Raw genomic sequence first — 55,884 nt, 5'->3', positions numbered from 1 at the left:
CAGCCGGGCGTCGGCGCGCAGCCGCTCCCGGGGCACCCGGTCGCCCGGGTCGAGCACCGTCAACTCCAGCGGCACCGACCAGGTCTCCCCCGGCGCCCCCGGCACGGCCGGCCCGGCCAGGCGCCCGACACCCCACACCCCGTACGCCAGCCGGCGTCGGCTGCCACTGGCCCAGAGGACCACCGGCTGACCCGCCCGCATCAGCTCGGTGCGGTAGCCGGGGCGGACGCACCAGCTCCGCACCCGGGGGTCGGCGGCGAAGCGGGACGCCAGGTCGACCGCGTCCGCGTTGCCCTTGACCACCCAGGCGCCGAGGCCTTCCGGGGTCACCCGTCGAGTCGTCATCCGGTGCTGGTGCCCGGGACCGGCGCAGGTCAATCAGTCAACGTGGCGTTGACCACTCCACGAGGGGTTTACCGGGCGTGGGAGGTGGAGACTTTCCCCCGGTACCGACAGAGGGGGAGACCGTGTCCGAGACCGACCGCCCAGAGCCGCGCGACCCGGGCACCGCGCCCGCCGGGGTGACAGATCCGCTCCTGTGGCGGCTCGCCGCCGGCGTGGCGGACGCGCACCAGCCGGACGAGACCGGACACTGCGACAACCTGCTCTGCGGCCACCAGGAGTGGCCGTGCGATGCCGCCCGCCAGGCGCAGCGGGCGCTGGCACTCTCCGGCGACGCTCCCGAGGAGGTCGCCGACCCGGTCCGCGACGACCAGCGCGAGGAGTCGCCGGGCGACCTGACGGCCCTGTCCCACCGCCGCTCCCGGACGGCCGCCGAGGCCGCCTGACGCTTCCCGGGCGGGTACCTGCGCACCTACTTACCGACCCGCCGTCACATCGGCCGGCTCCGCTGTGTCTACTGCTGTGAGACGCGACGAGGGGGCGACGTGACAGCGGTCGACGAGCACGAGTGGTTGACGCAGCGGTTCGAGGAGCACCGGACCCGGCTCCGGGCGGTGGCGTACCGGATGCTCGGCTCGGTGAGCGAGGCCGACGACGCCGTCCAGGACGCCTGGCTACGGGTCAGCCGGGCCGACACCGGTGCCGTGGAGAACATCGGCGGCTGGCTGACCACCGTGGTGGCCCGGGTCTGCCTGAACGCGCTCCGCTCCCGGGAGCGGCGCCGCGAGGAACCCCTCGACATGCGGCTGCCCGAGCCGGTGATCAGCCGCGAGCCCGGGGACGACCCCGAACACGCCGCGGTGCTGGCCGACTCGGTCGGGTTGGCGCTGCTGGTGGTGCTGGAGACCCTGACGCCGGCCGAGCGGCTCGCGTTCGTCCTGCACGACATGTTCGCCGTGCCGTTCGAGGAGATCGCCCCGATGGTCGAGCGGTCGCCGGCCGCGGCCCGGCAACTGGCCAGCCGCGCCCGGCGGCGGATACGCGGGCAGGCCCCCGTGCCCGACCCGGACCTCGCCCGGCAGCGGGAGGTCGTCGAGGCGTTCTTCGCCGCCGCCCGCGACGGCGATTTCGACGCGCTCGTCGCCGTGCTGCACCCCGACGTCGTGCTGCGCTCCGACGCCGGCCCGGGCAGCCGCCACACCGTCGTGCTCACCGGCGCGGAGACGGTCGCCGGGCAGGCGGTCACCTTCGGCCGGCTCTACCCGTTCATGCGGCCGGCGCTGGTCAACGGGGCCGCCGGCGCCGTGGTCGCGGCGCAGGGCCGGCCGATCTCGGTGATGGGCTTCACCGTCACCGACGGCCGGATCGTCGCCGTCGACGTGCTCTCCGACACCGACCGGCTACGCCGGCTCGACCTGGCCGACCTCGACGACTGACGGCATCCGGCCCAGCGGGGGCGCGGGACCTCGGTCGCCCCGCCGGGCGGCGATGTCGCCCGCACCGAGGGGTGCCGCCGCCCGGCCCCGCGGCACCCACCGCGGCCGCGGACAGCCAGGCCGGTCAGGCGTCCGCCTCCGCGCGCAGCTGCTCCTCGGAGGCGCCGCGCCGCCAGTAGCCGGCGAAGGTCACCCGCCGCCGGTCCAGGCCGCGGTCGGTGACCAGGTGCCGGCGGAGCGCCCGGACCGTCGAGGATTCGCCGGCGATCCATGCGTACGGGACGCCGGCCGGCAGCCGCGCGGCGCGCATCGCCTCGACCAGCAGGCCGCTGCCGGGCGGGGTGGTGCCGCGAACCAGCCAGCGCACCTCCGCGTTCGCCACGGAGGGCAGTTCGCGCACGTCGGCCGCGTCCGGCACCTCGATCCACGCCCGGACGGTGGCACCGGCGGGCAGCCAGGCCAGGATGCCGGCGGCGGCCGGCAGCGCCGTCTCGTCGGCGGCCAGCAGGACATGGTCGGTGCCGGGCGGGGGCCGGAAGCAGACGCTGCGGTTGTCCCGCTCGGCGGGTCCCAGCAGGACGATCCGGTCCCCCGGCCGGGCCCGGCCCGCCCACCGGGTGGCCGGGCCGCTCTCGCCGTGGTGGACGAATTCGACGTCCACCTCGGACGCCTCCGGCCGCTGCCCGCTGATGGTGTAGGAGCGCATCACCGCGCGGACGGCCGGGTCGGTGGCCCGCCAGCGCGCGTACCAGTCGTCCCCAGCGTCGAGCGGGACCACCGGCTCCGGCTGGCCCGGGTGGGGCAGGAAGAGCGAGACGCTCTGGTCCCGGCCGCCGCCGGCGAACGCGGCCAGCTCCTCGCCGGTCAGGGTGACCCGGATCAGCGAGGCGCCGATGCGCCGGGTGTGCCGGACCTGGGCCTGGTAGAAGCGGTAGCGCAGGGCGACGGGGGTCGCGGTCCCGGTCGTCACGGCGTCAGCCGACCCGCTTGGCCGACCGGATGGCGGTGGCGAGGTTCTCCAGCAGCGGCGCCGCGCCCGCGTACGAGAAGCGGGGCACCGCGTCCCACGGGGTGACCTGGTTGGCGCGGACGGCGGGCAGCTGCTGCCAGGTGGGCTTGGCCGCGAGGTCCTTGGGCTGCAACGCGGTGGACCGGTTGTCGAGCAGGATCAGGTCGGCGGGGAACTTGCCGGCGTTCTCCCAGCTCAGGCTCTCGAAGTAGTCTCCGGTGGCGAGCTTGTTCGGCACCACGATGTCGACGCCCAGCTCCGCGAAGTACATCAGGTCGGTGCTGACCTTCGGGTTGGAGACGTAGAACAGGTCGGGGCTGCCGGAGGCGGCGAGCACCCGGATGCCGGGGTTGGCCCTGACCGCCTGGCGGACCGACTCGGCGGCGGCCTCGAAGCGCGCCTTGGCGTCGGTGACCTTCTTCGCGCTCAGGTCGGCGCCGAGTGAGCGGGCGAGTTCCGCGTACCGCTCGATGGGCCGGGTCATCGGCACCCGGGCGGTGGTGACGGTGGCGCTGGGCGCCAGGGCGAGGATCTTGTCGCGGCTCTCGTCCGGCACGTACCAGAGGGCGCCGGGGTCGTACATGTGGGTGACCAGCAGTTCGGGGCGCAGCCCCGCGTACTTCTCGACGTTGAACTCGCCCCAGACGTTGCCGAGCACGGTGACCCGGTCGACGTCGAGGCCGCCGGCCTGTGGATCGGCCGAGCCGTCGCTGCTGGTGGTCTCGCCGAACACGCCGACGAGCTGCGAGTCGAGTCCGAAATCGACCAGCGCGGCGGCGACCCCGGTGAAGGCGACGAGCCGGGTCGGGGTGCTCGCCAGCTCGATCTTCTGGTTGCGGTCGTCCGTGAACGACCAGGGACCGGTCGAACCCTTCGCGCTGGTGGAGCCGGGCTTGTCGGCCTGGCCACAGCCGACGAGGAGGGTGGCGAGAGTGGCGCCGCCGGCGGCGAGCAGGCCGCGGCGGGAGAGTCCGCGGGCGGACGTGGAAGCAGGCATGATGACGTCTTTCGATCAGGACCGGACCGCGATGATCCGCGATGGCGAGGTTAGGTTAACCTAACCTAATCCGAAGTCAACCGGTGCCATGCCGTTTCCCCCCGGAGCCGACCCTGTCCGTCACCACGCTCGCCGCCGCCCCGGCGCCGGCGCCCCCCACCCGCCGGGTCGGCCCCGCCGCGGCGCTCGCCGCCGGGCTGCTGCTCCTGCTCGTCGTCGCGGTGCTGAGCATCGCCGTCGGCGCCCGGCCGCTCTCCCCCACCGAGGTCTGGCACGGCCTGGTCTCCGCCGCCTCCCCCGAACACGCGGTGGTGCACCGGATGCGCCTGCCCCGCACGCTGCTCGGCCTGGTCGCCGGTGCGGCGCTCGGGGTGGCCGGGGCGCTGATGCAGACCCTCACCCGCAATCCGCTGGCCGACCCGGGACTGCTCGGCATCAACGCCGGCGCGGCGGCCGCGGTCGCCTCCGCCACCGCCCTGCTCGGCGTCGGCACCACCGGCGGCTGGATCTGGTTCGCCCTGCTCGGCGCCGCCACCGTCACCGTCGGGGTGTACGCCGTCGGCGGCGGCCGGCGGGCCACCCCGGACCGCCTCGCGCTGGCCGGGGCGGCGCTCAACGCGGTGCTCTACTCCTACGTCAGCGCGGTCATGCTGCTGAACTCCGCCTCGCTGGACCGGCTGCGGTTCTGGACGGTCGGCTCGCTGGCCAACGCCGAGTTCGCCACCCTGCGTACCGTGGCGCCCTTCGTGCTGGCCGGCCTGCTGGTCGCCCTCGCCGGCGCGCGGTCGCTGAACGCGCTGGCCCTGGGCGACGACACCGCGCGGGCGCTCGGCGCCCGGCCGGCCCTGGTGCGCGGCGGCGCGATCGCGGCGGTCACGCTGCTCTGCGGCGCGGCCACCGCCGCCTGCGGGCCGATCGTCTTCGTCGGGCTGCTCGTGCCGCACCTGGTCCGCGTGCTGACCGGGCCGGACCTGCGCTGGCTGCTGCCCGCCTGCGCGCTGTACGCGCCCGTCCTGCTGCTCGGCGCCGACGTGCTGGGCCGGCTGCTGGGCCGCCCCGGCGAACTTCAGGTCGGCCTGGTCACCGCCGTGCTCGGCGGCCCGCTCTTCCTGCGTCTGGTGGCCCGGCGATGACCGTGCTGCGCACCCCCGGTGGCCGGTCGCTGCGCTGGCGTCCCCGATCGCTGGTCGTCGTCGCCACCGCGGCGTTGCTCGCCGTCGGCCTCGGCGTGCTCGCCGTCGGCGGCGGCGACTACCCGATGAGCCCGGCCGACGTGCTGCGCACCCTGACCGGGGGCGGCACCGCGGCCGAGGAGTTCATCGTCGGCGAGCTGCGCCTGCCCCGGCTGGTCACCGCGCTGGGCGTCGGGGCCGCCCTGGCGCTGTCCGGCGCGGTGGTCCAGACACTGCTGCGCAATCCGCTGGGCAGCCCCGACGTGCTCGGCATCACCCAGGGAGCGGCGACCGGCGGGCTGATCGTCGTGGTGCTCGGCGGCAGCAGCCTCGCGTTGTCCGGCGCGGCGCTGGCCGGCGGGCTCTGCACCGGCCTGCTCATCCGGGCCGTCGCCGGCGCCCGGGGCCTGGCCGGTCACCGGCTCGTGCTGGTCGGCATCGGCGTCACGGCGATCCTCACCGGCGTCAACGGCTGGCTGCTCACCCGGGCGCCCCTGATGGACGCCGCCCGGGCGGTGCTCTGGCTCACCGGCAGCCTGGACGGGCGCGGCTGGTCGCAGGCGGTGCCGCTGCTCGGCGTCCTCGCGGCGCTCACCCCGGTGGTGCTCGCCGGCGGCCTGGCAATGGCCATGGTGGAGCTGGGCGACGAGACCGCGACCGCGCTGGGCGTGCCGGTCACCCGGGTGCGGCAGGTGCTGCTCGGCGCGGCGGTGCTGCTCGCCTCCGTCGCGGCGGCCGCCGCCGGGCCGGTCTCCTTCGTGGCGCTCACCGCCCCGCACCTGGCCCGCCGGCTCACCCGCGCGCCCGGGCCGAACCTGGTGGCCTCGGCGCTCACCGGTGCGGTGCTGCTGGTCGGGGCGGACCTGGTGGCGCAGCGCACCCTCGCCGGCCAGCAGCTCCCGGTGGGCGTGGTGACCGGCGTGCTCGGCGGGACGTACCTGGTGTGGTTGCTCGCCGCGCGGCGGGCCGGACGGAATTGAAGGAGGTCACGTGTCGGGACACCCACGCCTGGACGGGGTCGGGCTGACCCTGGCGTACGAGCGGCGGATCGTCGCGGAGGGGCTGTCGGTGGCCGTACCGGACGGGTCGTTCACCGTGGTGATCGGGCCGAACGCCTGCGGCAAGTCGACGCTGCTGCGGGCCCTGGCCCGGACGCTGCGGCCACGCGCCGGGACGGTGCTGCTCGACGGGCGGGACATCCACGCGCTGCCGTCCCGGGCGGTGGCCCGTACCCTCGGCCTGCTGCCGCAGTCGTCGGTGGCGCCGGACGGCATCACGGTGGCCGACCTGGTCGCCCGCGGCCGCTACCCGCACCAGGGGCTGCTGCGGCAGTGGTCCCGAGAGGACGAACGGGTGGTCGCCGAGTCGATGGCCGCCACCGGCGTCGCCGAGCTGGCCGACCGCCCGGTCGACGAGCTCTCCGGCGGGCAGCGGCAGCGGGTCTGGATCGCCATGGCGCTGGCCCAGCAGACGCCGCTGCTGCTGCTCGACGAGCCGACCACCTGGCTGGACGTCGCCCACCAGATCGAGGTGCTGGACCTGTGCGCCCGGCTGCACGAGGAGCAGGGCCGGACGCTGGTGGCGGTGCTGCACGACCTGCACCACGCCGCCCGCTACGCCACCCACCTGATCGCTATGCGCGACGGCCGGGTGGTCGCCGAGGGCGACCCGCGCGAGGTGGTCACCGCCGAACTGGTCCAGGAGGTGTTCGGGCTGCCGTGCCGGATCGTCGAGGACCCGGAGACCGGCACGCCGCTGGTGGTGCCCGCCACCCGCCGTCCACGTTTGCCGGACGCTGCCTCGGGGGTAGTGCCGACGTCCTGACCGGACGCCAAGATCCGGCGTACGGCCGGTGGAGTCGCGATGGCGGGCATGGCCCGGAAGTGGGCGGGGTCCGCCGTCGGCCGGCTGCGGCAGGGCTGGCGGCCGGCGCTGGAGGCGGCCGCGGCGGCCACCGTCGCGTGGATCGTCGCGGCCCGGCTGATCGGCCACCCGGATCCGTTCTTCGCGCCGAGCGCCGCGCTGATCGTGCTCGGCGAGGCGCGCGGGAAGCGGCTGCGGCAGACCGTCGAGATGGTGCTCGGGGTGGCCGCCGGGGTGCTCGCCGCCGACCTGGCCGTGCAGTCGCTCGGCCCCGGCACCGGCACCGTCTTCCTCGTGCTGCTGCTGACCATCGGCCTCATGCTGACCATCGGAGCGAGCAGCAGGCTCACCGTCCAGGCCGCCGTCTCCGCGCTCTACCTGGTCGCGGTGGCCGCGCCGCAGGGCGGCGGGCTGGTGCCGTTCCGGTTCGTCGACGCGCTGATCGGCGGCGCGGTGGCGCTGGCCGCCAGCCAGCTCATGGTGGCCCGGGACCCGCTCGGCCCGCTCGTCGCCGAGGCCCGGCGCACCTACGGCGACCTGGCCGACCTGCTCGACCGGATCGACCGGGCCCTGGCCGGCGCCGACGAGAAGGCCGCCCGCGCGGCGCTGGACCGGGCCCGCGAGGTGGACGGCTGCGTGGACCGCTTCCGCGTCGCCGTGCAGGCCTGCAGCGAGTCGCTGCGGCTGCGGGTCCGCAAGCGCCGCCACCTCGACCAGGTCGCGGAGGTCGAGGCCACCTGCCACCAGCTCGACTACGCGGTACGCAACATCCGGGTGCTGGCCCGCAACGGCGTGACGCTGACCCGGCTCGGCACGCCGGCCCCACCGGAGCTGAGCGAGGCGATCCGGGCGCTCGGCGAGGCGGTGCGCGCCGCCGCCGACGCCCTCTCCACCGACCTCGGTGGACACTCCGACGCGGACCGGCACGCGGAACGCGCCGACCACGCCGCCCTGCAGGCGGTACGCCTCGCCGCCCGGATGCTCCGGGCCGACCCGCCGCTGCCACTGATCATGATCGTGGGCCAGATCCGGGCCACCGCCATCGACCTGCTGCGCGGGGTCGGGGTGGACGACGCGGCCGTGCTGGGACGGGTCGACGAGGCGCTCGGGCTGCCGAACACCTGAGCCCGCCGGTCGTATCCCGGTCGACGGCCGGCGGGTGTCGCGACGGGGTGCCGGGTGAGCGTGCCCGCCGCGCTCGCCGTCAGCTCGAGCCGGTGCCGGTCCAGCCTTCGCTGATCCACGGCGGCGCCCACCCCGTCACCGCCGCCGCTGCGGCGAGGACGGTCACGGTCGCTGTCCCCACGAGCGCACCCCGCCCGAGGTACCTGGACCTGGGCAGGCGGGTCAGCAACCAACCCGCGGCCACGGTCACCGGCAGGAGAAGACAGCTGGCCGCGCCGAAGTAGAAGGTCCACTCGCCGGGCGAATCCCTTCCGATCCACAGTGCATTCGCGGCGGCCGTGCCGAGCCAGGTGTGGGCGATGACCACCAGGCCGGCACTCGTGGCCGCCTGGGCGACCTCCGATCGCCTGCCCACGGTGCTCCCGTCTGTCGATCTCGTCCGGGTCGATCAGCTTATCCGGGCTGGTCCGCTCCGTTCGAAAATCCCTCCCGGCTCAGCGGGGCGACGGCGGGGCGGCCGCCCCGGCCTGCGGCTGCGGGCCGAAGGTGCGCAGGAACCGGTCCCGGAAGGTGTCCATCCGCCAGACCGGCGCGCTCGGGCCGGGCCGCAGCCCCTCGTCCCAGCCCCAGGCGGCCACCCGGGCCAGCACGGCGGGATCGTGGGCCACGATGGTGATCGGCACGTCCCGGCCGGCGTCCTCGCCGGTCACCACCGGCGCGGGCTGGTGGTCGCCGAGGAAGACCAGCACAAGGTTGTCGTCACCGTACGTTTCCACATAGGAAATAAGGCTGTTCAGCGAGTACTCGATGGAGCGCCGGTAGCCGGTGCGGACCTCGGTGGCGCTGCGCCCCACCACGTCCTTCGGGTTGACGGCCACCGAGGTCGGCCGGCGGTAGACGGACCCGTCGCCGACGTGGTCCCAGTCGAGCATCCGGGGGATCGCCGCCCAGGGTGAGTGGCTGGAGATCAGCGGGATCTCCGCCATGATCGGCGCGTGCCCGGGCGTGGCCCGTTCCCGCCGCTGGAAGGTGGCCAGCGTGTACTGGTCGGGCATGGGCGCGTAGTTGAACTTCGGGCCGCGGTAGTCGAGCCCGGCCGCGTCGTGGTAGCGGTCGAAACCGAAGAAGCTCTTCTCCGGCCAGGGCTGGGTGGCCGCCGGCATCACCCCCACCGTCTGCCAGCCGGCCCGCCGGAACGCGCCGTTGAGGGTGAGCCGGTCGCCGGCCAGCAGGCTGAGGTGACGTTGCTGGTTGTCCACCCAGAGCCCGGACAGCAGCGTGTCGTGCGCCAGCCAACTCCCCCCGCCGGCGGTGGGTGAGGTGAGAAAACCGCTGCGGGCGTGAAAGCCCCGCTCGGCGAGCCGGCGCGTACCGCCGTCGAGCACCTCGCCGACCTGCGGGGCGAACTCCGGGTCCTGCACCGCGTCCCGGCCGTAGCTCTCCACGAACGCGACGATCACGTCCTTGCCGCGCAGGGCGGTGAGCAACTCGTCGCCCGGGGCGTCGCGGAAGGCGTCGTCGGCGGCCTCGGCGGCGAAGGCCTCCCGGTCCCGCAGCCCGGCACCCAGCTGGCCGACATGCTGGCCGACCAGCCTGGACGTCCCCGAGTCGGCGACCGGCACGCCGATCGTCGCGCCGGCGACCCAGACCGCCGCGCACCCCGCCAGCACCCGGACCGCCCGGCGGTCGTGCCGGGACACCAGCCGGGCCAGCCGGAGCACCGACCGGGTGGTCAGCACCACCAAGGCGCCGACCGCGGCGACCAGCGCCACGATCGCGCCGACCGCGCCGGCCCGGCCGACGGAGTCGCGGACGAAGCCGTACGCGTCGTCCAGCAGCACCCAGTCGAGGACCAGGTCGAAGGGGCGGGCGAGGCTGGCGGACATGCCCATGTCGAGCAGCTTGACGACGGCGAGCAGCCCGAGCGCGACGCCGCACAGCACCGCCACCGCCCGCCGGGCCACGCCGCGCAGCACCAACAGCAGCGCGGCGGCGACCAGCCCCTCGACCGGGATGCGCAGAAACGCGGCGGGGCCGAGCTGGTCGAGCCGGTTCGGCGCGACCAGCACGGCGAAGACGAGCAGGCCGGCCGCCACGGTGGTCACCCGCGCCGCGACGGTACGCACCCGTCGTCCCCGTCCACCGGCGACGGCGTCGTCCGTCGTGGCGCCGGCCGGCTCCGACGCGATCGGAGCGTCGGGATCCTCCGCCCCGGCGGGAAGCTCGGGGGCCGGCGCGGACGCGGCGTCGACGGCCGCCGCCCCGACGGAGGGGCCGGCGGGCGGGTCGAGGGCCGCCCCGTCGGGGCGAGGCTCCGGCGTCGGGTCGGCCGGGCGGGCCGGTCCCTCCGCCGTGGCCCGACGGCGCAGGCGCGACAGCACTGACACTGCGATGTCCCTTCCCTGGGCTACCCCCGGCCGGCCGGCCGGGCGATCGGTGCGGCTCAGACGGGCTGGTGCGCGGCGAGCGGGCGCTCGGCGACGGTCTCCCGCACCGGCCGGGGAGCCGGCGTCGGACGGCGTACGGGGGCGATCCGGACCCGGCGATGCCACCAGAGCCAGCCGACGTCGTGGCCGAACGACTCGACCAGCACCGCCAGCGAGGCCGCCAGCACGACGGCGGTCGCCGGCGCGGGCAGCACCTCCGCCGTGGCGACCAGCAGCAGCACCCCCTGAGCCGCGGCCACCACCTTGCGCCAGTACCGCGGCGGCAGCGTCCCGCGCAGCCAGGGCAGCACCCAGCTCGCCGCGACGAAGGCGTACCGCATCGCGCCGATGGCGAGCACCCAGCCGCCGGTGGACGGCGCCACGTGGACGCTGAGCACCAGGATGAGGAAGGCGTCGACCTCCATGTCGAAACGGGCGCCGAGCGCGCTGGCGGTGCCGGTGCGCCGGGCCACCCAGCCGTCGACGGCGTCCAGGGCGAGCGCCACCGCGGCCATCGGCACCAGCACGGCCAGCGGCGCCGCCGCGTCGACGCCGTCCACCACCAGGGCGGTCACCCCGCCGACGAGCACCGCCCGGGTCAGCGTCACCCGGTCCGCCGGGCCCAACCGGTCCGCGCCGCGCCGGCGCAGGCCCCGGTCGAGCGCCCCGCAGAGCCCGATGCCGTACGCGACGCCGGCCAGCCAGCCGGCGACGTCGAGCCCGACGGTCGCGGCCAGCCCGGCGAGCAGGACGATCTGGGCGGTCAGGCCGATCACCGGACCGGTTCGAACCTTGGACACCCTGCCTCCGTGTTTATGATCGACGGCCTCGACAGGAAACACGGAGCGGATGGCCGTTCGGTTCGGTCCGGCGGCCAGATGAGGAGAACATCCGCGTGATCCGCGACGCCCGCGCCTTCTGGCTCCGCTCCCCCGGCGTGGGTGAGATCCGCCCGGTGACGCTACCGGAGCCGGGCCCCGACGAGGTCCTGGTACGCGCGCTGTACTCGGGGGTCAGCCGGGGCACCGAGACGCTGGTCTTCACCGGCGGCGTGCCGGCCGGCCAGTACGCGGCGATGCGCGCCCCGTTCCAGGAGGGCGACTTCCCCGCCCCGGTCAAGTACGGCTACCTCAGCGTCGGCGTGGTCGAGGCCGGTCCGGCGCGGCTGCGCGGGCGTACCGTCTTCTGCCTGCACCCGCACCAGAGCGCGTACGTCGTGCCGGCCTCGGCCGTGACGCCGGTGCCCGACGGCGTGCCGGCGGCCCGGGCGGTGCTGGCCGGCACGGTGGAGACGGCGGTGAACGCGCTCTGGGACGCCGCGCCCCTGGTCGGCGACCGGGTCAGCGTGGTGGGCGCCGGCATGGTGGGCTGCGCCGTCGCGGCGCTGCTGGCCCGCTTCCCCGGCGTACGCGTCGAGCTGGTGGACACCGACCCGGCGCGGGCGGCGGTGGCCGCGGCGCTGGGCGTCGGGTTCGCGTCGCCCGACGACGCGGCCGGCGGGCGGGACCTGGTGGTGCACGCCAGCGCGACCGGCCCCGGGTTGCAGCGGGCCATCGACCTGCTCGCGCCGGAGGGCACGGTGGTCGAGCTGAGCTGGTACGGCGACCGGCCGGTCGAACTGTCGCTGGGCGGGTCGTTCCACTCCGGCCGGTTGACCATCCGCAGCAGCCAGGTCGGCACGGTATCGCCGGCCCGGGCGGCCCGGCGAAGCTACGCCGACCGGATGGCGCTGGCCCTGGAGCTGCTCGCCGACCCGGTCTTCGACGCGCTGCTCACCGGCCGGTCGCGCTTCGCGGACCTGCCCGACGTGCTCGACCGACTGGCCGCGGGGAGCCTCCCCGCGCTGTGCCACCTCATCACCTACGACGGGGAGTGACGCCGTGTTCAGCGTGACCGTACGGGACCACATGATGGTCGCCCACAGCTTCCGGGGCGAGGTCTTCGGGCCGGCGCAGCGGCTGCACGGGGCGACGTTCGTGGTGGACGCGACCTTCCGCCGCGCCGAGCTGGACGCGGACGGCATCGTGGTGGACATCGGCCGGGCCACCGAGGAGCTGCGGGCCGTCCTGGCTGAGCTGACCTACCGCAACCTCGACGACGAGCCGGCCTTCGCCGGGGTGAACACCACCACCGAGGTGCTGTGCCGCACGGTGGCGGACCGGCTGGCCGAGCGGGCGCACGCCGGTGGGCTCGGCCCGGGGGCCCGCGAGCTGGCCGGGATCACGGTGACGCTGCACGAGTCGCACATCGCCTGGGCCAGCTACGAGCGGTCGCTGTAGCCGGTGCCCGTGGTGCACGTCGTCCTCCCCGGCGACATCGACGACCCGGCCACCCCGAGCGGCGGCAACACGTACGACCGCCGGGTCTGCCGGGGCCTCGCCGAGCGGGGGTGGGCGGTGCGCGAGCACGGCGTACCCGGGCGGTGGCCGCGTCCCGACCCGCCGGCGCGGACCCGCCTGGCCGGGGTGCTCGCGACGCTGCCCGACGGCACGGTGGTGCTGCTGGACGGGCTGGTCGCCTCGGCCGTGCCGGAGGTGCTGGCCCCGCACGCCCGGCGGCTGCGGCTGGTGGTGCTGGTGCACATGCCGCTGGCGGACCAGACCGAGGCCGCCGCGCTGGCCTGCGCCGCCGCGGTGGTCACCACCAGCGAATGGACCCGCCGCCGCCTGCTCGACCGGTACCCGCTGCCCGCCGACCGGGTGCATGTGGCCACCCCCGGGGTGGACCCGGCACCACCGGCGACCGGCACGGGTGCCGGCACGGCGCTGCTCTGCGTCGCGGCGGTCACCGCGCACAAGGGACACGACGTGCTGGTCCGTGCCCTGGCCGAGGTCGCCGACCTGCCCTGGACGCTGGACTGCGTGGGCGCGCTCACCCGCGATCCCGGCTTCGTCGCCGGGCTGGGCCGGCTGGTGGCCGAGCGGGGGCTGGCCGGGCGGGTGCGGCTGGCCGGCCCGCGCACCGGAGCCGACCTCGACGCCGCGTACGCCGCCGCCGACCTGCTGGTGCTCGCCTCGCACGCCGAGACGTACGGGATGGTGGTCACCGAGGCCCTGGCCCGCGGCCTGCCGGTGCTCGCGACCGAGGTGGGCGGGGTGCCCGAGGCGCTGGGTGTGGCCCCGGACGGCGAACCACCCGGCCTGCTGGTGCCCGCCGACGACCCCGCCGCGCTCGCCGGCGCGCTGCGGCGCTGGCTCACCGGGGCGCCGCTGCGGCACCGGCTGCGGCGGGCGGCCCTGGCCCGCCGCGCAGGGCTCACCGGCTGGCCGGACACCGCCGCGGCGATCGCCCACGTCCTGAACGGAGTAAGGAATTGACCACGCACGTCACCGACCCCTTCGCCGACTGGCTCGCGCTGCGCGAGCCCGCCGACGCCGCCGCCCGCGCCGACGAGCTGGTGGACCGGGTCCGCGCCCGGCTGGCCGCCGGTCGGCCCCTGGTGGTGCACGACCTGGGCAGTGGCACCGGCTCCATGGCGCGCTGGCTGGCCCCCCGGCTGCCCGGCCCGCAGCACTGGGTTCTCTACGACCGGGACCCGGGGCTGCTCGACCGGGCCCTCGCCGCCCCACCGCGCGCCGCCGACGGCAGCCCGGTGCGCGTCGAGACGCGGCGCACCGACATCACCCGGCTGACCGCCGCCGACCTGGCCGGCGCCGACCTGGTCACCGCCTCGGCGCTGCTGGACATGCTGACCGCCGAGGAGATCGAGGCGATCGTGACGGCCTGCGTCGGGGCGGGCCGCCCGATCCTGTTCACGCTCTCCGTCGTCGGCCGGGTGCGGTTCGACCCGCCGGACGAGCTGGACGCGCAGGTCGCCGCCGCGTTCGACGCGCACCAGCGCCGGACCGTCGACGGCCGGCGGCTGCTCGGGCCGGACGCCGCCGCGGCCACCGTCGCCGCGTTCCGGCGGCACGGGGTTCCCGTGACCGTCCGGTCCAGCCCGTGGCGGCTGGGCGCCGGGCAGGGCGCGCTGATCGCCGAGTGGTTCACCGGCTGGTGCGACGCCGCCGTCGAGCAGCGCCCGGAGCTGGCCGCCCGGATCAGCGGGTACGCGCGCCGCCGGCTGGCCGAGGCGGCGGCGGGCCGGCTTACCGTCACGGTGGGCCACGACGACCTGCTCGCCGGGGTGGAATGAACCCGACGGCCGACCGGTACGTGGATCAGGGAGAGATCTTCGACAGGAGGCCCCCGCGTGCCACAGGCTGCCCACGACACCCCCGGCACCCCGGTCCGTCCGACGTGGGCCTGGATGAGCAACCTCGGCGGCGTCGCGCTGGTGGCGGCGCTGCTGTGGTGGCTGGGCACCGGCCCGGCGCTGGCCGCGCTGCGCCGCATCGACACTCCGGCGGTGGTCGCGGCGCTGCTGCTCGGCGCGCTCAGCACCGTCTGCTGCGCCTGGCGGTGGCGGCTGGTCGCCGGGGGGCTCGGCGTCCGGCTCCCGCTGGGCACCGCCGTGGCGGACTGCTACCGGGCGGTCTTCCTCAACGCCACCCTGCCCGGCGGGGTGCTCGGCGACGTGCACCGGGCGGTCCGCCACGGCCGGCAGGCCGGCGACCTGGGCCGGGCCGTACGGGCCGTGGTCTGGGAACGCAGCGCCGGTCAGGTCGTCCAGGTCACGCTCGCCGCGGCGCTGCTGCTGGCGCTGCCGTCACCGGTGCGGCCCTGGCTGCCGGCGGCCACCGCGCTGACCCTGGCGGTGGCCCTCGGCGTGGTGCTGCTGGCCCGGGCGCTGCCCCGCTCCGGCCCGTCCCGACGAGCCCGCGCGCTGCGCGCCGCCGCCGCCGACGTCCGCGCCGGCCTGCTGACCCGCCGGACCGGGCCGGGGGTGCTGCTCGCCTCGGCGGTCGCGGTCCTCGGCCACCTGGGCACCTTCCTGGTGGCGGCGCGGGTCGCCGGGGCCACCGCGCCGCTGGCGCAGCTGCTGCCGCTGACCCTGCTGGCGCTGCTGGCGATGGGGCTGCCGACGAACGTGGCCGGGTTCGGCCCGCGCGAGGGGGTGGCCGCCTGGGCGTTCGGGGCCGCCGGCCTGGGCGCCGCCCAGGGGGTGTCCACCGCGCTGGTGTACGGGGCGCTGGTGGTCGTCGCCGCCCTGCCCGGCGCCGCCGTGCTGCTGCTGGGCCGGCCTCCGGCCCGGTTCCCGTACCGGTCCACGCCTCGTACGGTGCGGTTCTGCCGCGGTACCCGCTGCCGGGTTGGCCGGCAGCGCCTGACGGAGGAGATACATGTACGGAGCACTTCCGGTCGCCACGGTCCGCACGCAGGTCACGGTCCCCCTCCGCCTGCCCGACGGGTACGCCACCACGGCCCGGGTCTTCACCTTCGACGGGCTGGTGGACGGGCGGGAGCACCTGGCGTTCGGGCTGGGCGACTGGGCGGGGGCGCTGCGGCGGCAGCCGGCCGGGCCGGCGCCGCTGGTCCGCCCGCACAGCGAGTGCCTGACCGGGGACGTCTTCGGCAGCCGGCGCTGCGACTGCGGTCCGCAGCTGCGCGAGGCGGTGGAGCGCATCGCCGACGCCGGCGGGTTCCTGCTCTACCTGCGGCAGGAGGGGCGCGGCATCGGCCTCTACCCGAAGCTGGACGCCTACGCGTTGCAGGACGCCGGCCTGGACACCTACGAGGCGAACGTGGCGCTCGGGCACGGCGAGGACGAACGCGACTACCGGGCGGCCGCGCAGATGCTGGCGGTGCTGGGGGTGCGGCGGCTGGCGCTGCTGAGCAACAACCCGGAGAAGGCCGAGCAGCTCGACGGGCTCGGCGTGGCGGTGACGGAGGTGGTCCCCACCGGGGTCTACCTCTCCCCCGCCAACGCCGACTACCTGGCGGCGAAGGCGAGCCGGGCGGCCACCCGCACCGCCGACTCGCCGTCGCTGACCTGAGATGGGCGCCGTGCCGGCGGACCGGCGGCCGTACGTGCTGCTGAGCTGCGCCACGTCGATCGACGGGTACATCGACGACGCCACCGGGCAGCGGCTGCTGCTGTCCAACGCCGACGACCTGGCCCGGGTCGACGCCGTCCGGGCCGGCTGCGACGCGATCCTGGTCGGCGCCGGCACCGTCCGCCGCGACGACCCGCGGCTGGTGATCCGCTCGGAGCGGCTGCGCCGGGCGCGGGTGGACCGCGGGCTGCCGCCGTCGCCGGTGAAGGTGACGCTGACCGGGCGGGGCGACCTCGACCCGAGCGCCCGGTTCTTCACCGTCGGCGACGCGGACCGGATCGTGTACTGCGCCTCGCCGGCGGTGGCGAAGACCAGCGAGGTGCTGGCCGGGCTGGCCACCGTGGTGGACGCCGGCGACCCGCTGGACCCGGCCCGGGCGCTGGCCGACCTGGCCGGGCGCGGGGTGGACCGGCTGATGGTGGAGGGCGGCGGGTCGGTGCACGCCCAGTTCCTCACCGCCGGGCTCGCCGACGAGCTGCACCTGGTGGTCGCCCCGTTCTTCGTCGGCGACCCCCGGGCGCCCCGCTTCGTCCGCGACGGCCCGTTCCCGTGGCACCCCGGCCGGCGGGCCCGGGTGGTCGAGGCCCGCCAGATCGGTGACGTGGTGCTGGTCCGGTACGCCCTGTCGGAACGCTGCCCGGACGCCTGACCCGGTGAACCGGCGGGCCCGTTCGTCCGTACCACCGGCCGACACGGAGAACCGGCCTACTACGATTCGTCGTAGGAGGTGGGGCGTGGTGGACGAGGGAGCGGCTGTGGTGGACGAGGGCGACGAGCAGGTGACCGCGTGGGCGCTGGCCGCCGGGCGGGGCGACCCGCTGGCGCTGGCCGCGTTCGTCCGGGCCACCCAGGGCCCGACCTGGCGGTTCCTGCACCACCTGCTGGCCGACGCGGAGACCGACGACCTGGTGCAGGAGACGTACCTGCGGGCGATGCGCGCGCTGCCCCGGTTCGCCGCCCGGTCCTCGGCGCGGACCTGGCTGTTCGGCATCGCCCGGCGGGTCGCCGCCGACCACCTCGGGTCCCGGCGCGCCCGCCCGCCGGCCACCACCATCGACGGGTACGACCCGCCGTCGGCGGGCCGGTTCGAGAACGTCGTGGTGCTGGACGCCCTGCTGCGGCAACTGCCCGCCGAGCGGCGCGAGGCCTTCGTCGCCACCCAGCTCCTCGGGCTCTCGTACGCCGAGGCGGCGCAGGTCTGCGACTGTCCCGTCGGCACCATCCGGTCGCGGGTGGCGCGGGCCCGGGCGGATCTCGTCGACGCCATGGCCGACCGCGCCACCCGGACGGACACCCGCGCCGGCTGACCCCGCCGCCGGCCCGGATCGTCCGTAAGGACATCGCAAGGTTTCCGCGCCCCGGCACCGGCCCGGCCCACGGCTACGCTGACCGGCACGAGGGGGAGGTACGCCGTGCCGCAACGGGTGCTGGTCGTCGACGACGACCGGACGGTCAGCGACGTGGTCTGCCGCTACCTGGAACACGCCGGCTACCAGGTGGACCACGTCGGGGACGGCGCCGCCGCGCTGGCCGCCGTCGCCGCGGCGCCGCCGCAGCTGGTGGTGCTCGACGTGATGCTGCCCGGGGTCGACGGGCTGGAGGTCTGCCGGCGGCTGCGCGAGCGGCCGGACGGCGTACCCATCGTGATGTTGACCGCGCGCGGCGACGAGGCCGACCGGATCCTCGGCCTGCAACTGGGCGCGGACGACTACCTGAGCAAGCCCTTCTCCCCCCGCGAGCTGGTGCTGCGGGTGCGGTCGGTGCTGCGCCGGGCCGGCGGCGAGCCGGCCGGCGCGGTAGCGGAGGTGCTCACCGACGGCGGCCTCACCGTCGAGACCGGCCCCCGGGTGGCCCGGCTGCACGGTCGGGAACTGGCCCTCACGCTGCGCGAGTTCGACCTGCTGGCCCACCTGATGCGGCACCCGGCACGGGCGTTCCGCCGGGCCGAGCTGCTCGAGCGGGTCTGGGGCTGGAGCTTCGGCGACCAGTCCACCGTCACCGTCCACGTGCGGCGGCTGCGGGAGAAGATCGAGGCCGACCCGGCCGACCCGCGCCGGATCGTCACGGTGTGGGGCGTCGGCTACCGGTACGAGCCGGTCGATGGCTGACCTGGCGCTGATCTTCGGGGCGGCACTCGCCGCGGCCTGCTGCGTCGGGCTGCTCGGCGCGGGGGCGCTGCGGCTGCTGCGCGGCCGGTCGATCACGGTGCACATCGCCGTCCTGCTGGCGATGACGGTGAGCGCGGTGGCGGCCGGCGTCGCGGTGATCGCCGAGGCGATGTTCCTCTCCCCGCACGACCTGGAGGTCGTGCTGATCACCGTCTCCGCCGCGGCGGTGGTCAGCCTCGCCGTCGGCTGGCTCTTCGGCCGGCGGCTCGCCGCGGCGGCGGTCTGGGCGGACCAGGCGCGGGAGCGGGAGCGGCGGATCGAGAAGGGCCGCCGCGACCTGGTCGCCTGGGTGTCGCACGACCTGCGCACGCCGCTGGCCGGGCTGCGCGCTATGGCCGAGGCGCTGGAGGACGGGGTGGTCGCCGACCCGGCGACCGTGCACGAGTACCACCGGCGGATCCGGGTCGAGACCGACCGGATGACCCGCCTCGTCGACGACCTGTTCGAACTGTCCCGGATCAACGCCGGGGCGTTGCGGCTGTCGCTGTCCGCCGTGCCGCTGGGTGACCTGGTCTCCGACGCCCTGGCCGGCACCGCGCCGCTGGCCGCAGCCCGCCGGATCCGGCTGGTCGCCGCCGAGTCGGGCTGGCCGACGGTGACCGCCAGCGAGCCGGAACTGGCCCGGGTGGTGGGGAACCTGCTGCTCAACGCGGTGCGCTACACCCCGGACGACGGCACCGTCCGGGTGGACGCGGGCCGCGACGGCGACGCCGCCTGGCTCGCCGTGGCGGACACCTGCGGCGGCATCCCCGAGGACGACCTGCCCCGGCTCTTCGACGTGGCCTTCCGGGGCGAGCGGGCCCGCACGCCCCGGCCGGGCAACGGCGGCACCGAGGGCTCCGGCGGGCTGGGCCTGGCGATCGTGCGCGGGCTGGTCGAGGCGCACGGCGGCCGGGTCGACGTGCGCAACGTCGCCGGCGGGTGCCGGTTCGTCGTCCGGCTGCCGCTGGCCGACGGCTGACCGCCCGTCCCGGCAGACGGTCAGCACGCCCACCCGCCCGGACCGGCGACGCGGGTCGCGGCCGGCTGGGCGGTGGCCGACCCCGGTTGCGGGCGTCGGCACGGCGGCCAGTGGCCGCACCGGTGGCCGACCCCGGTCACGGGCGTTGCGCACGGCGGCCAGTGGCCGCACCGGCGGCCGACCCAGGTCGCGGGCGTTCCGGCGCGGCCGGGCGGTCAGGGGCGGGTCAGCTCGGCGAACCAGCGGCGGCCGGCCCGGAACACCTCGCCGACCGCCAGCCCGGCCGCCGCCGCCGGGCCCGCCACCGCGGCGGTGTCCAGCCAGGCCCAGCGGAAGCTCGGCCCCCGGCGCCGGCCGGTCAGCACGTGGACCTGCCCCTGCCAGGCGCCGGACCCCGGCGGCTCCAGCTCCACCAGCACCGTGCCGCCCGGCCGCAGCAGCGCCCGGCACCGGCGCAGCAGCGCCGCCGGGTCGCCGCCGATGCCGATGTTCCCGTCCAGCAGCACCGCGTGCGCCCAGCGTCCCTCCGCCGGCAGCGGGCCGAACAGATCGGCCTGCACGGCCACCGCACCCCGGGCCCGGGTCAGCGCCACCGCCCGGGCCGACACGTCCACGCCGACGGTGGTCAGCCCGGACCGGGTCAGGGCCAGGGTCACCCGGCCCGGTCCGCAGCCCAGGTCCAGCGTGGGACCGGCGCAGCGGGCGAGCACCGCCGTGTCCGCCGGGTCGGCCGGGCGGTGCCACCGGTCCACCGGCAGCCGGCGGCGCAGCCCGTCGGCGGGCACCAGCCAGTGCGCATCCCCGCCCCGGTCGCGCAGGGCGGCGGCGAAGCCGTCCACGGCCGGCGCGGTCACGCCCGCACCACCATGGCCCGGCGTACCGCGGCGACCTGCCGGGCGAACCGACCACCCGGGACCGCGGCGGCCACCGCCCGGGCGTCCGACCAGTCGTCCACGTCCCGCAGCACCGGCAGCGGCACGGTACGCAGCCCCCGCTCGACCAGCGCCGACCAGGTCGACCGGCCGGTGTCCGGGGTCGACATCGGCACCGCGCGCAGCGCCACCGCCTGCCGGGGGTCGCGCAGCCCCAGCGCCCACCAGCCGCCGTCGGCGGCCCGGCCCAGCACCGCGTCGGCGTCGGCGTCGGCCAGCCGGCGTACGGCGGCGGCCAGCCGCGCCGGGGTCAGCTGCGGGGTGTCCATGCCGATCTGGAGCACCGGACGGCCCGGGAAGGCGTCGGCGACGTCGGCGTGAGCGTGCACCAGCCGGGCGGCGAAGTCCACGCCGCGCTGCGGCAGGACCGGCCAGCCGGCGACGGCGGCGGTCAGCGCGGCGGCGTCCACGGCGTCGGCGAGGCGGCCGGCCAAGGCCAGCACCGGCGTCACGCCGGGGGTCTCCCGGACGGCGTCCAGGGTGTCCCGCAGCGCGGCGGCGGCCACCCGGGCGGCCTGCACGCCGGTCGCGGGCGGGCAGAGCCGGGTCTTCACCGCGCCGGGCACGGGCGCCTTGGCGACCACCAGCAGCACGGTCACCGGGGGCCGTCCACGCTGCGCAGCACGGCGGCGAAGTCGCGGGTGGCGCGCAGGGTGCCGCGGACCGAGCCGGAGACCTTGGAGCGGGTGCCGACGGCACGGGGGGCGTAGGCGACGTCGAGTTCGTGGATGCGCCAGCCCGCCGCCGCGGCCCGGATCAGCAGCTCCAGCGGGTAGCCGAAGGCCCGGTCGGTGACGCCGAGAGCCAGCAGCGCCTCCCGCCGGGCCACCCGGATCGGGCTCAGGTCGCGCAACGGTACGCCCCGGTGCCGCAGCAGCGCGGCGACCAGCGCGGTACCGGCGCGGGCGTGCCAGGGCCACACCCCGACGCGGACCGGGCGGCGGCGGCCGACGGCCAGGTCGGCGATCCCCTCGGCGACCGGGGCGACCAGGGCGGGCAGTTCCTGCGGGGCGAAGGAGCCGTCGGCGTCCAGGACGCAGACCAGCTCCGTCTCGGCGGCCTCCATCCCGGCGTGCACGGCCGCGCCGTACCCCCGGCGGGGCTCGTGCACCACCCGGGCGCCGTACCGGGCGGCCACCTCGGGCGAGCCGTCCCGGGAGCCGTTGTCCACCACGATCGCCCGGTAGCCGGGCGGCAGCGCGGTCAGCACGCCGGGCAGGGCGGCGGCCTCGTCCAGGCACGGCAGCACCACGTCGATCTGTGTCGGCATACCGCCGACGCTAGGTCCGCCCGGGGCCGCCCGCGTCGCGTTCGGCCTTACGGAACGCTTACCGAGCTGGCATTTCTTACCGTCCGGTGACGTACCGGTGGTTCGGCTGACGAGCCGGCGCGCAGGTGCGTACCGTCCGGTCGACATGAGACCCGGTGCCACCCTCCCCCGCTCGCCCGCCGCCGACCGTGCCCCGGCCCGCGACCGGGGCGACCTCGTCGTGCTGGCGGTCGAGGCGGCGCTGCTGGCCGCCGCGGTGGCGGTCGGCGCGGTGCTGAACCACCGGGGGGTGGGCCTGCACGCCGACGCCGCGCCGCTCTACGCCACCTGGCGGCCGCACCTGGGCTGGGGCACGCCGGCGGCGCTGCTGGTCGCCGGCGTCGTGCTCGGCCCCGGGCTGCGCTGGGCGCGGACCGCCCGGTGGGGCCCGCTGCTCGGCGGCGGCTACCTGGCGGCGGTGGCGTGGACGCTGGCCCTGGCGCTGGTGGACGGCTGGTCGGCGGGGCTGACCCGGCGGCTCACCCCGCAGGCGGAGTACCTGCACGAGGTGCCCGGGGTGACCGACGTGCGGCGGATGCTGGCCGGCTTCACCGACCGGATCCTCGACTTCCAGCCGGACTCGTGGTCCACCCACACCGCCGGCCATCCGCCGGGCGCGCTGCTGTTCTTCGTCGGGCTGGACCGGGTCGGCCTGGGCGGCGGGACGGCGGCGGCGCTGGCCTGCGTCCTGGTCGGGGCGAGCGTCGTGGTGTCCGTACCGCTGGCGCTGCGGGCGCTGGGCGCCGGCGAGGCGGCCCGGGCGGTGCTGCCGTTCCTGGTGCTGCTGCCCGGGGCGGTCTGGGTGGGCGCCTCCGCCGACGGCGTCTTCACCGGCGTGGTCGCCGCCGGGCTGGCCCTGCTGGCGGTACGCGGACCCGCGACCGCGCTGGCCGGCGGGCTGCTGCTCGGCTTCGCGCTGCACCTGTCGTACGGCTTCGTGCTGGTCGGGCCGCTGGCTCTGGCGGTGCTGGCGCTGCGGCCCTCGGGTCGGCGCGGCGCGCTGGTGGCCGGGGCGGCCGGGGTGGCCGCGGTGGTGCTGGCTTTCACCCTCGCCGGCTTCCACTGGTGGCAGGGGTACGACCGGGTGGTCGAGCGCTACTACCAGGGCTGGGCGGCCGACCGCCCGTACGGATACTGGGTCTGGGCCAACCTGGCCGCCCTGCTGCTCTCGGCCGGGCCGGTGGTCGGGCCGGCGCTGCGCCGCACGCTGCTGGCGGCCCGCGCGGGCTGGCGCGGCACGGCGCGGTCCGGGGCCGGTGCGGCGGAGGCGCCCTCGCCCGCACCGGCGATCGGGGGCTTCGGCCGGCTGGTCGGCGGCCTCCTCACGCACCGCCGGCCGGTCGCGCCGGCGTCCCGGGTGCGGCTGCTCGGGCCGACCGTGCTGCTGCCGGCCGCCGCCGCGCTGGCGGTGGTCGGTGCCGACCTGTCCGGCATGAGCAAGGCCGAGGTGGAGCGGATCTGGCTGCCGTTCGCGGTCTGGCTGCTGGTCGCCGCCGCGCACCTGCCCGCGCCGGCCCGCCGCTGGTGGCTGGCCGGCCAGGCAATCACCGCCCTGGCCGTCAACCACCTCCTCTTCACCGTCTCCTGACCGCAAGCCCCCTCACCCAACGCCTCACCGCGCCACTCCCCCTGCCACGCCGCCCCGCCGCCGACCCCGGCCGCCCGACCGCCCGACCGCCCGCCCGACCGCCCGACCGACCGCCCGACCGGCCGACCGCCCGACCGCCCGACCGCCCGACCGCAGTTTCAGAGAAAGAGGGCCCATTCCGCCGTCCGAGGCGACTCTTTCAGAGAAAGTGCGCTTTCGGGGCGGGGCGCGGGCCGGTGGGGCTGGCGGGGTGCGGCGCCAGGGCTGGGGGTGGGTCAGGCTGCTACGGCGGCCGGGGCGCGGAGGGGGTCGGTGGCGAAGGCGGTCACCCCGTCGAGGAAGCCGACCCGGGCGGTGCAGCCGAGCAGCTCGCGCGCGCGGCCCGGGTCGGCGACCACGTGCCGTACGTCGGCGGCGCGGGCGCCGCCGACCACCACCGGGGCCGGCCCGCCCATCGCGGAGGCCAGCGCGGCGGCGAGGTCGCCGACGGTGTGCGGCTCGCCGGAACAGACGTTGAGCGGCACCAGGCCGTCCGGGGCGGGTGCGGTCAGCGCCAGCAGGTTCGCCCGCGCCACGTCGGTGACGTGCACGAAGTCGCGGCGCTGCCGGCCGTCCTCGTACACCCGGGGCGGCCGGCCGTCCGCCAGCGCCGAGCGGAAGATCGAGGCGACCCCGGCGTACGGGGTGTCGCGGGGCATCCGGGGACCGTAGACGTTGTGGTAGCGCAGCGCCCACACCCCGCCCCCGGTCTGCCGGGCCCAGGCGGCGGCCAGGTGCTCCTGCGCCAGCTTGCTGGCCGCGTACGTGCTGCGCGGCTCCAGCGGGGCGTCCTCGGGCACCAGCAGGGCGGCGAGGGTGTCGCCGCACTCCGGGCAGGTGGGGTCGTACCGGCCGGCGGCCAGGTCGGCGGCGCGGCGCGGGGCGGGCCGGACGACGCCGTGCCGGGCGCAGCCGTAGCGCCCCTCGCCGTAGACCACCATGGAGCTGGCCAGCACGAGCCGGGACACGCCGGCCCGGTGCATCGCGGCGAGCAGCACCGCCGTGCCGTAGTCGTTGTGGCTGGCGTAGTCGGGGGCGTCGGAGGGGTCCAGCCCGTGCCCGACCATCGCCGCCTGGTGGCACACCGCGTCCACCCCGGCCAGCAGGTCGTCGAGCAGCCCCGGGTCCCGCACGTCGCCGATCACCGGGTCGTGCCGGCGCGACCACTCCGGGAGCGCGCCGCCGTGCGCCTGCGGCAGCAACGCGTCCAGGCACACCACCTGATGCCCCTCGGCGACGAGCAGGTCCGCGACCTGCGATCCGATGAACCCGGCCGCGCCGGTGACCAGTACCCGCATTCCCGTCACGCTAGGTCAGCGCGGCGGCCCGGCGGGCCGGTTCGGGCCGGACGTCAGCACTCCGTAAGGACCGGCGGTAAGCCTTCGGTAATGCGGCAAACCGGGCCGGCGGGCGGAGTCGCCGTCTAGCGTCCTGCACGAGGGCCACCGCGCCCGAGCAGTCCCGCCCGCAGGAGGTCCCGTGCCCGCCGACCCGCCGCCACCGCCCGGCGACCCGACGCCCGGGCGCGCCGGGCCGGGCCGGGCGGCCGACCGGTCCGGGCCGCGAGCCCCCGCCGCCGGGACGTCCGCCGGCGCCACCGACACCCACGGGTACGCCTACCCGGCGCGACTGTGGCGGGCGCTGGACCGGCACCGCCCGCCCGGCGTCGACGCCACCGCCGACGCCTGGCGCAGCCCGGTACGCGGGCCGTGGTTGACCTCGGTGTTCGGGGCGGTCCTGCTCGCCGCCCTGCCGCTGGTGATCGTCACCGGGCTGCTGGACTGGATCGCCTACGGACCCCGGCTCGGCCAGGCGTTCCCCCGCGACGTGGGTTGGCTGCACCCGCCCGTCTTCGGCTGGCCCACCCGGCCGGCCTGGCTGTTCCGGCTCACCCAGGGCCTGCACGTGACGCTCGGCATCGTGCTGGTCCCGGTGGTGCTGGGCAAGCTCTGGTCGGTGGTGCCCAAGCTCTTCGACTGGCCGCCGGCCCGCTCGGTGGCCCAGGTGCTGGAACGGCTGTCGCTGCTGCTGCTGGTCGGCGGGATCCTCTTCGAGGCGGCCACCGGCCTGCTCAACATCCAGTACGCGTACCTGTTCGGGTTCGACTTCTACACCGCGCACTGGTACGGCGCCTGGGTCTTCACCGCCGCCCTGGTCACCCACGTGGCGATCAAGCTGCCCCGGATGGTCACGGCGCTGCGCGGGCCGGGCTTCGCGCGTACCCCGGTGGAGCGGACCGGGCCGGAGCCGGCGGATCCGGACGGCCTGGTGTCCCGGCGGCCCGGCCCGGCGACGATGAGCCGGCGCGGGGTGCTGGGCCTGGCCGGCGGCGGCGCGCTGCTGCTGGCCGCGTTGACCGTCGGGCAGAGCCTGGACGGGGTGCTGCGCCGCACCGCGCTGCTGCTGCCCCGGGGTCGGCAACCCGGCGACGGGCCGAACGGATTCCCGGTCAACCGCAGCGCCGCCGCGGCCGGCATCCAGCCCGCCGACACCGGGGCGGGCTGGCGGCTGATCGTGCGCGGCGGCGACCGCAGTGTCGAGCTGGACCGGGACCGCCTGCTCGCGATGGCGCAGCACACGGCGGACCTGCCGATCGCCTGCGTGGAGGGCTGGTCGACGGCGCAGACCTGGACCGGGGTGCGGCTGCGCGACCTCGCCGCGCTGGTCGGCGCGCCGGAGGCGGCCACGGCGTCGGTCCGGTCGCTGGAGCGGGCCGGCCTGTTCCGCCAGGCCCGGTTGCAGGCCAACCAGGTCCGCGACCCCGACTCCCTGCTCGCCCTGCGGGTCAACGGGGTCGACCTCTCCCCCGACCACGGCTATCCGGCGCGGATCATCGTGCCGGCGCTGCCGGGGGTGCACTGCACCAAGTGGGTCCGGGAGATCGCCTTCGAGGGGCGCGCCGATGGCTAGGTTCCGGCGGGCCTACGGCGCAGCGCCCTGGCACCTGCTGCTCCTGCTCGGCTGCTTCGCGGTGACCGGCTGGATCGTGCTGCGGCTGGCCGGGGAGGGGTCCGCGGTGCGGATGCTGCTCTGGTTCCTCGGCGCGGTGATCGCCCACGACCTGCTGCTGTTCCCGGTCTACGCGCTGGCCGACCGGGCGCTGCGCGCCGGAGCGGGCCGCCGGGGCGGCCCGTCGGCGCTGAACCACGTCCGGGTGCCCGCGCTCGCCGCCGGGCTGCTCCTGCTCGTCCACCTGCCCGGCGTCCTCGGCCTGGGCGACGGCACGTACACCGCGGCGACCGGCCTGACCCCCCGGCCGCTGCTGACCCGCTGGCTGGCGGTCAGCGGGGTGCTCTTCGCCGCCAGCGCGGCGCTGTACGCGCTGCGCCGGTGGCGACACCGCTGAGCCGGGGGGAAGCCGTCGGACGGCTGGCCGCCCGGCGTCACCTCTTGGGCGACAACGGGTTGTCCGTGCGGCTGCCGGCGGGGGTCATCACGTCCGGGGTCGGGGTCGGGGATTCGCCGCCGGAGCCCACCCAGTTCTCGGCACCGGCGCCCTTACGCCGCCGCAGCGCCGCGGCACCGGCCGCTCCCGCGGTGACGACGACCGCCGCCAGCGGCCACCAGTTCCGGCGGTGCATCCGCGCCGCCCGCCTCTTCTGCAACATGGTCATTCTCATGCGTCCATTGTCCAAATCCGTCGGGACGTCGGCGGCGAAATCGGCAGCTACACCCGTTCGGCTGGCGGGTGCCAGGTCGCGAGGACGGCCGGCAGCCGGATGGACGTGTACACCGGGCGGCGAGGGGTAACCGGCGTTCCCGTTCCTGCCCGAAGGGCGGGCCCCGACGAAGGGAGATCGCATGACGACGGGTAGGGAATCACCTCCTGTATCCGGCGACGGATCGCGCGGCGGCACGGCCGGACAGGTCCGGCAGGAGGCCGGCCGCTTCGGCCAGGAGACGGCGCAGGCCGGCGGACACGCCGCCCGACAGGCGATGGAACAGGGCCGGCAGGTCGCCTCGGAGGGCCGGCAGCAGGCGCGCAACCTGCTCAGCGAGGCCTCCGCGCAGGCCCGGACGCAGGCCGAGGAGCAGCAGCGGCGGGCCGCCGAGAGCCTGCGCACGCTGGGTACGCAACTGCGGTCCATGGCGGACTGCGCCGACCAGAGCGGCATGGCCGCCGACGTCGTCCGCCGGGGCGCGGACGCCGCCCAACAGGCCGCGGGCTGGCTGGACGAGCGCGAACCCGGCGCCCTGGTGCGCGAGGTACGCGACTACGCCAGCCGGCACCCCGGGACCTTCCTCGCCGGGGCCGCGATCGCCGGGCTGCTCGCCGGTCGGTTGGGCCGCGCCCTCACCGGCGGCCAGGACGGCCAGGGCGGTGGCGGTGAGGCCGGCAGGTTCGCCGGCGAGGGCCCGCCGGCGGCGGCCGAGACGCCGTTGAACGTGCCGGCGAGTCCGGGGATGACCGCGCCGGTCCGCCACGGTCCGACGGGCCATGAGGTGGGCCCATGAGCGCATCGCCCATGGGCGCGGGCGGGGGTCCGGACAAGACCCAGGCCTCCATCGGTGAGCTGCTCGCCGACGCCAGCCGCAACTTCTCCTACCTCCTGCGCAAGGAGGTCGAGCTCGCCAAGGCCGAATTGCGGGCGGAGGCACGCAGCTTCGGCATGGTGGCAGCCATGTTCGCCGCCGCGGCGATCGCGGCGCTGCTGACCCTGGTGTTCCTGTCCCACGCCCTGTGGTGGGCGCTGTCCAACGTCATGGACCAGGGCTGGGCCGCGTTGATCGTCGCCATCATCTGGGCGGTGATCGGCGCCGTGCTCGCCTCCCGGGCGCGCCGGCAGCTACGAACGGTGACCGCCCTGGGGCGTACCAGACAGACCGCGCAGGAGATTCCGGACGCGGTCAAAGGCCGCTGAAACCGAAGGGAGACGTCATGTCCACCGATCCGGACCGGATCCGGTACGACATCGAGGCAGCCAGAGCGGAGTTGAGCAGCGACGTCGACGCGTTGACCGACAGGGTCAACCCGCGTCGCATCGCGGCCGCGCCGGTGAACCGGGCCCGTGGCCGGCTCAGCCGCATGGTCGACGCGATCATGGGCAACGCCAGGCACGCGCGGGACGTGGCCAGCCAGCAGGCGTCCGGCGTGACGCAGCGGGCCTCGGCCACCACCAACCGGCTGTCCGACACCACGCAACACCTGACCGGTACGGCGCAGCACGGCGCCGCCACCGCCGGCGAGCGGGCGCGGGGCCTCACCCATGCCTCGCGGGAACGGGCCGAGGGCAATCCGCTCGCCGCGGGTCTCATCGCCTTCGGGGTGGGCGCGCTGGCCTCGTCGCTCCTGCGGCCCAGCCACAAGGAGCGGGAGCTGGCCGAGCGCGTCAAGCACCAGGCCATGGAACACTCGGACCAGCTCAAGCAGCAGGCCAGCGGCATGATGCACGGCGTGCAGGACAACCTGCGCGAACCCGTCCACCAGGCGACCGAGCAGGTCAGGTCCACCGCGGCCCAGGGCGTGGCCTCGGTCCGCGACACGGGCGTCGGGGAGGCGCAGCACATCCGCGAGGACGCGCGGGAGGCGCCACGCAGATGGTGAGGGCCGGTCGGCGGGGTCCACCCGGTGCTGGGAGTCAGTTCGCGGGTGGTCCCGGCCGACGCGGCCGGGTCAGGAAGCCTGCGGGGTGAGCAGGTAGTCGTCGGCGTCGGCGTTCCATTCCAGGTGGACCACGCCGCTGGTGGCGGCCGCCTTGCAGAACTGGAGGAAGCTGCGGTATCCGAGCTTCTTCTCGCTGAAGTCGGGCCGCGCCCGCCGGAGCTGGTTCTTCAGGCCGGACAGTGCCGCCGCGCCGTCGGCGCCGGCCAGGTCCTGGACCACGGCGCGCAGGAGCCCGAACGCCTCCTCCCGGTCGCCGTGTTCGGGCAGGGAGACCTCCGGGTCGCCCTTGGCCGGGCCCTCCGCCAGCTCGACCACGTTCTGCTTGGCGAGGTGGCGCAGGAGTTCGCCGAAGGTGCGGAACCCGTAGTCGGACTCGCTGAAGGTCGGGTCCTTGCGCAGCAGGGTGCGCTTCAACGTCGACGCGGTCACCTCGCCGCCGGAGCTGCCCTGGAGACCGGCCACCGTCTGGGCCACCAGCCCCGCGAGGGTGTCCACGTCGCGGACCGGTTCCTCGACCGCCGCCTGGGGCTCGGGTTCCTGCTCGACCTGTTCCTGCTCCACCTGCTGCGGACTGGGCACCCGTGCCGGACGGGCCCGCCGGGCCCGGGTCGGCGGGATGTCGACCCCCTCCAGCCGGTCGTAGTAGAGGAATTCGTCGCAGGCCGGCGGCAGCAGGGCGGAGGTGGACTTCTCCACCCCGACGCCGATCACCCGCTTGTTGAGCTCGCGGAGCTTGTGGACCAGCGGAGTGAAGTCGCTGTCGCCGGTGCAGATCACGAACGTCGAGATGTACTCGCGCTCGAAGGCCAACTCCACCGCGTCCACCGCCATCTTGATGTCGGCGGCGTTCTTGCGGGAGGCGCCCATGCGCTGAGGTATCTCGATGAGCTCGACGTGCGACCGGGTGAGCATCCGGCGGTCCTCGTCGAAGTACGACCAGTCCGCGTACGCCCGCCGCACGACCACCCGGCCCCGCTCGGCGAGGGCGTCGGCGATGGGGCGGAAGTCAAAGGCCATGCCGCCGCGGTGGTCGCGCGCCCCCAGCGCGAGGTTCTCGTAGTCGAGGAACAGGGCGATCCGGTCTTCGTGATCCACGCAGGTCAGCCTACGCCCGGGGCCGGCCCGGCACCGCCGACGTCGCCCGGCGCGCCCGGCGGGCCGCGCCGGCCATCCGCGCCGCCCTGGCGGCGGACAGGCACCCCGGCCGCGCCCCGCGGAGTCAGATCGAGGACAGCCGCCCGCTCAGCACTCCGCGAAGCGGAGATCATATGGCCTCTGAACTGGGGTTTCGTCCTTTACCCGTGGCTATCGTCGAGGTGTCGCGCAGCGTCGTGCAGTGACTGGCCGGGCCCGGCTGGTGCCGTGACCCCCGCGTGCGATCACCTGTAGCGCACCGCCTTGAACGACCACCTGCTGTGGGACCTGGAGACCGCGGAGCGGACCCGGATGGTCCACCCGGACCGGCCCGATCCTCACCCATCGGATCTCGCCGCACCCCCGGCCGATGATTCCACCGGCCCTCGCCAGTCCGCGCCGCCCCGCAGCACCTGGTCGGGCGGGCCGCAACGAGCCAGGCCCATCACCGGCCATCAGCCGCTCGTCCTGGGAATGGGACTCATCGGCGGTGGGATTGGCGGGCCGAATGTCCGAGAATCGTTCACAGCAGCACCGAGATCGGAGACCGATGCCCGATCCACATGAGCCGGTGAGTCCGTCGTGGCAGTGCCGCGACTGCGGGCGCGAATGGCCCTGCCCGAGCCGACGGCAGATCCTGCTCGACGAGTACCGGCAGCAGTCGACCAACCTGCGGGTGTACCTCGCGACCTGCCTGACCTCGGCCACCCAGGACCTCACGGCCAATCCCGCCGACCTGCGCGACCGGTTCCTCGGCTGGGTACCGCACCGGGTGTGGTCCTGACCGGACCCGCCCCGCGCGGTGGGCCGGCGGCGCCACGCGGGTGAGCGACGCCGGGGGACCGCCGGGCCGGGACGCGGAGCCCGGCCGGACCCGCGCGACCGGACGCCGCCGGACGGCGGTGAGTGCGGTGGCCAGCAGGCCGGCGGTCAGCCACCGGCCGGGGGCACGTCGTCTCGTGCTGTTTCCGGGCATGGCGGAGCTGCACCTTCTCTCGGGGGTGGTGGTGCCCGCCGGAGGGCGGGGGCTGCCCCGGCGGGGTGGAGCTGCCGGGCCGGCCGGGTCGCGGGGACGGCCGACCGGCCCGGAGACGGGCGCCGTCAGGCGGCGTGGACCTCGAACTCGGAGACCTGGCCGGCGGGCCAGGCGGTGTTGCCGGTGAAGGTCAACCTCAGGTGCCGCTGGGTGGTGGCGGGGAAGCTGATGGTGACCGTGTTGCCGGTCGCCGGGTTGAAGGTGTACCCGGCCGAGGGCTTCAGCGTGGTGAACGTCGCGCCGTCCGTCGAGCCGAGGACCGCGAGGGTCTGGGTACGGGTCTGCCAGGCCATCACCGGCGGCAGCCTCAGCACCACCCGGGACACCGAACGGGCGGCGCCCAGGTCGACGGTGAGCGACTGCGGAAAGGCGTTGTTGGCGCTCTCCCAGTAGGTGGCCGGGTTGCCGTCGACCGCGTTGCCGGCGCCGTACACGTCGGCGTGGCTGGTCTCGGTGACCGGCCGGCCCAGCGCCAGGTTCCCCGACGGCGGCGGGGTGGTGGTGGGCGGCGGCGTGGTCGTCGGCGGCGTGGTCGTGCCGCCGCCGTACACCTCGAACTCGGCGACCTGGCCCGCCGGCCACCCGGTGTTGCCGGCAAAGCTCAGCCGCAGGAAGCGCCGGCTGCCGGCCGGCAGGGTGATCGACACGGTGTTGCCGGTGGCCGGGTTGAACGTGTACCGGGCCGGCCCGACGACCGTCGAGTACGCCGCGCCGTCCGTCGAGCCGGCGATCGAGAGCGTCTGGGTGCGGGTCTCCCAGCCCGCGGGCAGTTTCAGCACGACCCGGTCGGTGTTCACCGCCGCGCCGAGGTCGACGGTCAGCGTCTGCGGGAAGGCGCCGTTGGCGCTCTCCCTGTCGGTTCTCACCGAGAAGTTCGGCACCTCAAGATTCTTTTCGGTATAAGTTCCAGCACTTCACCTGGCATTTCGGTCGCAACCTGAGCCGTGCTTTTGGCGCGAGGTGCGCACTACCTTCCACAGCCGCACGGTGTGGTCTTCGCTGCCGCGCCGGCGACGGCTCCTGCCAGGAGGTGGCGGTCAGCCTTGGCTCCCCGAAGGTGTGGCCCGCCGGCGCACCGCAGACCCCGGCCTTCGAGTGGTACCGGCCGGGCGAGGAGGAGCTCGAGCGCATCACCGCGGCCGCGGACGAGCTGGCCGACCGGATCGCAGCCGAGGGCACCGTGGAGCAGGTCCTCGCCGCCGCGGCCGCCGTTGAGCAGATGCGGTCCCAGGTGCCAGTGGTCTGCGGCGCGATTCCCTGCGAACTGGCGTGGACCCAGGATTTCGTCGATGCTGCCGCCTCCGACGAGGGTGCGGCGCTGGCCGGGCTGTTTATCGACCATGTGCTCACGCGGCGTCCGACGAGGCGGCCAAGGGCAACGAAATCCAACGGAAGGCTCTAGCCTTGCTGCCCATGCGTACCGAGCCTCTGAAGATCCCCACGCTCGCGGGACCTGTGGTGTTGGACATCAAGAACGACCTGACCGGCAGGCATGGGGTCACGGTGGGGAGCACCGAAGTCATCGGCTCCCGTCGCGGCCACTACAACTTGCCGACGACGGATGGTGGCTCGGTAGCGGCCCGGATACGCACCGGGGTATTCGACCCCTACCCGACCATCACCATCGCCGACGAGAAGTACCGCACCGGGCCGGCGATCCCGTTCACGCTTCAACTGCTGATGGTTCTCCCGTTCGGGCTCATTGCGCTTGGCTCACTGATCGGTGGCGCCATTGCCTGCCCCGCGCTTCTCGTCAACCGCGTGATCGTTCGTACTGACATGCCAACTGCGCTCAAAGCGCTGCTGATGCTCGCGGTTACCGCCGTTGCCGTCATGCTGTGGGCGGTCGTGGTCCGCGTGATCTTATAGCGTGCGCCGCTGCTCCTGGGACGAGCTGAGGCACGACGGCAGGTGCCCTTAGCCACCCGCACCGGTAGGCGGAGTTCGTAGTGCTACGGGGCGGCCCAGGCGACAGGCCGGTCGCCCAAGCCGCCGGACCAACCGCGGTCTGGCGCGCCTGCCTGTACGAACGCACCCAGGAGACAGCCCGGACTCGTCGACGCGACATGCCGGTATACGCCCACCGGCCGGACTGCTGCGAACCGCACGGGCGCGGCAAAAGACCGCTGCGAGTAGCGCGTCCTGCGACCGCGGATCGACCTACTGGTGCCGCCAACCGCCCTCGGCGTCTGGCCGCCACTTCCTGTCACGCCGGTGGGTCGGGTCGGCGCGATGGGGCCGACCGCCAGCGCGGCGGAGCAGGGCCAGTCGGCCTCGGACGCCAACGAGGCGGCCGTCTCGTGCGGCCTACGGCTGCGCCCAGGAGTTGGCGTTGGCGAGCAGCATCGGCGCGAGCAGATGGTCGGGGCGCGCATCGCGCGGCTCTGGAGGTAGATGGGTTGCGAGGGGCTGAACGTGAAGGGTGGTGACCAAGATTCTCCGGCAGCTCCCTGCCCGGGGGCGGCGGTCCGGGGTCGGGCCATGGGCGTGGCAGCCTGTGTGCGCACTGAAATGCTCAGCGGGACGATCTTCGGTGACACGGGGTGGGGCGACATTTCACTCCGCAGGTCGGCGGCCCGCCAACTGAAATCCTCGGCGAGAGCCGACACTCGGAGCAGCCCGCCCGGCCGGAGTCCTCGGCCCCCGCGGCGTCTCGTCCGCTGCGTCCGGACGGCGGTTCGGCGGTGGTGTCGCTCTGGCGGTACGAGGACGACCGGTGGGGCGTCGCCGTCGACGCGGACGCCGCACGTGCTGCCCGACCCGGCGGGCGACCTGTCCGACCGTCGGAGTGGCCGTCGGGTGACAGGTTGAACAACCCACAGCCCACGGACCATCTTCGCGATGGTCGTCGGGGGGTGACGGTGGCGCCCGTCCGGTGTTGGGCCGGACGGGCGCCATCACGGCTCACCGGGTCAGCCGGCGCCACCCCGAATCACGACGTCGTAGGCGACGTGCGAGAGCGAGAACGTGGCGTTGCCGTCGTACCGGGCGTGGTACGTGTACGTGCCGCCCACCGGGGGCGTGTCGGTGATGGTGAACGAGCCGTCGGCGGCGAGCGTCGCCGGGGCCAGGTCCAGGACCGTGGTGCCGTTGCGGTTGGTGACCACCCGCCACACCGCAACCGACCCGGCCGGGGTGGGGACGTCGCCGGCGGTGCTCAGCCGGCCGGTGAGGGTGAGCGACCTGCTGGCGTTCCCAGTGGTGGGACCGGTCAGGGTCAGCGAGGTGGCATGCGTCGCCACGTCGACCTTGGTGGTGGTCTTCGACCAGCGGACGGTCGGGCTGCCGTCCCAGATCGCGGTGTAGCTGACGCTGCCACCGACCGGCGGGGTGTCCGTGGCGGTGAAGGTGCCGTCCGCGGCGGTGCTGACGGTGCCGACGACCGCCGTGGTGCCGTCGGGCAGGGTGCGGCTGATCTCGATCGGCTGCTCGCCGGGGGCGGTGCCGTCGGGGAGGGTGAGCCGGCCGGTCAGGGGGAACGGGTCGAGCGCGGTCGCCGTGCCGGCCGGGGAGAGGGTCAGCGTGGACGCCTGCAGGGTGGCCCCCTCCACCCGCCACAGGTAGTACCGGTTGCGCTGCCGGTCCTCCTGCAGGGCGAAGAGGTCGTGGCCCATGACGGAGAGGCTGCCGGCGACCAGCGTGGCGTTGTTCGTGATGGTGGTCTGGTAGGTGCGGGTGGCGCTGGCCGAGTCGTACACGGCGGCGTAGGGGCCGTAGGTGTCGCCGTCGAAGGCGGCGGCGAGGTATGCGCCGTCCGCGCTGCGAACGACGGACCGCGGGGCGCCCGGGTACTCCGACCGGGAACCGTAGGTGCGGACCTTGGTCAGCGTGGTGGTGTCCCACACGTCCAGGCCAGAGCCGGGGAAGACGGTGATCGCCTGCGCGCCGTCCGGCGTGATGGTGAGGTCGTTCAGGTCCCACAGACCGTTGGCGGAGCCGTCGATGATGCCGCGTAGCGTCGCCGGTGTCGTGCTCACGTCGTACACCCGCAAGTTGCTAGGGCTGAGGCCGGACTCGCCGGTGGCGACCGTGGTGCCGGCTCCCGCGACCAGCGGCGCGCCGTACATCCGGTCGGCGACCTGGACCGGCGCGGATGCCGCGGCGGACAGGTCGAGGCTGAGGACGCCGCCGACGAAGCTGCCCTTCACGCCGTAGCCCACCCAGAGTCGGTCGCCGTCCAGCGACAGGTTGGTGGGGGACGGGTACGCGGACAGGTCGATCCGCCGGGTGACGGCGAGGGTGGCGGCGTCGATCTCGGCGATCTCGTTGGAGCCGGAGAGCGCCGCGTAGACCCGGCTGCCGTCGGGCGTGATCGCCAGGCCGGTCGGGCTGGCCAGGCCGGTGATGGTGCCGGTGAGCGTGCCACTGGCGTCGGCGACCACGATCCGGTCGGTCGTGGAGACGAAGACCCGCCCGCCGCCGGCTGCCGTGTCGACGAGCTGGGTGACGCCGGGAATGAGCGTGGCGGTGTCCCGGGCGGCGGCGGGTGCGGTGGTGGCGACGAGGCCGGCCGCTGCGGCCATCGTCGATGCCAGGACTGAGCCGATCACTGTGCGGAACCGCACGTGCGGTCTCCCTTCGGTGGTAACCCCGTGATCCCACGGCGTGCCGGCGGCGAGCCGGTGCCGGGTACGCGAACAAGATCGTCGCGTCATGGGATCAGGCGGTCATCCCGCAGGGATCGTTACAAAGACCGGAGGCGCTGGACCGGATCGAGCTCGACCAGCTCGTCGGGCAGGCTCGTGCGGCGGTGGAGGCGGGCCTGGTCGTCGAGGCGGTGCGGATGTTCGGACCGCAGCAGGTCGACGTGGCGACGGCGGGCCGGAACGAGGACTGGCTGCGGACCACCGGATGGAACCTGCCCGCCCGGTCCCTGGGGGAGCTGTGGCCGGTGCTGGGCGTGACACCCTCCGCCTCCGACGAGGAGCGGCGTCGGGAGCTGCGCCGATTCATGGCGCTACCCGTCTGGCGGGCGGCTCCCGCCGGGCTCCGTACGGAGGCGGCACGCTATCTGGGTGAGCAGGAGTGACCGATGGGGCGGCGCCCAGCTGCCGGCGGGCGTTGCGCTCTGCGGTACCTCCGTTCGGTTGCGCCGGCGAGGGGGGCCGGCGACGTGGCGGCGGGTCGGGACGGACCGGCCGTGGGGTGGCGCCGGCCGGTCGGGACGGACCGGCCGGCGCCGGGGCAGCTCAGGAGGCCGGCGCGGCGCCGGGTTCGGCCGGCCGTTCCCGGGTACCCGGCCGTTCCCGGGTACGCAGCCAGACGGCGGTGTCCGGCGGCAGCAGCTCGTCGTCCAGCGGCGCGCTGGCGAGCAGTCGTGCCTCGTGCGGGGGCAGCGGCACCGGGGTCGTGCCGAGGTTCACCAGGCAGGCGAAGGCGGGGCCGCGGGCGAAGGCGAGCACCCCGTCGGGAGCCGGCAGCCAGCGCAGCGTCCCGTCACCGGGGTCCGCCTCGGTACGCCGCACGCCGATCGCCGCCCGGTACAGCTCCAGCATCGAGTGCGGGTCGTCGGTCTGCGCCCGGACGGTCCGGTCCTTCCACTCCGCCGGCTGGGGCAGCCAGGGCGTCCGGGTCGCGCCGTCCGGGCTGAACCCGAACGGCGGTGCGTCGCCGGCCCAGGGCAGCGGGACCCGGCAGCCGTCCCGGCCGTGACCCGAGCGCTCCCACATCGGGTCCTGGCGCAGGGCGGGCGGAATGTCCTCGACCTCCCACAGGCCCAGTTCCTCGCCCTGGTAGACGTAGACCGCGCCGGGCAGGGCGAGGGTGAGCAGCGCCGCCGCCCGGGCCCGGAGGGTGCCCAGCTCCAGGTCGGTGGGGACGCCTTCGCGCTTGCCGGCGAAGCTGAACGTGGTGTCCGCCCGGCCGTAGCGGGTGACGTGGCGGGTCACGTCGTGGTTGGACAGCACCCAGGTGGCGGGTGCGCCGACCGGGGCGTGCGCGGCGAGCGTCTCGTCGACGCAGCGGCGCAGCGCGGTCGCGTCCCAGGCGCAGCCGAGGAAGTCGAAGTTGAACGCCGAGTGCAGCTCGTCCGGGCGCAGGTAGTGGGCGAACCGGTCCCGGTCCGGCAGCCACACCTCGCCGATCAGCGCCCGCTCCCCTGGGTAGGAGTCGGCGATCCGTCGCCAGGCGCGGTAGATCTCGTGCACCCCGTCGAGGTCGTGGAACGGGTGCGGCCGGCCCGCCAGGGCCTCGGGCAGCGTCCCGTCCTTGACCAGCAACCCCGCCGAGTCGATCCGGATGCCGTCCACCCCCCGGTCGAACCAGAACCGCAGGATGTCCTCGAACTCCGCCCGTACCCGGGGGTGGTCCCAGTTGAAGTCCGGCTGCTCGGCGGTGAACAGGTGCAGGTACCAGTCGCCGGGGGTGCCGTCCGGGTCGACGGTCCGGGTCCAGGTCTCGCCGCCGAACTCGCCGACCCAGTCGGTGGGCCGCTGGTCGCCGTCCGGGCCCCGGCCGGGGCGGAACCAGAACAGCTCCCGCTCGGGCGCGTCCGGACCGCCGGCGAGCGCCGCCTGGAACCAGGGGTGCGCGTCGGAGCAGTGGTTCGGCACCACGTCGACGATGATCCGGGTGCCGAGCGCGTGTGCCTCCGCGATCAGCGCCTCCGCTTCGGCCAGGGTGCCGAAGACCGGATCGATGTCGCGGTGGTCGGCCACGTCGTAGCCGGCGTCGGCCATCGGGGACGGGTACCAGGGGCTGAACCAGATCGCGTCGACGCCGAGCGCGGACAGGTGGCCCAGCCGGGACCGGATGCCGGCGAGGTCGCCGATGCCGTCGCCGTTGCCGTCGGCGAAGCTCCGCGGGTAGACCTGGTAGATCACGGCTCCACGCCACCACGGACCCTGGTCTGCTGTGGACACGAGCACCTGCTTTCTGCGTCGGTACGTCGGCGGGTTCGCCGGATTTGACTCTGGTTCGGCCGAGCGGCTGCCTGCCCGGCGTCGGCGCGGAGCTAGCCCTTGAGGCTGCCGGTGGTCAGTCCGGACATGATGTTTCGCTGGAAGATCAGGAAGACGACGACGGTCGGGATCGCGGCGATGACCGACGCGGCGATCACCACGTTCATCGGCGTACCACCCGAGAAGGCGTAGATGCCGACGCTGACCGTCCGGGTCTCGGGCGACGGCATCACCAGCTTCGGCCAGAGGAAGTCCTTCCAGACCGCCGTCACTGCGAAGATCGAGACCACGCCGAGGATGGGGCGCGACATCGGCAGGATGATCGACCACAGCGTGCGCAGCGGCGTCGCCCCGTCCACGAGGGCCGCCGCCATCAGCTCCTCCGGGATCGAGTCGAAGAACCGTTTCAGCAGGAAGATGTTGAACGCGTTCGCGACCGCGGGCAGCCAGATCGCGAATGGCGAATCGAGCAGGTTGAGGTGCAGGATCGGCAGGTCGATCACGGTCACGTACTGCGGGACGATGAGGACCATCGCCGGAATCATCAGCGTCGCCAGCATCAGGCCGAGGATCATGTTGCCGAACACGGGTCGAAGCTTCGACAGGGCGTACGCCGCGGCGGTGTCGAGGACGAGTTGGAACAGCAGCGCGCCGATGGCGTAGTAGAAGGTGTTGAAGAGCAGCTTGGCGAGGTTCAGATTGGTCCACGCGTCGGCGTAGTTCTGCAGCTCGGGATCGGCCGGGAAGAGCGACGGCGGGGTCTGCGCGATCTCCTGACCGGATTTCAGCGCGCCGGTGACCATCCAGTAGAGCGGCCCGAGGAAGATCAGCGTGAAGCCCACCACGACGACGGCGAGCAGCGTCCAGTAGACGACCTTGCCGCGCCCCCGCCGGAGCTGGGCAGGAGAGATGAGGGTCCGGGTCCCGGAGTCCTGTGCCATTGCTCGCCCCGTCCTAGTCCTGTTTCGCGCTCAGCCGCAGGTAGGCGGCGGAGAAGCCGGCCAGCACCACGAGCATGATCACGCCGAGCGCCGCGGCGCCGTTGAGGTCGTTCTGGAAGAACCCGTGCTGGTAGATGAGGTACGCCACCGAGGTCGCGGAGTCCTCCGCGCCCGCGCCGTTGGCGAGGATCAGTGGTTCGATGAAGAGCTGCATCGTGGCGACGATCTGGAGCATCGCCAGGAGCGCGAGGATCAGCCGGGTCTGCGGGATCGTCACGTAAACGATCCGCCGCCAGATCCCGGCGCCGTCGAGCTCGGCGGCTTCGTAGAGTTCGCCGGGGATGTTCTGCAGCGCCGCCAGATAGATCAGCACCGCGCCGCCCATGTTCATCCAGGTCGAGGCGAGCACCATCGCCGGCATCGTCATGTCGGGTGACTGCATCCACTGCGACGTCGGCAGGTGCAGCGCCGTGAGGATCGCGTTGAAGAGTCCCGCCTCGCTGGGGTCGTACGCGTAGAACTTGAAGAGGAACAGCGCGGAGGCCGGCGGCAGCATCACCGGCAGGTAGACCAGGATCCGCAGGTACCCCTTGGCGTGGCGGAACTCGTTGAGCAGGATCGCCACGAAGAACGGCACCGCGTACCCGAGGACGAGCGCGAGCACCGTGAAGTAGAGGGTGTTCTTCCAGGCCGTCCAGAAGCTGGGGTCGTCGATGATGCGCGAGTAGTTGTCCCAGCCCACCCAGGTGGTCTCGCCGCGCCGGGTGCGCTGGAAGCTCATGACGATGCCGCGGATCATCGGGTACCAGGAGAAGACGGCGAAGCAGAGCACCGCGCCGATCAGGAAGGTGTGCCCGGTGAGGTTGTCCCGTACCTTGCGGCCGAGGCTCGTACGCCGCGGTCCGGCCGGGTACGGCGATGCGGGGCGACCCGCTCCCCGCGTGGTCCCCGGGACGGTGGTGATCGCCAAGGCAACTCCTGCGTGAGTCAGCGGCCGACGTGCGGCGCGGAGGGTGTGGGGGCCGGCGCGCCGGCCCCCACCCGATCGGATCAGCTCTCGGCGGCGAGCAGCTTGTTGACCTTGTCGTCGGCCGTCCTGAGCAGCGCGTCGATGTTCGCGTTCGGGTTCGTCAGCACCCCGGACATCACGGCGTCGAGCACCGCGTAGATCGCCTGCGCGTTGCGGGGCTCACCCTTGATCGGCACCGGGTTCGCCTCGAAGATCGCGAAGTTCGTGGTGTCGACGTTCGCGTTCGCCTTGCGCAGCTCGAGCTCCTGCTTCTGCGCCTCGCTGCCGTTCGCGAACAGCAGCGGCTGGGGCAGGCCCACCGGGTAGTTCTGCGGCTTGGCCCGGACGTAGTCGAACTGGCCCTTGCCCGGCGTCAGCTTCTGGTACGCGATCCACTTCAGGCCGGCCTTCACCTGCTCCGGGGAGAGGCCCTTCTTGAAGAAGTAGCCCTCGCCACCGCCGAGCGTCGCCTTCGCCGGGCCGTCCTGGCCGGGCAGCGGGCCCATCGCCCAGTCCTGGAACTTGCCCTGGAACTGGCTGACGATCGCCTGGGTGGCGTCCGGCGCGCCGATGAACATCCCGACCTTCCCGGCGCCGGCGTTGGTCAGCAGGTCGCCCCACTGGAGCAGTTGGCGGGCACCCATGCTGTTGTCGCCGTACCGCATGTCCTTGAGGTTCTGCAGAACCTGCTTGCCCATCGCGTTGTTGAAGTCGGCCTTCTTGCCGTCCGGGGTCAGCACCTGGCCGCCCTGCGCGTAGAGCAGCGAGGTGAAGTGCCAGCCTCCGGTGTTGCCGGCGCTGTACTCCGCGTACCCGGCGATGCCGTTGCCCAGCGCGGAGATCTTCCTGGCGGCGCCGCGGACCTCGCCCCAGGTCTTGGGCGGGTTGTTGACGTCGAGCCCCGCCTGCTGGAACAGGACCTTGTTGTAGACCAGGCCCATCGAGTAGTTCTTCACGGAGACGGCGTAGAGCTTGCCGCCGTCGGTGAAGACCTCCTTCAGCGCCGGGTCGACGCTGTCCCAGGTCGGGACCGTGTCCTTGGTCGCGTACCGGGTGATGTCCATCGCCTGACCGGAGTCGAGCACCTGCTGGAGATCGGTCATGTACCCGTAGAACACGTCGGTCACGGTGCCGCCGGCGAGGCGGGCGGTGAAGTCGGGCGGGTTGTTGCACTGCTCGCCGACGCTGACGCTCTTGATGACGATGTTCGGGTTCTGCCGCTGGAACTCGACGACATCGTCGTTCCAGTTCTTCAGCAGCTCCTTCTGGGAGCCGACCGGCTGGCAGTCGACGGTGATGGTGACCTTGCCACCGGCATCGCTCGTCGTGTCGTCGCTCTTCGTGGAGCACGCCGTGAGGCTGAGGCCCAGGCCGGCCACGAGCGCCAACGCCGCAGCCTTCCGGTACCGCGGTACGGACATCTGTCCATCCCTTCGAAAACGGGTGTCTTCAGGACGTCGCCGACCTGCGGTGATCGCACCGCGGCGCTGCCCTGCCAGTGATCTACATCGATCGGGTGACCTGACCCCGGTAGCCACGTCGGGGCCAGCTGTGAGTGGAGTCACTGTAGCGAGGCCGACTGATTCCAGCAAGGTTTCGATCGCGGCCTGAAAGGACACGACGTCCGGGTGGCAGATGTTGACAGAGGTTCGGGTGACGACCGGTTCGTGGGATGTTCGCAGCTGTGGAGCCCGTACCCGGTCCGTTCGCCTGCGCCGGAACCTTCCGGGGTCCGGGCCACCGCCGCACCCATGGCCCGACCCGTCCAACCTGGTCAGCGTGGCGGGTGGACAAAGTGGACCGACTGGATCGGGCCGGTGCTGCTCGGCACTGGTCCACGGCAACGACGAAGTGGCCGCCGACCGCGAGCAGCGGTCGACGGCCGGGAGCAGCGTTCGGGGCGCGGCAGTTCGTGGCCGGATCGTCGGTCAGTGGCCGCCGGGACGGTCAGCGGCGGGAACGGTGGCCGGCGGCCGACCGACGACCGGGGCGGAGCCGGCTCAGCGGCCGGGGGCGGGCGCGGTGGAGCCGCGTACCACCAGTTCGGGCTCGAACAGCAGCTCGTCGTGCAGCACGCCGGCCCCCTCGATCTGGGTGACCAGCAGGTCCACCGCGGCCTGGCCCATCGTCTCGATCGGCTGCCGCACCGTGGTCAGCGGCGGATCGGTGCAGGTCATGAACGCGGAGTCGTCGAAGCCCACCACCGACACGTCGGTCGGCACCGCCCGACCCAGCCGCCGGGCGGCCCGGATGGTGCCCAGGGCCAGCACGTCGCTGGCGCAGATGATGCCGGTCACGCCCCGCTCGACGAGCTTGGTCGCGGCGACCCGGGCGCCCTCCATCGAGAAGCTGGAGCGCTCGACGCACTCCCGGTCGTCGCCCCAGTTCGCGGCCTGGACCATCGCGTCCAGCTTGCGTCGGGACGGCACGTGCCCCTCCGGGCCGAGCACCAGGCCGATCCGCTCGTGTCCGAGCGAGCGCAGGTGCCCGTACGCCTGCTCGACCGCGACCGCGTCGTCGGTGGACACCCGGGGGAAGTCCAGCGCGTCGACGCCGGCGTTGACCAGCACCACCGGCAGCCCACGGTCGGTGAGCCGGCGGTAGTGCTCGTGCGAGGCGTCGGCCAGCGCGTACGAGCCACCGGCGAAGATGACGCCGGAGACCTGGTGGTCGAGGAGCATCTCGACGTAGTCCGCCTCGGACACACCGCCGATCGTCCGGGCGCAGAGCGCGGGGGTGTAACCCCGTTGGGCGAGCGATCCGGTCACCACCTCGGCCAGCGCCGGGAAGATCGGGTTCTGCAACTCCGGGAGCACCAGCCCGACCAGGCGGGCCCGCTCCCCCCGCAGCTTGGTCGGCCGCTCGTAGCCCAGCACGTCCAGGGCGGTGAGCACGGCGGTCCGGGTCGACTCGGAGACGCCGCCACGACCGTTGAGCACCCGGCTGACGGTGGCCTCGCTGACGCCGGCCTTCCTCGCCACCTCGGTCAGTCGCTTCGTCACGCCGCGATGATACGTCACCCACTCTGCAAGAAGTGAACTGCACGTTGACGTGTCACGTCAGAAGTCGACGACGCGGCAGCTTCATGCCTGGGCGCCGGGCAGGCCCGGCGCGAAGCCGCCCGGAGACAGGCAAGCGGGCTCTGCAATTACTGCACAAACACCTGCTTGAATATTGACAGGTTGTAGAAATAACATCACCACAACCAACTCGCCTCGCTTCTGACATCCACCGCGGCACGACGGGGGCTGCGCGCGGCGTCGATGACGGTCGTCGGGTCCTCGGGAGAACGGATCACGGGATGTCTCGAACCAGCACAGGACGGCCGGGCGGACCGGCGCGCCGGCGTACCGTCGGGGCGGCGGCCGTGGCGGCGGTCATGGCGGCCACGGTGACCGGTGGGGCCGGGGCGGCCCGGGCCGAGGCCGTCCCGGCCGCGCCCCCGGTGGTCACCCGGGCCGCTCTCGACCCGTCGCTCGTCGCGGGCCGGGGTGCCGACGTCGGTTTCCTGGAGCAGGAGGCGGAGCACGCCACCACGAACGGCACGCTGATCGGCCCGGGGCGCACGGCGTACACCCTGGCGTCGGAAGCCTCCGGTCGCCGGGCGGTGAGCCTGGCGCCCGGCCAGTTCGTCGAGTTCACGCTGCCGGCCGCGACCAACGCCATCACCGTGCGCTACAGCATCCCGGACGCGCCCACCGGCGGCGGCATCACCGCGCCGCTGGCGGTCTCGGTCGGTCGCCGACCCGCCCGGACCATGATGCTCACCTCGCAGTACGCCTGGCTCTACAACCAGTACCCGTTCTCCAACGACCCCACCGCCGGCCTGCTGCACCCGGACTGGTGGATCACCGAATGCTCCTGCGTCCCCGCGGCCACCACGCCCACCCCGACGATCACCAGGCCGTTCCGCCCGCATCACTTCTACGACGAGCAGCGGATGCTGCTCGGCCCGACGTACCCGGCGGGCAGCGTGCTGCGGCTCGCGGTCCCGGCGGGCAGCGTCGCGCCGTGGACGGTCATCGACCTGCTCGACTCGGAGCTGGTCGCCCCGCCGCGGGTCGTGCCGGTCGCGGCGAACGTGCTGGCGTTCGGCGCGGACCCGACCGGCCGCCGCGACTCGGCCGGCGCCTTCGACCGGGCGATCGCCTTCGCCCGGCGCACCAAACTGAAGGTCTACCTGCCGCCGGGGACCTACCGGGTGAACCGCCACGTCATCGTCGACGAGGTCACCATCGAGGGCGCCGGCAACTGGCACACGATCGTCAAGGGACGCGAGGTCGCGCTCGACACCCCGGCCCCGGACGGCTCGGTGCACACCGGGGTCGGCTTCTACGGCCGGCCCGCGTCGGCGGGCGGCAGCCGCAACGTCCACCTGTCCGGCTTCGCGATCGAGGGCGACGTCCGCGAGCGCATCGACACCGACCAGGTCAACGGCGTCGGTGGCGCGCTGAGCCACTCCAGCGTCGACGGCCTCTACCTGCACCACACCAAGGTGGGACTCTGGTTCGACGGGCCGATGACCGACCTGCGGGTCACGAACAACGTCATCGTCGACCAGATCGCCGACGGCCTGAACTTCCACACCGGCGTCACCAACTCCGTGGTGCGCAACAACTTCGTCCGCAACAGCGGCGACGACGGCCTCGCCATGTGGTCGGAGGAGACCGGCAACGCGGGCAACATCATCGACCGCAACACCGTGCAGTCGCCGGTCCTGGCCAACGGCATCGCCGTGTACGGCGGCACGGACAACACCGTCTCGCGCAACCTGGTCGCCGACCCGGTGCGCGAGGGCAGCGCGATCCAGGTCGGCTCCCGGTTCGGCGCCGAGCCGTTCACCGGGCACCTGTGGATCACGGAGAACACCACCGCCCGGGCCGGCACCTACGAGCTGAACTGGAACATCGGCCTCGGCGCCATCTGGTTCTACGCTCTGGACCGCAGCATCGACGCCGACATCCAGGTGGTCGGCGACCACTACCTGGACAACACCTACAACGCGGTCATGCTGGTCAGCGACTGGCCGGTGAAGGACCGGTACGCGATCACGAACGTGCACTTCCGCGACGTCCGGGTCGACGGCGCCGGGACGTCCGTGGTGAGCGCCCGCACGGCGGGCTCCGCCTCGTTCGCGAACGTCGACGCGCGCCACGTGGGTGTGGTCGGCGTCAACAACTGCGGCTCCTTCCACTTCACCCCCGCCGGATCCGAGTTCAGTCTGACCGACCTCGGCGGCAACGACGGCGGGTGGCTCGCCCCATGGCTGCTGCCCAACACGATCACCTGCGACGACCGGCCGCCGGTCGTGACGCCGCCCCCGCCGTCCACCTGGTGACCCGGCAGGCGCCGTGGCGGTCGTCCGCCACGGCGCCTGCCGGGCACGGTCGACCGACCCGGTCTACCGGAATCGGGGATCTTCGCCGTCGCGGTCGCCCTGGTGCTCGACGACGACGTCGACCGGACCGACGCGCAGGGTGCCGTCGTTCAGCGGCGTGCAGCGCACGCCGCCCCGACGGCGCAGGGCCCGCCAGGTGCCGGGGCCGACGGTGGCGTCCATCCAGGCGCACGGGTTCGCCGGCCGGTTGACCCGCAGGCTGACCGGGCCGTCCCCCGAGTCCAGCACCAGGACCGACCCGACCAGCTCGTCCACCGCGATGCCGGTGGTCAGGATGTTGCGCCGGACCTGCACAAGGTCCACGCCCGCCGGCAACGACTCCTGCGCGATCACCGTCACGCTGGCCTGGCGGTGCGCCGGTCGACCGAAGTACCGGTCCCCCACGATGCCCAGCTCGGCGCGGAGCCGGACCTCGGTCACCAGTTCGCCGGGCGGGGCAGGCAGCGGACCGTCCGCGGGCCGGCCCACGTACCGGTGCACCGGCGAGGCCAGCAGCTGGACGATGCGCGCCACAGCGATGACCCTACGGGTCCGGGACCGCCCACCGGGCGCGCTCGGCCGGGACTGCTTGCGCCCCTGGCGATTCCGCCCGGGGGCCGGGCGCAAAGCCGCCCCGGTGAGGCCGGCGGTGCGGAAACGCCGCTTTCCGCGTACCACTCTGGCTACGCTCGGTAGTTGACCGACGCCGGCGCGGGTCCTCGTCCGCGCCGCCGGACTGCGCTGAGAGGAATCACCATGGCCACTGCATCGAACGGCCCGCCGACCGTCGTCCTGGTCCACGGCGCCTTCGCGGACAGCTCGGGGTGGAACGGCGTGGTCGAGCGTCTGCAGGCCGCGGGCGTGACGGTGAAGGCCGTGCCGAACCCGCTGCGCGGCGTCAGCGAGGACGCCGCGTACGTCGCGAGCGCGCTGAAGCAGACCCCGGGCCCGGTGCTGGCGGTGGGCCACTCGTACGGCGGGGCGGTCATCACCAACGCCGCCTCCCAGGTCGACAACGTGGTCGGACTGGTCTACGTCGCCGCCTTCGCCCCGGACGAGGGCGAGACCCTGCTGGCGATCGAGGGCGACTCCAAGGACAGCGTGCTCACCTCCGCGCTGATGGAGGTGAAGTACCCGACCGCGCAGGGCACCGAGACGGAGTTCCTCATCGACCCGGTGAAGTTCCACGACGCGTTCGCCGCCGACGTGTCGAAGAAGGACGCCGCAGTCATGGCGGCCACCCAGCGGCCCGTCTCGGCGCTGGCGTTCGCTCAGCCCACCGGGACGCCGGCCTGGCGCAACCTGCCGTCGTGGGCCGCGATCCCGGCCAGCGACAGGGCCGCCGGCAGTGACGTCCTGCGGTCCATGGCGCAGCGCGCCGGGGCGACCATCACCGAGATCGAGGGCTCCCATGTCGTCATGGTCAGCCAGCCCCAGGCCGTCACGGACGTGATCATGCAGGCGCTCAACGGCGTCGAGAGCTGACCAGGCCCGCCGGCCCGTCGCTCCCAGGCCTCGGTGCGGTCCACCCAGCCCCTGGTGACCTTGTACTGACGCCGGCCGCGCCGGGGAAGCAGCCGAGCGGTGGATACCTCCGGGCGGGCGCGGCCGAGAGCATGACGGAGTGAACAGAGACCGTCACCTCGTGTTGCTGGCGACCGGGGTGCTCGTCGCCCTGCTCGCGATCACCTTCGGGGTGCTCCGCTGGGAGTCGGCGGACCGGGTCGCGACGGCGGTGTCGGCGTTGGCGGGCGTCGCCGGGGTCGGGGTGGCCGTCTGGGCGGCGCGCTCCGGCGGTCGGGCCCGCGCCCGGGCCGGCGCGACCGGCCGGGCCACGGCCGCCGCCGGCGGCTACGCCGCCTCGGGCGTCGACGCGCCCACCGGCGATGCCGCGTCACTGGAGGTCTCGCGGACCGGCGACGCCGAGGCCACCGGCGGTGGCCAGGCGATCAGCGGGATTCGCCGCCGGGACCGATGACCGGCGATCCGCGCGGCGGGCCGCGCCCGGCCGGTTACGCCGTCACCAACACCGGCGACGCGTGGGCCGGCGCGCCCGGCAGCGTCGCCGTCTCCGGGTACGTCGAGGGCGACGTGTTCGCCGGGCTGCCCGGGTACCGGCTGACCGCCCCACCCGGCGACGAGCCACCGGCGCACCGGGAGCTGCGGCTCGCCGAGCTGCTCGACGCGCGGCACCGGGCGGTGCCGTTCGTGGGTCGCGACGCCGAGCGGCGGTCGCTGCGTGAGTGGCTGGCCGCTCCCGCGGCCGCGCCGGACTTCGCGGCGCTGCTGATCCACGGGCCGGGCGGGCAGGGCAAGACCCGGCTCGCCGACCGGTTCGCGGCGGACGCCCGAGCGACGGACTGGGAGGTGCTGCGCGCCCACCGCGACCCCGGGCCGCCGGCGCCCGGCGGCCCGCCCGCCCGGGGCGGGCGCGGCGACGGGCTGCTGGTCATCGTGGACTACGCGGACCGGTGGCCCGCCGGTGAGCTGCGCCGGCTGTTCACCGATCCCCGGCTGCGCCGGGATTGGCCGGTGCGGGTGCTGGTGCTGGCCCGCACCCAGGGGTACTGGTGGCCGGCGCTGCGCCAGTGGCTCGGCACGATCGGCGTGCGGTCCGGTGAGAGCGCACTGGCACCGCTGGCGGTCGACCCGACCACCCGCGAGCGGCTCTTTAGGACGGCCGCCGCCCGCTTCGCCGAGTTCGTCCCCCACGCCCGGCTGGCCGCGGTGACCACGCCCGACCTGAGCGATCCGGCGTACGAGACGGCGCTGGCCGTCCAGCTGGCGGCGCTGGTCGCCGTCGACGCCGGCCGCGACGGCGGGCCGGTGCCCGCCACGCCGGTCGACCTGCACGGCTACCTGCTCGACCGGGAGATCGGACACTGGCAGCAGCTGCGCGAGGGCGGGGCGACGTCCAGCCCGCCCGACCAGCTTGCCCGCGTCGTCTTCACCGCGGCGCTGACCGGCGCGGTGCCGTACGAGGTGGGCCGGGAGATCCTCGCCGGTGCGGGGATCGGCGCGGAGCCGGTGGTCGAGAACCTGCTGGCCGACCACGGGACCTGCTATCCACCCCGGGAACCGGCGTACGTGCTGGCACCGTTGCAGCCCGACCGGCTCGGTGAGGCGTACCTGGCGCTCGCCGTACCCGGACATGCCTGGCCCGCCCACCCGCCGCGACCGTGGGCGAACCGGACGGCCCGCGCGCTGCTGCGGGCCGAGGGCATGTCACCCGCGACGGCGACTTTGGTCCGGGCGAACGCGCTGACGGTCCTGACCGAGGTGGCGACCGCCTGGCGGCATGTCGCGACCGCGGTGCTGCTGCCGGCGCTCCGGGCCGAGCCGCGGCTCGCCATCGCCGCCGGCGGCGCGGTGCTGGCCCGGATCGTCGACCTGCCCGACGCCGGCGTCGACCTGCTGGCCGCGATCGAGCCGGTGCTGCCGGACGGGCGGCACGTCGACTTCGACATCGTGGCCTGCGACATCACAGCCCGGCTGGTCGCCCACCGGCTGCCCGGCTGCGCCGATGACGTCGAGCGGACGCAACTGCACCTCGGGTACGGACGCCGGCTGGCCAACGTCGGCCGTCGCGAGGCGGCCCTGGACGAGCTGACCCGGGCGGTGACGGCCGGCGAGGCCGCCCTGCGCGCGGAGGCGTCCCCGGCCACCTCGGCCCTGCTGGCCCGGGCGTTGCACCTGCGGGGTCACCGGCTCGCCGCGCTGAACCGCTACCCGGAGGCGCTGGCCAGCGTCGAACGGGCGGTCGAGCTGCTGACCCCGCTCGCCGACGTTCCCGGCGCCGACGGCGAGGCCCACCGGCGGGCGCTGGCGGAGACGCTGGGGAACCTCGGGACCCGCCTGTCCAACGTCGGTCGGGACCCCGAGGCGGTCGTGGTGGCGCGGCTGGCCGTCGACCTCTTCGAGGCCGGTCCGCGATCGGTCGCCGCCGAGCTGGGCCTGGCCGGGGCGCTGACCAACCTCGCGGTGATCGAGGCACAGCTCGGCCTGGGCCGGGAGGCGCTGAAGACCGTCCGGCGCGCCGAGGGCATCTGGCGCCGGCTCAGCGACGACGAGCCGTCGGTCTACCTGCCGGAGCTGGCGCTGGCGCTGAACACGGTGGGGCTGCGCCACGCCGACCTGGGGCAGGTCGGGGCGGCGGTGGACGCCGCGGAGGCGTCGCTGTCGATCTACCGCGACCTCGTCCGGGTCAACGCGGTCGCCTTCGAACTCGACCTGGCCGCCGTGCTGGCGAACCTGAGCGGATACCTGTGGCAGTTGGGCCGCCGCACCGAGGCGCTGGGGGCCAACAGCCAGGCCGAGGAGGTGTTCGCGCGGTGGGGCGGGGCGAACCCCGAGGCGTTCTCGGCGCACCTGCGGCACGTCCGCGAGAACATCGCCCGGATGAACGCGCAGCGCGGCCCGGCGGACCTGCGCCGGTGGGAGCTGGGCGCACACTCCTTCGCGAGCTGAGCCACGACATTCCTCCGAATCTCGACTACTTTCGATTGAACGCGCCCCACTTCTGTTCAGGTCGAACGAAAGACGTTAATGTCTTGGGCACCCCACGGTGCTCCTCGAGGCGGCGGCGGAAGTAGCACCGAGCTCGTCCCGACGCTCGGAGGTCCCGTGTCACGCGTCCCGCAACGATGCCTGCTCGTCGCCGCCACCGCCCTGCTCACCGCGCTCGCCAGCGCCGTACCGTCGGCGGCCCTCGCCCATCCCGGTCACCCGCACCCCGCCGCCGAGCCGGCCGCGCCGCAGCCGGCGGTCGCGGCGGCGGCCGTCCCGCCGACCAGCGGATTCGAGAAGATCACCCTCGACAGTGGACTCACCATGGGTGAGCCGATCGAACTGGCCGTCCTGTCCGACGGCAAGGTGCTCTACATCAACCGGGGCACCAGCGCCGGCGGCGGGCAGGTCCGGCTCTTCAACCCGGCCACCCGGTCCACGACCGTCGCGCTCACCCTCGCCCTCGACGCCCGGTTCGAGGACGGCCTGATCGGCATCACCGCGCACCCGAACTTCGACACCAACCGCTGGGTCTACCTCTTCTACTCGCCCAAGGTCACCCCGCTGGTCAACCGGATCTCCCGGTTCACCTTCAACCCGGCCACCCTGGCGCTCGACCCGGCCAGCGAGGACGTGCTCATCCAGTGGCCCACCGAACGCGACCTCTGCTGCCACTCCGCCGGTTCGATGAGCTGGGACACCGGCGGCAGCCTCTACTTCGCCGTGGGCGACAACACCAACTCCGGCGGCGACTCCGCCGGGATGGCGCCGATCGACGAGCGGACGACCCGCAATCCGCAGTACGACGCCCAGCGCACGTCCGGCAACACCAACGACCTGCGCGGCAAGATCAACCGGATCCACCCGGAGAACGACGGCAGCTACACCATCCCGTCGGGCAACCTCTTCCCGGTCGGCACCGCGAAGACCCGGCCGGAGATCTACGTGATGGGGGTGCGCAACCCGTACCGGATCTGGGTCGACCGCACGGCGGGGAACACCCTCTACTGGGGCGAGGTCGGCCCGGACGCCGGCGCCGACCTGGCCAACCGGGGGCCGGCCGCCTACGACGAGTTCAACCGGGCCACCGGGCCCGGCAACTACGGCTGGCCCTACTGCGGCGGCCCGAACGTGGCGTACAACGACTGGGACTTCGCGGCGAACGCCCCGCGCGGCTGGTTCCCCTGCGGCGGCGCCACCGGGCCGGTCAACGACTCGCCCCGCAACACCGGGCTGACCCAGCTCCCGCCGACGAAGCCGGCGCTGGTGTGGGAGCAGCACGGCGGCAGCGACGACTGGCCGGCCCTGGACAACCCGGGCGGCTGCGGCTCGCCCAACCACGTCGAGGTCTACCACTACGACCCCAACCTGAACTCCCCGGTCAAGTGGCCGGCCTACTACGACAACAAGCTGCTGATCTCCGAGTACTGCCGCAACTGGATCAAGGAGGTCCAGTTCGCCGACGGCAACCCGGCCACCGGCGCGCCGACCGTGATCGAGCCGGTGCTCGCGGGTATGTCGTTCGTGCACCCGATCGACGCGGAGTTCGGCCCGGACGGCTCGCTGTACCTGCTGGAGTACGGCAGCGGCTGGTTCTCCGGCGCCGCCGACGCCGGACTCTACAAAATCAACTACGTCCAGGGTGGCCGGTCACCGGTGGCCAGGGCGACGGTGAACCAGGACAACGGTCTCGCGCCGCTGGCGGTGACCTTCTCCAGCGCCGGCAGCGCCGACCCCGACGGCGACCCCCTGACGTACGCCTGGGACTTCACCGACAACGGCAGCGTCGACTCGACGGCGGCCAACCCGTCGTTCACGTACCCGTCGAACGGCAGCTTCACCGCCCGGCTGACGGTCAGCGACGGCACCGGTCGCAGCGGCACCACCACCGTGCCGGTCGTCGTCGGCAACAACCGGCCGACGGTGACCCTGAGCGGGCTGCCGGCGGGCGGCCTCTTCGACTGGGGTCAGGACCTGACCGTCTCCGCCTCGGCCAGTGACCCGCAGGACGGCGCCCCGGCCTGCTCGGCGATCGTGGTCCGGGCCGCACTCGGGCACCAGGAGCACGCGCACGAGGAGGGGCAGGGCACCGGCTGCGCGGCCACCTTCAACACCGGTCCGGTGCACGCCGGCCCGGATTCGGTGCTCTTCTTCGTGCTGCGCGGCAGCTACACCGACCGGGGCGCGACCGGTTCCGTGCCGCTGACCGGGGAACGGGAGATCAGCCTCTACCCCAAGCAGTGGCAGGCCGAGCACCACGTCACGCTCAACGGCCCCAAGGTGATCGACCAGGCGGCGGCCCAGGGCGGCAAGCGGCTCGGTGACATCCAGAACGGGGAGAACGTCCGGCACCACGCGGTGAGCCTGAAGGGCATCACCGGGGTCAGGGCCCGGGTCTCCTCCGGGGGCGCCGGGGGCACGGTCTCCTTCCGGTACGACTCCCCCACCGGCGCCGAGGTCGCCCGGATCGCGGTGCCCAACACCGGCGGCTGGGACAACTACACCGAACTCAGCGCCACCGTGACCAGGCCGGACGACGGCACCCACGACCTGTACCTGGTGTTCACCGGCGGCAGCGGCGCGCTGCTCGACGTCGACAGCTACACCTTCACCGGCCCGGGCGTGGGCACCGGCGGCGCCCGGACCGGTGAGATCAAGGGGCTGGGCAAGTGCGTCGACATCAGCTCCAGCCAGACCGCCGACGGCACCCGGGTGCAGCTGTGGACGTGCAACGGCACCGGCGCCCAGCGGTGGACGCTGCCCGGCGACGGCACCGTCCGCGGGCTGGGCAAGTGCCTCGACGTCAAGAGCAGCGGCACCACGAACGGCACCCCGGTCCAGCTCTGGACCTGCAACGGCACCGGCGCGCAGCAGTGGGCGGCACAACCCGACGGCGGCTTGAAGAACCCGCAGTCGGGCCGCTGCCTCGACATCCCGGCCTCCAACACCACCGACGGCACCCCGTTGCAGATCCACGACTGCAACGGCACCGGCGCCCAGCGCTGGACCCTGCCCTGACCCGACCGGCACCGGGCCGGGGTGACCCGTCACCCCGGCCCACCGCCGGGGCCCGACCGCGCCCGGTCCGCCCGCTTCGCCGGCCGCACGGCGGCGTGAACCGGGCGGATCCGTCGGGGGGTCCGCGCTCATCGACTGCTGCCATCCGGGCGCCGTGGTGCGACGATGACATCGACGGCATGCTGGCCGAGCGGAGGACTGTCGTGGCAGACGGAAACGACCCGGCGGTGAACCGGACGCGTCGGGTGGGCCGGGGCGCCCTCCCGCACCTCCTGGCGATGGTGATCTTCGGGCTGCTGGCCTGGTCCGGGGGGAGCATGCTGCGCCAGGGGGTGGACGGGCTCGCCGTGCCCTCGCTGATGATCGGGGCCGCCGGAGCCGTCGGCGCCCTGCTGATGGTGGCGGGGCGTCCGTCCCGGCACGCCGACCCGAGCGGACCCGACCCCCACCAGCTCGTGCGGGTGGCGATGGTGCTGGTGGCCGTCACCGCCCTGGTGACCGGCACGGCCCTCGCCCCGGACGGGATGGACCGGGGCTTCGTCATCTCCGTGGACGCGGTCCTCGCCGGCGCGCTCGCCTCGTACGCCCTGCTGGCCGGCGAGCAGCGCCGTCCCGCCGGGCTGCCGGGCTGAGCGAGCCGCACCGGCGAAACCGCTCCCCCGCCGGCCCCCACGGCAGCGCCGACCGGCACGTACCGGGCGGAAACCGGACCAACCAGCGAGCCGGCCGCGTAGCGTGGGCGACACGAGCGGCAGCAGGAGGGTGACGTGACGGAGCCGGAGGAAGACCGGGAGAAGACCGGCAAGACCGACCGGGTGCTCTACTCCCCCGACGGGGATCCCCACCACACCTTGGCGCAGGCGCCCCAGCCCGACGAGCACCCTCCGGTGACCGTCACGCGCGACGACCGGACCGAGGTCATCGACGACGAACAGTGACCGGCTGCCGGCGTCGCCGGGCCGTCGGCACACCGGGTACCCGGCGCGCAGCCGGTTTCAGCCGATGGCGTCCGGGCATCAGGTGGCATGTCGACCGACATCGACGATCCGCCGTTGCCGCCGCACCTCCAGTTGGAGGTCACCTCGGCGTGCAACCTGCGGTGCGTCATGTGTCTGGTCCGGTACCGGCCCCCGGTCAACAAGCTCGCCGGGGCCATGCGGCCGGACCTGTTCCACCGGCTGCTGGCCGAGGTACCCGCGCTGAGCCGGATGACGCTGCAGGGACTGGGCGAGCCGCTGCTGTCGCCGTACCTGATGGAGATGGTGCGGGCGGCGGTCGCCCGCGGGATCACCGTCGGGTTCAACACCAACGCCACCCTGCTCACCCGTGGCCGCGCCGAGGAGCTGGTGGACAGCCGGGTCGACTGGCTGCACGTCTCCCTCGACGGGGCCGGCGCGGGCGTCTACGAGGCGGTCCGCGAGGGGGCGGACTTCGCCCGCGTCGTGGCGAACCTCGCCGGGCTGGTGCACGCCAAACGGGCCGCGGGCAGTGTCACCCCGTGGATCCGGGTGGTGTTCGTGGCGATGCGGGACAACGTCACCGAGCTGCCGGACCTGGTGCGCCTGCTGGCCCGCATCGGCGTGGACGAGCTGCACGTGCAGAACCTCTCGCACAACTTCTTTGACGCCGATCCCGCCGGCGGGTACGACGGCATCCGGCAGTTCACCGCGGACCAGGCACTGTGGACCGGGACGGACGCGGACCGCGCCGCGACCGCCTTCCACGAGGCGGGCGAGGCGGCGCGCGAGCACGGGGTGCGGCTGCGCCTGCCGCGCCCCGGCGCCCCGGTCGACGCCGGCCCACCCTCGGGCCGAGGCTGTTCCTGGCCCTGGGAGGCGGCCTACATCACCAGCACCGGCGTGGTGCAGCCGTGCTGCATGGTGATGGGCGACGACCGGATGTCCCTGGGCCGGTTGACCGAGCAGAGCTTCCCACAGATCTGGTACGGCGAGCGCTACCGCGAGTTCCGGCACCGCCTCCTCGGCGGCGAGCCGCCCGAGGTGTGCCGGGGCTGCTCGCTGTACCGGCGCGCCTTCTGACCCCGCCGGCCGCCGGCGGGTGCCGGCGGGACGTTCACCGGTCAGTCCGCGCGGTGCAGCGGACCCCACTCTTGCGACGCCTGCTCCGCCACGGCCCGGTGGGCCTGGCTGAGGGCCGCCTCGCTGACCCAGGCCAGCGGCCGCTGGCAGATCACCAGGGGTTCGTTGTCGGGTCCCCGGCCGATCTGCTCGCCCAACAGCACCCACGGGCGTACGCCGGGCCCACGCAGGTCCCGCAGGTGGCAGTAGTCGTACAGCCGGCGGGCGATCCACAGCCGCAGGGGCCGGTCGCCCCACCACGACTCCACGGCGAGCGGGTTGGCGGACAGGCCCGGCAGCTCCGTCCCGGTCAGCGCGTCCCGGCTGGACTGGCTGGCCTGCCGTTCGTCGGTCAGGTCCGCCTGCGGTCCCCGGGACCACCGCACGTACAGCGACTCGTCCGCGGCTTTCTGCACCAGGGTGACGAGCTGATCCAGGTCGTCGACGACCCACATGCCCGCTTCGTTGTGTGCCTCGCTCACCCCGTCCATGTGCCCTGCCGGACCCCTGGCCATTCCTCCTGATTCCGGGCCTTTTGGGGGCCGGGCCGGCTCGCCCACCCGTCTTCGGGCGGTCGGCACCTCCTCGCCTACGGCGACGGCACCGGCGATCGACGGCAGCCGGACGCATGCGCCCAGCCGGTGCGGGTAGGCACGGGCCGACGTGTCCGTGACGGCGACGCGGCACCCGCGGGAGCTGCGGGGGCGCCCGCCGGTGAGCCCGAGCGCCTGCCGGGTGGCAACGGGCCGGATCCGAGGCGGCGGGAGTGCGCGATGGGACGCTACGACGACGAGGTGACCGGGCTCGCGGCGCCGCTGACCGACGCGGGCGACCTGGACGTGCTGATGGACCGCGTCGGTGCCGCCCGGGTGGTGATGCTCGGCGAGGCGACCCACGGCACCCACGAGTTCTACACCTGGCGGGCCGCGATCACGCGCCGGCTCATCGAGGAGAAGGGCTTCTCGTTCGTCGCGGTGG

Annotated in this window: 54 protein-coding genes and 2 pseudogenes (2 of these 56 running past the window's edge); 35 read left to right on the top strand and 21 right to left on the bottom strand. The window is 74.5% G+C overall.

The features are described 5' to 3' along the window. Positions 1–345: the 5' portion of a hypothetical protein gene (locus GA0074696_RS14385; RefSeq protein WP_088961579.1), read on the bottom strand. It extends 99 nt beyond the left edge of the window; 345 of the gene's 444 nt are visible here — the first part of the coding sequence; the start codon lies at positions 343–345; the stop codon falls past the left edge of the window. A 122-nt stretch (positions 346–467) separates the two neighbouring features. Here GA0074696_RS14385 and GA0074696_RS14380 point away from each other — a divergent pair, with 122 nt between their 5' ends. Continuing rightward, positions 468–788 carry a hypothetical protein gene (locus GA0074696_RS14380; protein ID WP_088961578.1) on the top strand — a complete coding sequence of 107 codons (321 nt, stop codon included), beginning with the start codon at positions 468–470 and terminating at the stop codon, positions 786–788. A 99-nt stretch (positions 789–887) separates the two neighbouring features. Next, positions 888–1,778: an RNA polymerase sigma factor SigJ gene (gene sigJ / locus GA0074696_RS14375; RefSeq protein WP_172894285.1), complete on the top strand. Its 891-nt coding sequence runs from the start codon at positions 888–890 to the stop codon at positions 1,776–1,778. Between the two features lie 124 nt (positions 1,779–1,902). Here sigJ and GA0074696_RS14370 read toward each other — a convergent pair whose 3' ends face one another. Next, entirely contained in the window at positions 1,903–2,748 is an 846-nt protein-coding gene (locus GA0074696_RS14370; protein WP_088961577.1) for a siderophore-interacting protein, read from the bottom strand. Positions 2,749–2,752: 4 nt separating this feature from the next. Then, positions 2,753–3,784, bottom strand: a complete 1,032-nt coding sequence (locus tag GA0074696_RS14365; RefSeq protein ID WP_088961576.1) for an ABC transporter substrate-binding protein — start codon at positions 3,782–3,784, stop codon at positions 2,753–2,755. Between the two features lie 68 nt (positions 3,785–3,852). Between GA0074696_RS14365 and GA0074696_RS14360 the strand changes: the two genes are divergently transcribed. From GA0074696_RS14360 to GA0074696_RS14345, 4 genes are read left to right on the top strand one after another with little or no spacing between them, the layout of a single operon-like run. Beyond that, a complete protein-coding gene (locus GA0074696_RS14360) occupies positions 3,853–4,917 on the top strand; it encodes a FecCD family ABC transporter permease (protein ID WP_407940611.1) in 1,065 nt (354 codons plus the stop codon). Then, complete coding sequence (locus tag GA0074696_RS14355) at positions 4,914–5,936, top strand: FecCD family ABC transporter permease (protein WP_088961575.1); 1,023 nt, start codon at positions 4,914–4,916, stop codon at positions 5,934–5,936. The genes GA0074696_RS14360 and GA0074696_RS14355 overlap by 4 nt, the downstream gene beginning before the upstream one ends. A 43-nt stretch (positions 5,937–5,979) precedes the next feature. Further along, a complete protein-coding gene (locus GA0074696_RS14350; protein WP_197700872.1) occupies positions 5,980–6,780 on the top strand; it encodes an ABC transporter ATP-binding protein in 801 nt (266 codons plus the stop codon). 39 nt (positions 6,781–6,819) lie between these two features. Next, complete coding sequence (locus GA0074696_RS14345; protein ID WP_231925376.1) at positions 6,820–7,944, top strand: FUSC family protein; 1,125 nt, start codon at positions 6,820–6,822, stop codon at positions 7,942–7,944. 79 nt (positions 7,945–8,023) lie between these two features. On the opposite strand, the gene GA0074696_RS14340 is transcribed toward GA0074696_RS14345, so the two are convergent. The 3 genes from GA0074696_RS14340 to GA0074696_RS14330 all read right to left on the bottom strand — a co-directional run bounded on the left by GA0074696_RS14340 (position 8,024) and on the right by GA0074696_RS14330 (position 11,170). After that, on the bottom strand, positions 8,024–8,359 hold the full coding sequence (locus tag GA0074696_RS14340; protein WP_088961573.1) for a hypothetical protein: 336 nt from the start codon (positions 8,357–8,359) through the stop codon (positions 8,024–8,026). Between the two features lie 79 nt (positions 8,360–8,438). Beyond that, the gene (locus GA0074696_RS14335; protein WP_157745926.1) at positions 8,439–10,331 is read right to left on the bottom strand and encodes a sulfatase-like hydrolase/transferase; all 1,893 of its coding nucleotides are present in this window, start codon (positions 10,329–10,331) and stop codon (positions 8,439–8,441) included. 56 nt (positions 10,332–10,387) lie between these two features. Further along, complete coding sequence (locus GA0074696_RS14330) at positions 10,388–11,170, bottom strand: CDP-alcohol phosphatidyltransferase family protein (protein ID WP_088961571.1); 783 nt, start codon at positions 11,168–11,170, stop codon at positions 10,388–10,390. Positions 11,171–11,265: 95 nt separating this feature from the next. Here GA0074696_RS14330 and GA0074696_RS14325 point away from each other — a divergent pair, with 95 nt between their 5' ends. The 10 genes and pseudogenes from GA0074696_RS14325 (at position 11,266) to GA0074696_RS14280 (ending at position 19,435) form a co-directional block, all read left to right on the top strand. Continuing rightward, positions 11,266–12,246 carry a zinc-dependent alcohol dehydrogenase gene (locus GA0074696_RS14325; protein ID WP_088961570.1) on the top strand — a complete coding sequence of 327 codons (981 nt, stop codon included), beginning with the start codon at positions 11,266–11,268 and terminating at the stop codon, positions 12,244–12,246. Between the two features lie 4 nt (positions 12,247–12,250). After that, the gene (locus GA0074696_RS14320) at positions 12,251–12,649 is read left to right on the top strand and encodes a 6-pyruvoyl trahydropterin synthase family protein (RefSeq protein WP_088961569.1); all 399 of its coding nucleotides are present in this window, start codon (positions 12,251–12,253) and stop codon (positions 12,647–12,649) included. Between the two features lie 3 nt (positions 12,650–12,652). Further along, positions 12,653–13,687 (top strand): glycosyltransferase family 4 protein, encoded by a 1,035-nt coding sequence (locus GA0074696_RS14315; RefSeq protein WP_088961568.1) that lies wholly within the window; start codon positions 12,653–12,655, stop codon positions 13,685–13,687. Further along, a complete protein-coding gene (locus GA0074696_RS14310) occupies positions 13,684–14,505 on the top strand; it encodes a methyltransferase domain-containing protein (RefSeq protein ID WP_088961567.1) in 822 nt (273 codons plus the stop codon). Before GA0074696_RS14315 ends, GA0074696_RS14310 begins: the two co-directional genes overlap by 4 nt. Before the next feature lie 114 nt (positions 14,506–14,619). Beyond that, positions 14,620–15,492: pseudogene (locus tag GA0074696_RS14305) on the top strand (lysylphosphatidylglycerol synthase domain-containing protein); the annotation flags it as partial. Between the two features lie 100 nt (positions 15,493–15,592). Continuing rightward, positions 15,593–16,246: a GTP cyclohydrolase II gene (locus GA0074696_RS14300; RefSeq protein WP_088961566.1), complete on the top strand. Its 654-nt coding sequence runs from the start codon at positions 15,593–15,595 to the stop codon at positions 16,244–16,246. A gap of 1 nt (position 16,247) precedes the next feature. Then, positions 16,248–16,955, top strand: coding sequence for a RibD family protein (locus GA0074696_RS14295; RefSeq protein ID WP_088961565.1), 708 nt, complete (start codon positions 16,248–16,250; stop codon positions 16,953–16,955). 85 nt (positions 16,956–17,040) lie between these two features. Continuing rightward, positions 17,041–17,613: a sigma-70 family RNA polymerase sigma factor gene (locus GA0074696_RS14290; protein ID WP_407940585.1), complete on the top strand. Its 573-nt coding sequence runs from the start codon at positions 17,041–17,043 to the stop codon at positions 17,611–17,613. A gap of 105 nt (positions 17,614–17,718) precedes the next feature. Beyond that, complete coding sequence (locus GA0074696_RS14285) at positions 17,719–18,414, top strand: response regulator transcription factor (protein ID WP_088961563.1); 696 nt, start codon at positions 17,719–17,721, stop codon at positions 18,412–18,414. Further along, entirely contained in the window at positions 18,407–19,435 is a 1,029-nt protein-coding gene (locus GA0074696_RS14280; protein WP_088961562.1) for a sensor histidine kinase, read from the top strand. The genes GA0074696_RS14285 and GA0074696_RS14280 overlap by 8 nt, the downstream gene beginning before the upstream one ends. 215 nt (positions 19,436–19,650) lie before the next feature. Here the strand turns inward: GA0074696_RS14280 and GA0074696_RS14275 are convergent, their stop codons facing one another. Genes GA0074696_RS14275 through GA0074696_RS14265 form a run of 3 tightly spaced genes read right to left on the bottom strand, consistent with a single transcriptional unit; the run spans position 19,651 to position 21,637 of the window. Beyond that, on the bottom strand, positions 19,651–20,289 hold the full coding sequence (locus tag GA0074696_RS14275) for a methyltransferase domain-containing protein (protein WP_088961561.1): 639 nt from the start codon (positions 20,287–20,289) through the stop codon (positions 19,651–19,653). Beyond that, complete coding sequence (locus GA0074696_RS14270) at positions 20,286–20,966, bottom strand: TIGR04282 family arsenosugar biosynthesis glycosyltransferase (protein WP_088961560.1); 681 nt, start codon at positions 20,964–20,966, stop codon at positions 20,286–20,288. The genes GA0074696_RS14275 and GA0074696_RS14270 overlap by 4 nt, the downstream gene beginning before the upstream one ends. Beyond that, a complete protein-coding gene (locus GA0074696_RS14265) occupies positions 20,963–21,637 on the bottom strand; it encodes a glycosyltransferase family 2 protein (protein ID WP_088961559.1) in 675 nt (224 codons plus the stop codon). Before GA0074696_RS14265 ends, GA0074696_RS14270 begins: the two co-directional genes overlap by 4 nt. A gap of 145 nt (positions 21,638–21,782) precedes the next feature. Between GA0074696_RS14265 and GA0074696_RS14260 the strand changes: the two genes are divergently transcribed. Next, positions 21,783–23,264, top strand: coding sequence for a hypothetical protein (locus GA0074696_RS14260; protein ID WP_407940584.1), 1,482 nt, complete (start codon positions 21,783–21,785; stop codon positions 23,262–23,264). Between the two features lie 275 nt (positions 23,265–23,539). Here the strand turns inward: GA0074696_RS14260 and GA0074696_RS14255 are convergent, their stop codons facing one another. Next, positions 23,540–24,601: an NAD-dependent epimerase/dehydratase family protein gene (locus GA0074696_RS14255; protein ID WP_088961558.1), complete on the bottom strand. Its 1,062-nt coding sequence runs from the start codon at positions 24,599–24,601 to the stop codon at positions 23,540–23,542. Positions 24,602–24,932: 331 nt separating this feature from the next. Here GA0074696_RS14255 and GA0074696_RS14250 point away from each other — a divergent pair, with 331 nt between their 5' ends. Next, complete coding sequence (locus GA0074696_RS14250) at positions 24,933–26,213, top strand: molybdopterin-dependent oxidoreductase (RefSeq protein ID WP_088964555.1); 1,281 nt, start codon at positions 24,933–24,935, stop codon at positions 26,211–26,213. Continuing rightward, a complete protein-coding gene (locus GA0074696_RS14245) occupies positions 26,206–26,649 on the top strand; it encodes a hypothetical protein (RefSeq protein ID WP_088961557.1) in 444 nt (147 codons plus the stop codon). Before GA0074696_RS14250 ends, GA0074696_RS14245 begins: the two co-directional genes overlap by 8 nt. Before the next feature lie 37 nt (positions 26,650–26,686). Here the strand turns inward: GA0074696_RS14245 and GA0074696_RS14240 are convergent, their stop codons facing one another. Continuing rightward, entirely contained in the window at positions 26,687–26,923 is a 237-nt protein-coding gene (locus tag GA0074696_RS14240; RefSeq protein WP_157745924.1) for a hypothetical protein, read from the bottom strand. A gap of 181 nt (positions 26,924–27,104) precedes the next feature. Between GA0074696_RS14240 and GA0074696_RS14235 the strand changes: the two genes are divergently transcribed. From GA0074696_RS14235 to GA0074696_RS14225, 3 genes are read left to right on the top strand one after another with little or no spacing between them, the layout of a single operon-like run. After that, positions 27,105–27,758, top strand: a complete 654-nt coding sequence (locus GA0074696_RS14235) for a hypothetical protein (protein WP_157745922.1) — start codon at positions 27,105–27,107, stop codon at positions 27,756–27,758. Further along, the gene (locus tag GA0074696_RS14230) at positions 27,755–28,165 is read left to right on the top strand and encodes a phage holin family protein (protein ID WP_088961554.1); all 411 of its coding nucleotides are present in this window, start codon (positions 27,755–27,757) and stop codon (positions 28,163–28,165) included. The genes GA0074696_RS14235 and GA0074696_RS14230 overlap by 4 nt, the downstream gene beginning before the upstream one ends. A gap of 17 nt (positions 28,166–28,182) precedes the next feature. Continuing rightward, positions 28,183–28,848, top strand: a complete 666-nt coding sequence (locus tag GA0074696_RS14225; protein WP_088961553.1) for a DUF3618 domain-containing protein — start codon at positions 28,183–28,185, stop codon at positions 28,846–28,848. Positions 28,849–28,917: 69 nt separating this feature from the next. On the opposite strand, the gene GA0074696_RS14220 is transcribed toward GA0074696_RS14225, so the two are convergent. Next, entirely contained in the window at positions 28,918–30,003 is a 1,086-nt protein-coding gene (locus tag GA0074696_RS14220) for an NYN domain-containing protein (RefSeq protein WP_088961552.1), read from the bottom strand. Between the two features lie 589 nt (positions 30,004–30,592). Between GA0074696_RS14220 and GA0074696_RS14215 the strand changes: the two genes are divergently transcribed. Further along, a complete protein-coding gene (locus GA0074696_RS14215; protein ID WP_231925374.1) occupies positions 30,593–30,826 on the top strand; it encodes a hypothetical protein in 234 nt (77 codons plus the stop codon). A gap of 317 nt (positions 30,827–31,143) precedes the next feature. On the opposite strand, the pseudogene GA0074696_RS14210 reads toward GA0074696_RS14215, so the two are convergent. Beyond that, positions 31,144–31,929 (bottom strand): annotated as a pseudogene (locus GA0074696_RS14210) (discoidin domain-containing protein); the annotation flags it as partial. A gap of 179 nt (positions 31,930–32,108) precedes the next feature. On the opposite strand from GA0074696_RS14210, the gene GA0074696_RS14205 reads away from it, so the two are divergent. Next, positions 32,109–32,480 (top strand): hypothetical protein, encoded by a 372-nt coding sequence (locus tag GA0074696_RS14205; RefSeq protein ID WP_088961549.1) that lies wholly within the window; start codon positions 32,109–32,111, stop codon positions 32,478–32,480. 11 nt (positions 32,481–32,491) lie between these two features. Then, positions 32,492–32,947 carry a hypothetical protein gene (locus GA0074696_RS14200; protein ID WP_157745920.1) on the top strand — a complete coding sequence of 152 codons (456 nt, stop codon included), beginning with the start codon at positions 32,492–32,494 and terminating at the stop codon, positions 32,945–32,947. A 1,043-nt stretch (positions 32,948–33,990) separates the two neighbouring features. Here the strand turns inward: GA0074696_RS14200 and GA0074696_RS14185 are convergent. Then, on the bottom strand, positions 33,991–35,643 hold the full coding sequence (locus tag GA0074696_RS14185; RefSeq protein WP_172894283.1) for a YncE family protein: 1,653 nt from the start codon (positions 35,641–35,643) through the stop codon (positions 33,991–33,993). 185 nt (positions 35,644–35,828) lie between these two features. Here GA0074696_RS14185 and GA0074696_RS14180 point away from each other — a divergent pair, with 185 nt between their 5' ends. Further along, positions 35,829–36,107, top strand: coding sequence for a hypothetical protein (locus GA0074696_RS14180; RefSeq protein ID WP_088961545.1), 279 nt, complete (start codon positions 35,829–35,831; stop codon positions 36,105–36,107). Positions 36,108–36,267: 160 nt separating this feature from the next. Here GA0074696_RS14180 and GA0074696_RS14175 read toward each other — a convergent pair whose 3' ends face one another. The 5 genes from GA0074696_RS14175 to GA0074696_RS14155 all read right to left on the bottom strand — a co-directional run bounded on the left by GA0074696_RS14175 (position 36,268) and on the right by GA0074696_RS14155 (position 42,929). Continuing rightward, a complete protein-coding gene (locus GA0074696_RS14175; protein WP_088964554.1) occupies positions 36,268–37,938 on the bottom strand; it encodes a glycoside hydrolase family 13 protein in 1,671 nt (556 codons plus the stop codon). Between the two features lie 92 nt (positions 37,939–38,030). Continuing rightward, complete coding sequence (locus tag GA0074696_RS14170; protein ID WP_088961544.1) at positions 38,031–38,918, bottom strand: carbohydrate ABC transporter permease; 888 nt, start codon at positions 38,916–38,918, stop codon at positions 38,031–38,033. 13 nt (positions 38,919–38,931) lie between these two features. Then, positions 38,932–39,888: a carbohydrate ABC transporter permease gene (locus tag GA0074696_RS14165; RefSeq protein ID WP_088961543.1), complete on the bottom strand. Its 957-nt coding sequence runs from the start codon at positions 39,886–39,888 to the stop codon at positions 38,932–38,934. An 80-nt stretch (positions 39,889–39,968) separates the two neighbouring features. Then, positions 39,969–41,348, bottom strand: a complete 1,380-nt coding sequence (locus GA0074696_RS14160) for an ABC transporter substrate-binding protein (protein WP_088961542.1) — start codon at positions 41,346–41,348, stop codon at positions 39,969–39,971. Positions 41,349–41,927: 579 nt separating this feature from the next. After that, entirely contained in the window at positions 41,928–42,929 is a 1,002-nt protein-coding gene (locus tag GA0074696_RS14155; protein ID WP_088961541.1) for a LacI family DNA-binding transcriptional regulator, read from the bottom strand. 377 nt (positions 42,930–43,306) lie between these two features. Here GA0074696_RS14155 and GA0074696_RS14150 point away from each other — a divergent pair, with 377 nt between their 5' ends. After that, the gene (locus GA0074696_RS14150; protein ID WP_197700871.1) at positions 43,307–45,265 is read left to right on the top strand and encodes a glycosyl hydrolase family 28-related protein; all 1,959 of its coding nucleotides are present in this window, start codon (positions 43,307–43,309) and stop codon (positions 45,263–45,265) included. A 63-nt stretch (positions 45,266–45,328) separates the two neighbouring features. Here the strand turns inward: GA0074696_RS14150 and GA0074696_RS14145 are convergent, their stop codons facing one another. Further along, on the bottom strand, positions 45,329–45,838 hold the full coding sequence (locus tag GA0074696_RS14145; RefSeq protein ID WP_088961539.1) for a molybdenum cofactor biosysynthesis protein: 510 nt from the start codon (positions 45,836–45,838) through the stop codon (positions 45,329–45,331). Between the two features lie 222 nt (positions 45,839–46,060). On the opposite strand from GA0074696_RS14145, the gene GA0074696_RS14140 reads away from it, so the two are divergent. The 7 genes from GA0074696_RS14140 (at position 46,061) to GA0074696_RS14115 (ending at position 54,867) form a co-directional block, all read left to right on the top strand. After that, positions 46,061–46,789, top strand: coding sequence for an alpha/beta fold hydrolase (locus GA0074696_RS14140; protein ID WP_088961538.1), 729 nt, complete (start codon positions 46,061–46,063; stop codon positions 46,787–46,789). Positions 46,790–46,949: 160 nt separating this feature from the next. Continuing rightward, the gene (locus tag GA0074696_RS14135) at positions 46,950–47,282 is read left to right on the top strand and encodes a hypothetical protein (protein WP_088961537.1); all 333 of its coding nucleotides are present in this window, start codon (positions 46,950–46,952) and stop codon (positions 47,280–47,282) included. Further along, positions 47,279–49,771 carry a tetratricopeptide repeat protein gene (locus GA0074696_RS14130; RefSeq protein ID WP_088961536.1) on the top strand — a complete coding sequence of 831 codons (2,493 nt, stop codon included), beginning with the start codon at positions 47,279–47,281 and terminating at the stop codon, positions 49,769–49,771. Before GA0074696_RS14135 ends, GA0074696_RS14130 begins: the two co-directional genes overlap by 4 nt. A gap of 156 nt (positions 49,772–49,927) precedes the next feature. Continuing rightward, on the top strand, positions 49,928–52,828 hold the full coding sequence (locus GA0074696_RS14125) for a ricin-type beta-trefoil lectin domain protein (protein ID WP_172894281.1): 2,901 nt from the start codon (positions 49,928–49,930) through the stop codon (positions 52,826–52,828). Positions 52,829–53,031: 203 nt separating this feature from the next. Beyond that, complete coding sequence (locus GA0074696_RS14120; protein WP_088961534.1) at positions 53,032–53,460, top strand: hypothetical protein; 429 nt, start codon at positions 53,032–53,034, stop codon at positions 53,458–53,460. Between the two features lie 135 nt (positions 53,461–53,595). Beyond that, positions 53,596–53,766 (top strand): hypothetical protein, encoded by a 171-nt coding sequence (locus GA0074696_RS31180; protein WP_172894279.1) that lies wholly within the window; start codon positions 53,596–53,598, stop codon positions 53,764–53,766. Positions 53,767–53,853: 87 nt separating this feature from the next. Continuing rightward, the gene (locus GA0074696_RS14115; RefSeq protein ID WP_088961533.1) at positions 53,854–54,867 is read left to right on the top strand and encodes a radical SAM protein; all 1,014 of its coding nucleotides are present in this window, start codon (positions 53,854–53,856) and stop codon (positions 54,865–54,867) included. A gap of 41 nt (positions 54,868–54,908) precedes the next feature. On the opposite strand, the gene GA0074696_RS14110 is transcribed toward GA0074696_RS14115, so the two are convergent. After that, positions 54,909–55,361 carry a DUF6098 family protein gene (locus GA0074696_RS14110; RefSeq protein WP_197700844.1) on the bottom strand — a complete coding sequence of 151 codons (453 nt, stop codon included), beginning with the start codon at positions 55,359–55,361 and terminating at the stop codon, positions 54,909–54,911. Between the two features lie 318 nt (positions 55,362–55,679). Between GA0074696_RS14110 and GA0074696_RS14105 the strand changes: the two genes are divergently transcribed. Continuing rightward, positions 55,680–55,884 carry the start of an erythromycin esterase family protein gene (locus GA0074696_RS14105; protein ID WP_088961531.1) on the top strand. The gene runs 1,082 nt beyond the window's last position, so 205 of the gene's 1,287 nt are visible here — the first part of the coding sequence; its start codon is at positions 55,680–55,682; its stop codon lies off the right edge, out of view.

The organism is Micromonospora purpureochromogenes, assembly GCF_900091515.1.
GTDB lineage: Bacteria > Actinomycetota > Actinomycetes > Mycobacteriales > Micromonosporaceae > Micromonospora > Micromonospora purpureochromogenes.
This window is presented reverse-complemented; position numbering and strand designations above follow the sequence as displayed.

What these genes read in the sequence shown, in the direction of transcription:
- GA0074696_RS14225 (WP_088961553.1), top strand. Translation starts at nt 28,183, where the DNA reads ATGTCCACCGATCCGGACCGGATCCGGTACGACATCGAGGCAGCCAGA.
- GA0074696_RS14255 (WP_088961558.1), bottom strand. Translation starts at nt 24,601, where the DNA reads ATGCGGGTACTGGTCACCGGCGCGGCCGGGTTCATCGGATCGCAGGTC.
- GA0074696_RS14200 (WP_157745920.1), top strand. Translation starts at nt 32,492, where the DNA reads ATGCGTACCGAGCCTCTGAAGATCCCCACGCTCGCGGGACCTGTGGTG.
- GA0074696_RS14300 (WP_088961566.1), top strand. Translation starts at nt 15,593, where the DNA reads ATGTACGGAGCACTTCCGGTCGCCACGGTCCGCACGCAGGTCACGGTC.
- GA0074696_RS14345 (WP_231925376.1), top strand. Translation starts at nt 6,820, where the DNA reads ATGGCGGGCATGGCCCGGAAGTGGGCGGGGTCCGCCGTCGGCCGGCTG.
- GA0074696_RS14295 (WP_088961565.1), top strand. Translation starts at nt 16,248, where the DNA reads ATGGGCGCCGTGCCGGCGGACCGGCGGCCGTACGTGCTGCTGAGCTGC.
- GA0074696_RS14160 (WP_088961542.1), bottom strand. Translation starts at nt 41,348, where the DNA reads ATGTCCGTACCGCGGTACCGGAAGGCTGCGGCGTTGGCGCTCGTGGCC.
- GA0074696_RS14230 (WP_088961554.1), top strand. Translation starts at nt 27,755, where the DNA reads ATGAGCGCATCGCCCATGGGCGCGGGCGGGGGTCCGGACAAGACCCAG.
- GA0074696_RS14170 (WP_088961544.1), bottom strand. Translation starts at nt 38,918, where the DNA reads ATGGCACAGGACTCCGGGACCCGGACCCTCATCTCTCCTGCCCAGCTC.
- GA0074696_RS14235 (WP_157745922.1), top strand. Translation starts at nt 27,105, where the DNA reads ATGACGACGGGTAGGGAATCACCTCCTGTATCCGGCGACGGATCGCGC.
- GA0074696_RS14240 (WP_157745924.1), bottom strand. Translation starts at nt 26,923, where the DNA reads ATGAGAATGACCATGTTGCAGAAGAGGCGGGCGGCGCGGATGCACCGC.
- GA0074696_RS14265 (WP_088961559.1), bottom strand. Translation starts at nt 21,637, where the DNA reads ATGCCGACACAGATCGACGTGGTGCTGCCGTGCCTGGACGAGGCCGCC.
- GA0074696_RS14355 (WP_088961575.1), top strand. Translation starts at nt 4,914, where the DNA reads ATGACCGTGCTGCGCACCCCCGGTGGCCGGTCGCTGCGCTGGCGTCCC.
- GA0074696_RS14245 (WP_088961557.1), top strand. Translation starts at nt 26,206, where the DNA reads ATGGCTAGGTTCCGGCGGGCCTACGGCGCAGCGCCCTGGCACCTGCTG.
- GA0074696_RS14130 (WP_088961536.1), top strand. Translation starts at nt 47,279, where the DNA reads ATGACCGGCGATCCGCGCGGCGGGCCGCGCCCGGCCGGTTACGCCGTC.
- GA0074696_RS14110 (WP_197700844.1), bottom strand. Translation starts at nt 55,361, where the DNA reads ATGTGGGTCGTCGACGACCTGGATCAGCTCGTCACCCTGGTGCAGAAA.
- GA0074696_RS14260 (WP_407940584.1), top strand. Translation starts at nt 21,783, where the DNA reads ATGAGACCCGGTGCCACCCTCCCCCGCTCGCCCGCCGCCGACCGTGCC.
- GA0074696_RS14215 (WP_231925374.1), top strand. Translation starts at nt 30,593, where the DNA reads ATGCCCGATCCACATGAGCCGGTGAGTCCGTCGTGGCAGTGCCGCGAC.
- GA0074696_RS14140 (WP_088961538.1), top strand. Translation starts at nt 46,061, where the DNA reads ATGGCCACTGCATCGAACGGCCCGCCGACCGTCGTCCTGGTCCACGGC.
- GA0074696_RS14115 (WP_088961533.1), top strand. Translation starts at nt 53,854, where the DNA reads ATGTCGACCGACATCGACGATCCGCCGTTGCCGCCGCACCTCCAGTTG.
- GA0074696_RS14150 (WP_197700871.1), top strand. Translation starts at nt 43,307, where the DNA reads ATGGCGGCCACGGTGACCGGTGGGGCCGGGGCGGCCCGGGCCGAGGCC.
- GA0074696_RS14280 (WP_088961562.1), top strand. Translation starts at nt 18,407, where the DNA reads ATGGCTGACCTGGCGCTGATCTTCGGGGCGGCACTCGCCGCGGCCTGC.
- GA0074696_RS14365 (WP_088961576.1), bottom strand. Translation starts at nt 3,784, where the DNA reads ATGCCTGCTTCCACGTCCGCCCGCGGACTCTCCCGCCGCGGCCTGCTC.